Origin of the sequence: Priestia flexa, from assembly GCF_021441905.1 — a bacterium.
Lineage (GTDB): Bacteria > Bacillota > Bacilli > Bacillales > Bacillaceae_H > Priestia > Priestia flexa.
In genome coordinates this window covers 3,682,530-3,740,200 of record NZ_CP090431.1, presented here as the reverse complement: position 1 = coordinate 3,740,200, position 57,671 = coordinate 3,682,530, and the positions used below count along the sequence as shown (strand labels likewise).

Below are 57,671 nucleotides of genomic sequence, written 5' to 3'. Positions count from 1 at the left end.
AATTGTTATTCACATGTGGATAAGTTAAAATAATACGTACTGTTTATTTTGAGATTGTGCATAACTACTATTCATTTTTTTATTGATTGAATTGTGGTATCCTAGTTAGTTGATTGCCTTAATTTTAATAAGGCATGTTTTTGTTTTTATAAAAATGTGAACGATAGTAAAAAATCGTTTTAATAATAGTATAACTAGTCCAAAGGGATGAGGTGAAACTCAAATGTTAGATTTTGATACTATTGCTGCAATTTCTACTCCAATGGGAGAAGGAGCAATTGCGATTGTAAGATTAAGTGGAGAAGAAGCGGTAAGTATTGCAGATCGTATTTTTAAGAGTGTTTCAAATAAAAGCTTAAATGAAGTACCTTCTCATACCATTCATTATGGTCATATCGTTGATCCTAAAAATGGACAAACGATTGAAGAGGTGATGCTTTCTATTATGAAAGGCCCTAAAACGTTTACGAGAGAAGACATTATTGAGATTAACTGCCATGGTGGAATTGTTTCAGTTAATCGTGTGTTACAGCTTGTTTTGGCAAATGGTGCACGCCTGGCAGAACCAGGAGAGTTTACCAAACGTGCTTTTTTAAATGGTCGTATTGATTTATCACAGGCGGAAGCTGTTATGGATTTAATTCGTGCTAAAACAGATAAAGCGATGAATGTAGCGATTGGACAGATGGAAGGTCGACTTTCTAATTTAATCCGCCGTTTACGTCAAGAAATCCTTGAAACGCTTGCTCATGTGGAAGTAAATATTGATTATCCTGAATATGATGATGTGGAAGAAATGACACATCGTGTATTAATTGAAAAAGCTACTCGAGTTCGAAATGAGATTGATAATCTTCTACAAACATCTCAGCAAGGTAAAATTTTGCGTGAAGGGTTAGCAACAGTGATTGTAGGTCGTCCAAACGTTGGAAAATCTTCGCTATTGAATAGCTTAGTTCAAGACACTAAGGCAATTGTAACGGACATTCCTGGAACTACCCGCGATGTAATTGAGGAATATGTCAATGTTCGTGGTGTACCTCTACGACTAGTAGATACAGCTGGAATTCGTGAAACAGAAGATATTGTTGAGCGAATTGGAGTAGAGCGTTCAAGACAATATTTAAAAGAAGCGGATTTAATCTTACTTGTTCTCAATTACAATGAGGAATTAACAGCTGAAGATCGTAAGCTGTTTGAAGCAGTTAAAGGAATGGACTACATTGTCATTGTTAATAAGACAGACTTAGAACAAAAGTTAGATATGGAAGAAGTAAAAAATCTTGCTGGAAGTCGTTCAGTTGTCACAACTTCCTTGTTGCAAGAACAAGGGATTTCAGAGCTAGAAGAAGCTATTTCTTCTTTGTTCTTTACGGGAACAATTGAATCACAAGATTTAACGTATTTATCAAACACAAGACATATTGCATTATTAGCACAAGCTCAAAACGCAATCAATGAAGCAATTGAAGGTATTGAAAGCGGAATTCCAATTGATATTGTTCAAATTGATTTAACAAGAACGTGGGAGCTCCTTGGAGAAATTATTGGTGATGCTGTACATGAAAGTTTAATTGATCAGTTATTTTCTCAATTTTGTCTTGGAAAATAAAAAATTGTTAAAAGGAGGTTATTCTTATGCATTATGAAGGTGGACAATATGATGTGATTGTTGTTGGAGCTGGCCATGCCGGGTGTGAAGCTGCACTAGCATCTGCAAGAATGGGCGCAAAAACACTAGCTTTAACAATTAATTTAGATATGGTTGCATTCATGCCGTGTAATCCATCTGTAGGTGGTCCGGCAAAAGGAATTGTAGTAAGAGAGATTGATGCACTTGGTGGAGAAATGGGACGAAATATTGATAAAACGCACATTCAAATGAGAATGTTGAATACAGGTAAAGGTCCCGCTGTACGAGCTTTACGAGCACAAGCAGATAAATTCGCTTATCAACATGAAATGAAAAAAACACTTGAAAATGAAAAGAATCTAACACTTGTTCAAGGGATGGTTGAAAAATTAATCGTTGAAGATGGTGTTTGTACAGGAGTAGTGACACAAACAGGAGCGGAATATAAAGCAAAAACAGTTGTTATTACAACGGGTACGTTCCTTCGTGGAGAAATTATTTTAGGGGAACTGAAGTATTCAAGTGGTCCTAATAATCAACAGCCGGCTATTAAGTTATCGGAACACTTAGAAGAGATTGGTTTAGAGATGGTACGCTTTAAAACGGGTACTCCTCCGCGTGTTAACAGCCAGACGATTGATTACAGTAAAACGGAGATTCAGCCTGGTGATGATTTGCCACGCGCTTTTTCATATGAAACAACACAATTTATTATGGATCAACTACCTTGTTGGTTAACATATACAAGTGAAACAACTCATCAAATTATTGACGATAACCTTCACTTATCACCGATGTATTCTGGAATGATTAAAGGGACAGGTCCACGTTATTGTCCTTCAATTGAAGATAAGGTTGTTCGCTTTAATGATAAACCACGCCATCAAATTTTCTTAGAGCCTGAAGGCCGCCACACTCAAGAAGTTTATGTACAAGGTTTATCAACAAGCTTACCAGAACATGTTCAACGTAAGATGCTTGAAACAATTCCTGGGTTAGAAAAAGCTCAGTTAATGCGTGCTGGTTATGCGATTGAGTACGATGCTATTGTACCAACACAACTATGGCCAACATTAGAAACAAAACAAGTGAAAAACCTTTATACAGCAGGTCAAATTAATGGAACATCTGGTTATGAAGAAGCGGCGGGTCAGGGTCTGCTTGCTGGTATTAATGCTGGTTGTCGCGCTTTAGGTAAGGAAGAGCTAATTTTAGGTCGAGCAGATGCTTACATTGGGGTTTTAATCGATGATTTAGTAACAAAGGGTACAAATGAACCTTATCGTTTATTAACATCACGCGCAGAATATCGTTTACTTCTCCGCCATGATAATGCAGATTTACGCTTAACGGATGTTGGATATAAAATCGGTCTAATTAGCGAAGAGCGCTATGCTTCGTTCCAAGCTAAAAAGGCAGAGATTGAAGCTGAAAAAAATCGTCTGCATGCTGCAATCATTAAGCCGAATGAACACGTACAAAGCGTAATTAGAAGCGCAGGTGGTAGTGAATTAAAAGACGGTATTCGTGCCCTTGAGCTGCTAAGAAGACCAGAGATGACATATGATCATATTGGCCAACTTGTCCCTGCAGAAACGGAAATTCATCCAGAAGTAGCTGAGCAGGTTGAAATTCAAACGAAGTATGAAGGTTATATCCAAAAATCATTGCAGCAAGTCGAACGTTTGAAGAAATTAGAAAACAAAAAAATTCCGGATTTAATTGATTATGACGCTATTCATGGTTTAGCTAACGAAGCGCGTCAGAAATTAAAAGAAGTACGGCCTCTAACAGTAGCCCAAGCATCACGTATTTCCGGAGTTAACCCAGCAGATATTTCAATTCTTCTGGTTTATATCGAACAAGGTAAAATTGCAAAAGTTTCAAACGACTAATCTATTTGTAAAAGAAAGGGTAACGCGATGAATATTTCACAGTTTCAACAGTTGCTAGAGGAGAAAGGAATTACTCTTTCTTCCGCTCAGCTGGATCAATTTGAACGTTACTATAAAATTCTCGTTGAGTGGAATGAAAAAATGAACTTAACAGCTATTACAGAACATGGTGAAGTGTATGAAAAGCATTTCTATGATTCTGTATCAGCAGCTTTCTTTCAAGATTTTCATTCTATTGAGAGTGTTTGTGATGTAGGAGCGGGTGCTGGTTTTCCAAGTATTCCATTAAAAATCTGCTTCCCTCATCTTCACGTTACAATTGTGGACTCGTTAAAAAAACGAATTACATTTTTAACACATTTAACGGAAGAGCTAGGTCTTGAAAATGTGTCACTTTATCATGATCGAGCAGAGGAGTTTGGAAAAAAAGCAGGAATTCGTGAATCTTTTGACTTAGTAACAGCTAGAGCTGTAGCGCGTATTTCAGTTTTAAATGAATTCTGCCTACCTCTTGTAAAGGAAAACGGTCGATTCATTGCAATGAAGGGATCTTCTGCACCTGATGAATTAAAAAATGGTGAAAAATCTTTTAAAGTGTTAGGTGGAAAAGTGCAAAAAATTGAACATTTCCAGTTGCCATTTGAACAAAGCGAGCGTTATATTGTTTTAGTAGACAAAGTAACAAAAACGCCAAAGAAATATCCAAGAAAACCAGGAATGCCTATTAAATCACCACTCGAATAAGTGGGACAAAAGGCACTCTAATGTAAAGAATGTTTCTTAAGAAACATTCTTTACATTAACATTTTCCTAGAGCAAAGAAGGATATTAACGACAAATATCGAATTAGTTTTAAGGCGGGATTTTCCTGAAGGTGGTGTAGGATTATGAAATCTGCTTTTTCACGTTTTTTTAATTTAAAAGAAAAAGATGAAGCTATCTCGGTAGCCTCAGAAAAACCTCAAATTGAAAATGTCGAAAAAGTTTTAAAAGATGAAGTAAAGCAAATTTTGGTTTCAAGTATTACTCCCAATCGCTATCAGCCACGTACGGTTTTTAATCAATCTAAAATAGAAGAGCTGGCACTTACTATTCATACACATGGTATTATACAACCAATTGTTGTTCGACCAGTCGGTGATAATGAGTATGAGTTAATTGCTGGTGAGCGTCGCTGGCGAGCAGTTCAGTCACTTGGTTGGGAAAGAGTTCCTGCTATTATAAAAGATTTTAATGATACTGAGACAGCGTCAGTAGCATTAATTGAAAATTTACAAAGAGAAGAGTTAACGGCGATTGAAGAGGCATTAGCCTATGCGAAATTATTAGAGTTACATAATCTTACGCAAGAAGCGCTTGCTCAGCGACTAGGCAAAGGCCAATCAACGATTGCGAATAAACTTCGATTATTAAAACTTCCTTCTCTTGTACAAGACGCTATTAAACAAAAACTAATTACAGAAAGACATGCACGAGCACTTATTCCTCTTAAAAATGAAGAAAAGCAACTTCAGCTTTTGAATGACATTATAGAGGGTAAGCTTAATGTTAAACAAACGGAAGAACGTGTAGCTAAATTATTAGAAACACAGGTGAAAAAGCCACGGGCAAAACGAAAAGCATTTAGTAAAGATACTCGTATTGCTATGAACACAATTCGTCAGTCTTTAACAATGGTTAATGATAGTGGAATTAAGCTGAATACAGAAGAAGAGGAATTTGAGGAGTACTATCAGTTTACGATTAAAATTCCAAAGAAATAAAGATTAAAATAATCCTCATCCGTTTACGATGAGGCTTTTTTATAATTAGTCTAAGCACTAAATGAAAGTAAGAACAATAATTGGATAGGAAATGAAAGCAGGTGACAACTTGGGGAAAATAGTGGCGGTTGCTAATCAAAAAGGTGGAGTTGGAAAAACGACTACTGCTGTCAATCTAGGTGCATGTTTAGCGCAGCATGGTCAAAAAGTACTGTTAGTAGATGGTGATCCGCAAGGAAACGCAACAAGCGGTGTAGGAATTGAAAAAGCAGATGTAGATGCTTGTGTCTATAATGTTGTTGTAGAAGATATGGATACAAAGCAGGTCATTTGTCCAACAGCTGTTGAAAACTTATCAATTATCCCTGCAACAATTCAATTAGCAGGTGCAGAAATTGAGCTTGTTTCAACTATTTCCAGGGAAGTACGCTTAAAAAGGGCATTAGAAACAGTGAAAGATCAATATGATTATATTATTATTGATTGCCCCCCTTCTTTAGGTTTATTGACATTAAACGCCTTAACAGCAGCAGACTCAGTATTGATTCCTGTTCAGTGTGAATATTATGCGTTAGAAGGTCTAAGTCAGCTACTCAACACAGTAAGATTAGTACAAAAACATTTAAATCATCACCTTCGAATTGAAGGTGTCCTATTAACAATGTTAGATGCACGCACAAATTTAGGACTCCAAGTTACTGCTGAGGTAAAAAAGTATTTCCAAGAACGTGTTTATCAAACGATTATTCCAAGAAATGTTCGTCTTAGTGAAGCACCTAGCCATGGTGCACCAGTTATTTTATATGATGCAAAGTCTAGAGGGGCTGCGGTATACATGGAACTTGCGAAGGAAGTGATATATAATGGCGAAAGGATTAGGTAAAGGGATTAATGCCTTATTTTCAGGGTTAGATACACAAGCTACTGATTCGATTCAGGATATCGATATCAACGAACTAAGGCCAAACCCTTATCAACCGCGTAAAACGTTCCAGCAAGAAGCAATCGAGGAGTTAAAGCAGTCCATTTTACACCATGGCATTCTACAACCGATTGTTGCTAGAAGAAGTATTAAAGGATATGAGATTCTAGCTGGAGAACGTAGATTTAGAGCAGCAAAAGAAGCGAATTTAACAACCGTTCCTGTTATTGTAAAAGATTTTTCGGAAAAGCAAATGATGGAGTTAGCACTGCTTGAGAATCTACAGCGTGAGGACTTAACTCCAATTGAAGAAGCAATGGCCTATCACCTTCTTATTGAAAAACTTGATATGACACAAGAGCAATTAGCAGCTCGCTTAGGAAAAAGTCGACCGCATATTGCGAATTATTTACGCTTGTTACAGCTTCCAGAAGAAGTACAAATGCTCATTTCAAGTAACGAAATTTCAATGGGACACGGCCGTACATTAGCCGGATTAAAAAACAAATCATTACTTCCAAAAGTAATTGAAAAAATAAAAAAAGAGCATTTAAATGTTCGACAATTAGAAGTTTATGTATCACAGCTCAACCAATCTGTTTCACGTGAAACAGATAAAGAAAAAGCTAAAAAAACAAAAGATATTTTTATTAAAGAAAATGAAACAAAGTTGCGAGAAAAGCTAGGTACTCCCGTAAATATTACGAGAAACAAAAAAAAGGGAAAGATTGAAATTGAATTCTTTACTCAAGATGATTTAAATCGTCTATTAGAGTTATTAGAACATATTTCAATTGATCAAGAATAAAAAGGTTGTCCTAATAATTAGGACAACCTTTTTATTTTTCATATTCTAATCGATAGCTATGAGATGACAAGGAAACAGATGGTCCTCTACTGGTTTGGTAAGCATATTGAATACTAGTAGCAATTAGTTCCGCAATGCTCATTACTAAATAAAGCCTTGTATTTTGTAGTACAAAAAACTCCATAAAACCGCTAACATTTACAATCCCAGTCATATGAATATCACCTACAGGAGGTAACTCTTTATTGACGCCTGCCCCAGGCTTTACCGGCCCTATTCCTAATGAAACAGATCCTACGCTCTTCATCCTTCCTAAACAAGCATCAATGCCTATAATAAAAGGATTATCAAATTCTTTCTGAATGATTTTTAAAGTATCTTTTAAATTTACAGCATGAATGGGGTCTTTTAATGTGCCGTATATATGAAAATGAGAAAGGCTTTTTTCTTTTAATTTCGTACCTACTAATGGTCCTAATGAATCTCCAGTTGAGCGGTCTGTTCCGATACAAACAATCACGACCGGTCTAGCAGGATCAGTTGGAAGTAACAGTCCTAGCTGTTTGCTTAATTGTTGAGCAGCAAATTCTTCATCATGGAAAATGCGAATTGAACGTGATGTTTTCTCAAAGAAGGAGGATTTTAGATTCATAGGTTCCACTCCTTATACATAGTAGTAACAGTATACGAAGATTCTTAACATTCTATACATACATTTGGCTTAAAGGAGGAATTTATGTTGAAGCAGGGCTTTAAATGGATGTTTCTTATTTTAGGTACAATTATTGGAGCGGGCTATGCATCTGGAAGAGAACTTTGGCAATTTTTTGGCGAAGAAAGTGGACTGGCTCTGCTTTTGTTTACTGTTATCTTCATTATTTGCTGCAACGTGATTATGAGTATTAGTTTTCAATTGAAAACTAATCAATTTTATCCATTACTTATTGAAGTGTTTGGAAAAAGGTGGGCGTTTCTTTATGATAGCTTAATCATTTTTTACTTATTTTCAACAACAGTTATTATGATTGCAGGTGGAGGTGCTACGTTAGAAACATTTCAGCTTCCTTATTGGTTGGGAATTATGACCTTTAGCTTGTTAATTATTCTTGTGTTTATTAAAGGTATTCAAGGAATGCTTTCGATTAATTCTTACATTATGCCTGTACTCGTTATCGGTTTAATTAGCGTCCTTCTTTTCTTTATTTTAAAAAGTCAGCATGTTTTGGACATTGACTGGCATCATCAGCACAATTGGTCTTCAGGATTTACTTTTACAGCTTTAAATATCCTCCCTCTCGTTGCAGTTCTCACAACCATTGGAAATGAGATTAAAACAAAAGTAGAGATTCATATCGCTTCCATTGGAAGTGGTTTGTTAATTGGTGTTTTATCCTTTGTTTATAATGAATCACTTTTACAGGTTTCAGATTTGTTACCAGATTACGAAATTCCGTTATTTGCTATAATGAAAAGTTTCCCGTTTTTTATGCTAATCATTATGAGTGTATTATTATTAGTTGCTATCTATACAACAGCGGTATCGGGGATACTAGGTTTAACAACTAGGTTTCGTAGGAGTGAAAATACTGCGTTATGGAAAATGGCAATTATATTTGTCATCATTATGATTCCATTTACAAAGCTAGGTTTTTCTAAGTTAATTGCTGTTCTATACCCGTTATATGGTATGGTTAATCTATTCTTATTAGCGGCTTTACTAATTTATCCGATACGAAATATCTACAAAAATTAAATAAAACTTGCTAAAATAAACTAAAATATTATGACAATCATGAGAATGGGAGCTTGCAACATGGAATCAATTCAAGCTTTTTTTAAAACAGCTTTTCAAACGTTCTTTAAAGAAGAAACGTGGGCTAACATAGGTATAGGTTTTATTAAAGTAGTACTCATTATTATTGTTTCAATGCTGTTAATTCGATTTGGGAAAATGTTTTTAAACAAAATGATAGAGGTTCGGACAAAGAGCCCACTGCGTATTTCAGAACGAAGAGAAGCAACGCTAGTACGTTTAATTCAAAATGTATTTACGTATGCGGTATACTTTATTGCGCTTGTCATGATTTTAGAAACGATGACAATCGAGGTAAAAGGACTATTAGCAGGAGCTGGAATCGTTGGTTTAGCAGTAGGATTTGGTGCTCAAAATCTAGTAAAGGATGTTATTACAGGCTTCTTTATTATATTTGAAGATCAGTTCTCTGTAGGAGATTATGTACGAATCGGTGCATTTGAAGGCACTGTCGAAGAAATTGGTTTGCGGACAACTAAAATTAAAAGTTGGACAGGAGAAATTAATATCTTGCCTAATGGAAGCATTATAGAAGTGACAAACTTTTCGCTGCATAATAGTATCGCATTTGTGGATGTTAGTATCTCATATGAGGAAGATATTCAAAAAGCAGAAAAAATTATTCTGGAGTTATTAGAAGAATTGCCTGGGAAATATGAAGATATGGTAAAAACACCAGAATTACTAGGAGTTCAAACAATGCAAGCAAATGAAGTCGTTATGCGTATTACAAGTGAAGTGAAGCCGATGAGACATTTTCACATTTCACGTATGATTCGTAAAGAAGTAAGAATGAGATTAAACGAATATGGTATTGAAGTTCCTTTTGCGAAGATGATTATGTATAATCGTGGTGAAGATCAAAAAAGTGTATTAAATCATCGAGAAAATCAAGGAGGTCACAGTAATTGAATCAAAAAGAATTTGGTTTAAATGACATTGTAGAAATGAAAAAGCCCCACCCTTGTGGAGAGAATAGATGGAAAATAATTCGAATGGGAATGGATGTTCGAATTAAATGCGAAGGCTGTGGTCATAGTGTCATGATTCCTCGTAAGGATTTTGCTCGAAAAATGAAAAAGATTTTAGTAAAGCATGAAGAATAACTGAAAAAGTAATTCATATAAATGAAGGATTAGGACACGCTTTTCCAGTCAATAAAGCTTGTGTTTTCAAATGTGAATTACTATAATTGTGAAAGGTTAACTGGTTTTCGGTTATATAAAAGAGGAGTGAATAATCATATGGCTTTAACAGCTGGAATTGTTGGTCTTCCGAACGTTGGAAAATCAACTTTATTTAATGCAATTACACAAGCGGGAGCAGAATCTGCTAACTACCCTTTCTGTACAATTGATCCGAACGTTGGGATTGTAGAAGTTCCTGACGAGCGTTTAGATAAACTTACTGAGCTTGTAAAACCTAAAAAGACAGTTCCAACAGCATTTGAATTTACAGATATTGCCGGAATTGTAAAAGGTGCGAGTAAAGGCGAAGGATTAGGAAATAAATTTTTATCTCACATTCGTGAAGTAGATGCGATTTGTCACGTAGTACGTTGTTTTGAAGACGAGAATATTACTCACGTTTCAGGGAAAGTAGATCCTATTTCAGATATTGAGACAATTAATTTAGAGTTAATTCTAGCTGATTTAGAAACGGTGGACAAGCGAATTGGTCGCGTTCAAAAGATGGCAAAGCAAAAAGATAAAGAAGCGATGTATGAGTATGAAATCTTAGAAAAGTTAAAAGAAGCTTTTGAAGCTGGACAACCTGCTCGCTCTGTTTCATTTACTGATGAGCAATTAAAGCTTGCTAAGCAGCTACACCTTTTAACAATTAAACCAATTCTGTATGTAGCGAACGTATCAGAAGATGAGGTAGCGGATGCATCATCAAATCAATATGTAGCGAAAGTACGTGAATACGCGAAAGAAGAAGGCGCAGAAGTAATTGTAGTTTGTGCTCGTATTGAATCTGAAATTGTTGAGCTTGAAGGTGAAGAAAAGGAAATGTTCCTTGAAGAGCTTGGAATTGAGCAATCAGGTTTAGACCAATTAATTCGTGCCACTTATGATTTATTAGGCCTTGCAACATACTTCACAGCTGGTGAGCAAGAAGTACGCGCATGGACATTCAAAACAGGCATGAAGGCACCTGAATGTGCTGGTATCATTCATACAGACTTTGAGCGTGGGTTCATCCGTGCTGAAACAGTATCTTATGAGGATTTACTAGCAGCTGGAACAATGGGAGCTGCACGTGAAGCGGGAAAAGTTCGTCTTGAAGGAAAAGAATACATCGTTAAAGATGGCGATGTTATGCACTTTAGATTTAACGTATAAAAAAGTACGGCTCTAGGCCGTGCTTTTTTTCTTTTGAATGAAACTCTTTTAATATCATTGCGTTTCGAAAGTTCACATGATATAATTTTAAATTGTGAGTAATATAATTATTGCTCCTTGCCCGTTTAGGGCCGTTAGACCAAAAGGAGGTGACAGTGATGAGAAAGTATGAAGTAATGTACATCATCCGTCCAAACATTGATGACGAAGCAAAAAAAGCATTAGTTGAACGCTTTAACGGTGTTTTAACTGACAATGGTGCAGAAGTTGCAAACGTTAAAGAATGGGGTAAACGTCGTTTAGCTTATGAAATCAACGATTTCCGCGATGGTTACTACATGATTCTTGACGTGGCAGCGACTTCAGAAGCAGTTTCTGAGTTTGATCGTCTTGCTAAGATCAACGAAGACATTATCCGTCATATCGTTGTTAAACAAGAAGCTTAATTTTTCGTTTAAATAAATAGTTTTTTCCTTAAGGAGTGGTTCTGATGATGAATCGCGTAATTCTCGTAGGACGCTTGACGAAAGATCCTGAATTACGTTATACCCCCAATGGAGCTGCAGTTGCAACATTCACGCTAGCAGTAAACCGCGCATTTACAAATCAACAGGGTGAACGTGAGGCAGACTTTATTAACTGTGTCGTATGGCGTCGTCCTGCTGAAAATGTAGCAAACTTTTTGAAAAAAGGTAGTTTAGCTGGTGTTGATGGACGTTTGCAATCTCGTAGTTATGAAGGACAAGACGGTCGTCGAGTTTATGTAACAGAGGTTGTGGCAGAAAGTGTGCAATTCTTAGAACCAAAAAGTGGTGGCGGGGATATGCAACGCAATAACTTTGCTAACACTGGTGGATCTGGACAAGGCTCTCCATTTGGAGATAATCAGAACCGTAACTCAGGTAATCAAGGTTATACTCGCGTTGATAATGATCCATTTGCAAATAATGGTGAAACAATCGACATCTCTGATGATGACTTACCATTCTAAAAAGTGATAAGTGCGAAGTATACAATCGGATAGAGTTTAAAAGGGAAGGAGGCGTATTTCAATGGCAGGTGGACGTAAAGGTGGACGTAACAGACGTCGTAAAGTTTGTTTCTTCACAGCAAACGGCATCACTCACATCGACTACAAAGATGTAGATATGCTTAAAAAATTCGTTTCAGAGCGTGGTAAAATTTTACCTCGTCGTGTAACTGGAACAAGCGCTAAATACCAACGTAAATTAACGATCGCTATCAAACGCGCTCGTCAAATGGCATTATTACCATATGTTTCAGGTGAATAATGAATATAAAAAGAGACAGTGAGGACTTCCTTGCTGTCTCTTTTTACATCTAAATAGATAAACTGGTGAAATAGTTGCTTCTCTTGTATTGAATCGATACAATAAGTAATAGTTTATACAATACGAGGTGAAGTTGTGAAAGGGATTCGTTATATTACCGAAGGAGCAGCACTTTTAGCCCTTTTTGTAGCGCTGTTGTTGTTTCTCCTATACATACCGGTTATTGGTGGGTTTTTAACTCTTGCTCTTGCTGTACCGTTTATTGTTTATACAGTTAGACATGGTGTAAAAAGATCTATTCTGTTTTTTATTGTATCTTTATTGTTAACATTATTATTTGGGACAGTTGTAACATTACCAGCAACAATGGTTTTTGGTATAAGCGGTATTGTAATTGGCTACTTGTATCAACAGAAAAAAGCGCGATACAGCGTATTGTTAGGTGGAACCATTGCTTTTAGCCTTGCATTTTTGCTAATGTTTGTGCTATCAAGTTTGCTTATGAATGTTAACTTAATTAGTGAAATGAACAATGCGTTGAATCAGTCAATTGATCAAAGCGTTGATATGATGAAAAGTTTAGGACAAACCGTTACAGATGAACAGATTCAACAGTTGGAACAAACCATTACAACTTTTAAATATTTACTTCCACTGTTTATTGTCATGTTGGGGGTTGTTTGTGCCTTCTTTTCTCAGTTAATCGCTGCATCTGTATTAAAGCGTTTGAAGCATGATATTGAATCATTTCCACCATTTCGTGAACTGCAATTACCTAAAAGTGTAATTTGGTACTATTTAATTGTATTAATTTTATCATTTCCTTCATTTAATTTTGAAGAGGGATCATTTATGTTTATCGCCATCTTAAATTTAGCGATGGCCTTGCAAATGTTAGTCATGTTACAAGGATTTTCTTTTATCTTTTACTTTTCATATCAAAAAGGTTATTCGAAAGCAATTCCAGTGGTTGTAACAATTTTGGCATTTATTCTGCCGATTCTCCTTCAATTTGTACGTATCTTAGGTATAATTGATTTAGGATTTAATTTACGCAAGCGTATCGGGAATGTCGATAAATAAAAGTTAATGTGGAACTTAAAGATTAGGAGCTGAAACAGATGCCTGTCTTTACAAAGAAAAATATCATTCGTTATCCATTTTATTTACTGTACAGTATTGCTCTTATTTTAGTAGGAGTAGTGACATATCATAACTGGATGATTGGGGTAGGGGGATTTGTTCTTTTACTTATCACCTTGCTGCTATTTATTAAAATGGAGCGAATGTTAGTAGACGAGCTTGAAAAATATATCTCAATGATTTCTCACCGAGTAAAAAAGGTGGGAGAAGAGGCATTGATGGAGATGCCTATTGGGATTATGTTGTTTAATGATGAATATCAAATTCAATGGACTAACCCTTTCTTAGCTTCTTGTTTCGATGAGGATTCATTAGTAGGACGTTCTTTATATGATGTAGCCGAAAGTGTTGTTCCGTTAATTAAACAAGAAGTTGAGACAGAAGTAGTCACTTTGCATGAAAGAAAATTTAAAGTAATTATCAAAAGAGAAGAACGTCTACTTTACTTTTTCGATGTTACAGAGCAGATTGAAATCGAAAAATTGTATGCTGATGAGAGAACCAGCATTGGTATTATTTTCTTAGATAACTATGATGAGCTTACACAAGGAATGGATGACCAAGTGAAAAGTAACTTGAATAGCCAAGTTACTTCTCTGCTTAATCATTGGGCTCAAGAATATGGTATCTTTATCAAGCGTACATCTTCTGAGAAGTTTATTGCAATCATGAATGAGCAAACGTTACTTCATCTTGAACGCAGTAAGTTTTCAATTTTAGATCAAGTGCGTGAAGAAACATCCAAACAGAATATACCGCTTACACTAAGCGTGGGAATCGGCACTGGAACCTCTCCATTACCTGAATTAGGTGCATTAGCCCAATCCAGCCTTGATTTAGCATTAGGACGTGGTGGGGATCAGGTAGCGATTAAGCAACCAAATGGTAAAGTTAAGTTTTATGGTGGTAAAACAAATCCAATGGAAAAGCGTACGAGAGTACGTGCACGCGTCATTTCTCATGCCTTAAAAGAGCTTATCACGGAAAGTGGTCAGGTTATTATTATGGGCCATAAATATCCAGATATGGATGCGATAGGCGCTGCGATTGGTATTTTAAAAGTAGCACAAGTAAATCAAAAAGATGGATTTATCGTTTTAGATCCTCAACATATTGACACTGGTGTAAAGAGGCTTCTAGAAGAGATTAAGAAAAATCCGGATCTTTGGGAACGATTCATTACCCCTGATGAGGCGCTTAATCTGGTGAGTGACGATACGCTACTTGTCGTCGTCGATACTCATAAGCCTTCGCTTGTAATTGAAGAACGATTATTAAATCGGGTTGAAAACGTTGTGGTCATTGATCACCACAGACGAGGTGAGGACTTTATTGAAGATCCCTTACTCGTATATATGGAACCATATGCTTCCTCTACTGCAGAGCTAGTGACAGAGCTGTTAGAATATCAGCCTAAGCGTTTTAAAATTGATATGCTAGAAGCAACTGCTTTATTGGCAGGGATTATTGTAGATACGAAAAGTTTTACGCTTAGAACCGGTTCTCGAACGTTTGATGCTGCGTCCTTTTTAAGGTCTCAAGGGGCTGACACAGTCCTTGTTCAAAAATTCCTTAAAGAAGACATTAATCAATATGTGCAAAGAGCTCGTTTTATCGAGCATGCGGAAATTTATAAAGCAGGGATTGCTATCTCAAGAGCAGATGAAGCCGAAACGTATGATCAAGTGTTGATTGCACAAGCTGCTGATACGTTATTATCGATTAGCGGAGTTGTCGCTTCATTTGTTATTTCAAAAAGAAGAGATCAGCTTGTTGGAATCAGTGCTCGCTCGCTAGGTGATATCAACGTTCAGGTAATTATGGAAAGCTTGCAAGGCGGCGGTCATTTAACTAATGCAGCTACTCAGTTACAAAACATGACGTTAGATCAAGCAGAAGAGCTACTAAAACAAGCAATTGATGAATACTTGGATGGAGGGAAAAAGTCATGAAAGTAATTTTCTTAAAAGATGTAAAAGGAAAAGGTAAAAAAGGAGAGGTTAAAAACGTAGCCGATGGTTATGCACATAACTTCTTATTGAAAAATGGATATGCTGTTGAAGCAACAGGTGGTAATGTAAAAGTATTAGATGCTCAAAAGAAAAAAGAGCAAAAAGAAGCTGCTCAAGAGCTAGAAAATTGTAAAGAGCTAAAGAACACGCTCGAATCTTTGACAGTAGAATTAAAAGCTAAATCAGGTGAAGGCGGCCGTTTATTTGGTTCTATTACAAGCAAGCAAATTGCAGAAGAGCTAAAGAAAAAGCATAATATCAAAATTGATAAGCGTAAAATTGAGCTAGATGATGCAATTCGTGCGCTTGGCTATACAAATGTACCTGTGAAATTACACCCAGAAGTAACGGCTACAGTTAAGGTTCATGTAACAGAACAAAACTAATGGTAAGCGAGATTAGTCTATAAATAGTAGGGTTAAAATAAGAATAAATCAAACGTTGGCGCGAAGAATTTCGCGCCAACATTTGCGATAATCGAAAAAACGATAGAGGGGCATAGAAACTATGAATGATCTTTTTGCTGATCGTCTACCGCCTCAAAATATCGAAGCTGAGCAGGCGGTATTAGGGGCAATTTTCCTAGAGCCATCTTCTTTAACATTAGCGTCTGAATTATTAATTCCAGAAGACTTTTATCGAGCAGCTCACCAAAAGATTTTTACGTGTATGCTAAAACTTTCAGATCAAGGTGAACCAGTTGACTTAGTTACGGTTACATCAGATTTAGCAAATCAAAAAATCTTAGAAGAAATAGGCGGAGTGGCGTATCTAAGTGATTTAGCTAATTCCGTACCAACAGCTGCTAACATTGAATATTATGCGAAAATTGTAGAGGAAAAATCTATTCTTCGCAGGCTTATTCGAACGGCTACTGATATTGCTTCAGAAGGTTATGCGAGAGAAGATGAAGTCGAAGTCTTATTAAATGAAGCGGAAAAAAATATTTTAGAAGTAGCACAGCGTAAAAATACGGGCGTGTTTCAAAATATTAAAGATGTTTTGGTGCAAACTTATGACAACATCGAAGTTCTTCACAATCGTAAAGGTGATATTACAGGCATTCCAACAGGATTTACGGATTTAGATCATATGACTGCTGGATTCCAGCGAAATGACCTAATTATTGTTGCTGCACGTCCATCAGTAGGTAAAACAGCGTTTGCATTGAATATCGCACAAAACGTAGCAACCAAGACAGATGAAAATGTAGCGATTTTCAGTTTGGAGATGGGAGCGGAGCAGCTTGTCATGAGGATGCTTTGTGCTGAAGGTAATATTGATGCACAAAGACTAAGAACAGGATCCTTAACATCAGAGGATTGGGGAAAGCTAACCATGGCGATGGGTTCTTTATCTAATGCTGGTATTTATATAGATGATACGCCAGGTGTACGCGTAGGAGAAATCCGTTCAAAATGTAGACGTCTGAAGCAAGAAGGCGGTCTAGGAATGATTTTAATTGATTATCTACAGTTAATTCAAGGGAACGGTCGAAGCGGCGAGAATCGTCAACAAGAAGTATCAGAGATCTCTCGCTCGTTAAAAGCATTAGCACGTGAACTTCAGGTTCCTGTTATTGCATTATCTCAGCTTTCCCGTGGGGTTGAGCAACGTCAAGATAAAAGGCCAATGATGTCCGATATTCGTGAATCAGGGAGTATCGAACAAGATGCCGATATTGTAGCCTTTTTATATCGTGAAGACTACTATGAGAAAGATACTGAAAATCAGAACATCATTGAAATCATTATTGCTAAGCAGCGTAACGGTCCAGTTGGAACGGTTCAATTAGCTTTTGTGAAGGAATATAATAAGTTCGTAAACTTAGAAAGACGCTTTGATGATTCGGGTGTACCACCAGGTGCATAAACCTCTCAATCCGAGAGGTTTTTTTGTTTATATTAGTATATGTTCGGTAAAAAGCAGTATATTATCTTTGATTTAGATTAAATAGTTCGGATTTACATTGACTTTACTATAATAAATTGATACACTTATTTACGGTTAAATTATGTCGTAGTAGGCTGTTGCTTACTAAGCGGAGGTGCTTAAGATATGTCTTCAGTTGTTGTAGTAGGAACACAATGGGGAGATGAAGGAAAAGGGAAGATTACAGACTTCCTATCAGAAAATGCAGAAGTAATTGCACGTTACCAAGGTGGAAACAATGCTGGTCATACGATTAAGTTTAATGGTGAAACGTACAAATTACATTTAATTCCTTCAGGGATTTTTTACGATGATAAAATTTGTGTAATTGGAAATGGTATGGTTGTAGATCCAAAAGCACTTGTTCAAGAATTAAAATATTTACACGATCGTAATGTAACAACAGATAACTTACGTATTAGTAACCGTGCGCATGTTATTTTACCTTACCACTTAAAATTAGATGAGGTAGAAGAAGAGCGTAAAGGTGATAATAAAATTGGAACAACAAAAAAAGGAATTGGTCCAGCATATATGGATAAAGCTGCACGTGTAGGTATCCGTATTGCAGATTTATTAGACCGTGAAGTGTTTGAAGCAAAATTAACACAAAACTTAGCTGAAAAAAATCGTCTTCTTGAAAGAATGTATGAAGTAGAAGGCTTTAAATTAGAAGATATCTTAGATGAATACTACGAATATGGTCAGCAGGTAGCAAAATATGTTGTTGATACATCCGTTGTATTAAATGATGCTCTAGACGAAGGTCGTCGCGTATTATTTGAAGGTGCACAAGGTGTTATGTTAGATATCGATCAAGGAACATATCCGTTTGTAACATCTTCTAACCCTGTTGCTGGTGGTGTAACAATCGGTTCAGGTGTAGGGCCTTCAAAAATCAAGCACGTAGTAGGTGTTTCAAAAGCATACACAACTCGTGTTGGTGACGGTCCATTCCCAACAGAACTAACAAACGAAATTGGTGATCAAATTCGTGAAGTAGGTCGTGAATACGGAACAACAACGGGTCGTCCACGTCGCGTTGGTTGGTTTGACAGCGTAGTTGTTCGTCACGCACGTCGCGTAAGTGGTATTACAGATTTATCATTAAACTCAATCGATGTTTTAACAGGAATTGAAAAATTGAAAATCTGTGTAGCATATCGCTATGAAGGTAAAATTGTTGAGGAATTCCCAGCTAGCTTAAACGTTTTAGCTAAATGTGAGCCTGTTTATGAAGAGCTTCCAGGTTGGACGGAAGATATCACAGGTGTGAAATCTTTAGATGAATTACCTGAGAACGCACGTCATTACTTAGAGCGTGTTTCACAATTAACTGGTATTCCATTATCTATTTTCTCAGTGGGACCAGATCGCAAACAAACAAACGTATTACGCGGAGTTTATAGCTAATACTTTTAAAAAAAACCAACGTTTAGTTTTTTAAACGTTGGTTTTTTATATTGAATTCATTTTTTAAAAATATTTTTCTAAAAAAACTATTGCATTCAGTGTTTAAATCATGTTATTATTATACATGTCGCTGATATTCATAGTATGAGCCATTAGCTCAGTTGGTAGAGCATCTGACTTTTAATCAGAGGGTCGAAGGTTCGAGTCCTTCATGGCTCACTTTTGTTACTATGGCCCGTTGGTCAAGCGGTTAAGACACCGCCCTTTCACGGCGGTAACACGGGTTCGAATCCCGTACGGGTCATTTTTATTACATATTATAAGCTGAGGGTCCCGTGGTGTAGCGGTTAACATGCCTGCCTGTCACGCAGGAGATCGCGGGTTCGATTCCCGTCGGGACCGCCATTTGATAATGGCTCGGTAGCTCAGTTGGTAGAGCAAAGGACTGAAAATCCTTGTGTCGGCGGTTCGATTCCGTCCCGAGCCATAAAAAGCATGACTTTTAAAAGTCATGCTTTTTTGTTTGTATATGGTTGAAAATTAATGAGGTTATTGTATAGTAGAGGATGAATTTGTGACGATTACTATGTTATGAAGTATAATACAATTAGTGTATTCAAACATTATGAATACTTACTTTCCTATTTTTGTTCGAAATGATAAAAGGAGAACGATGATCATGGATAAACGTATTTTAGTAGTAGATGACGAAAAACCAATTGCAGATATTTTGAAATTTAATCTGCAAAAAGAAGGTTACGAAGTATTTTGTGCTTATGATGGTGTAGAAGCACTTGAAAAAGTTGAAGAAGTACAACCAGAAATGATTCTGTTAGATATTATGCTGCCACAAAAGGACGGCATGGAAGTCTGTCGAGAAGTTCGAAAAAAGTATGATATGCCAATTATTATGCTGACAGCTAAAGACTCTGAAATCGATAAAGTGCTTGGTCTTGAGCTAGGTGCAGATGATTATGTAACAAAGCCTTTCAGTACGAGAGAGCTATTGGCGCGAGTAAAAGCGAATTTAAGAAGACATCAACAGATTTCAAATAATGTTGAAGAAGAAGAGAGTAATGAGATAACAATCGGTGCACTTGTCATTCATCCAGATGCTTATATTGTTTCAAAGCGTGGAGAAACAATTGAATTAACACATCGTGAGTTTGAATTGCTGCATTACTTGGCGAAACATATTGGACAAGTCATGACGCGGGAGCATTTGTTACAGACAGTGTGGGGATATGACTACTTTGGTGATGTTCGAACAGTTGACGTTACGGTTCGAAGATTGCGTGAGAAAATTGAAGATAACCCAAGCCATCCAATGTGGATTGTAACAAGACGTGGGGTAGGTTATTATTTGCGTAGTCCAGAACAGGAGTAACGCTATATTATGAAGAAAGTCCGTTTTTTTCAGTCCATTCATTTGAAGTTTGTGCTAATTTATGTATTGCTTATTTTAATTGCAATGCAAATTATTGGTGTCTACTTTGTACGTCAGTTAGAAAAAGAACTTGTTAATAACTTTACAAACTCATTAACGGAACGTGTAGGTCTACTTGCTTATAATATTGAACAAGAGCTAGAAAAAACACGTAATGATACTTCCCCTACGTTAGAAGAAGATTTAGAAGTAGTATTGAGAGATTTTGCTTCTATGCAGGGGATTTCCTCTAAAGACATATTAGAGGTACGCGTTATCGATCCGAATCGACGTATTATAGGGACATCAAACCCAAACCCTGAACAAATAGTAGGGAAAAAAATAAATGACTTAGCCGTTACGAATGCCCTTTTAGCAGGAACATCTTCTAATAAAGTATATCGTAAAAGCGGTGACAGAATTAGAGTATTGACGGTTCCTATTCGTCTGCAGGATGATGTGGGAGGAAATGCTTCTACAAATCCAAATAATCGAGAAAGCTTACAGTCAGAACAAGAGATACTAGGTGCTGTTTATTTAATTGCGACGATGGAGCCGGTCTATGAGCAAATGAGGAAAATTAATAGTATCTTTGCTTCTGGTACGGTTATATCGTTAGTTATTACTGCCCTTTTAGGTGTTTTTCTGGCTCAGACGATTACGCGACCAATGTCTGAAATGCGTAAGCAGGCATTAGAAATGGCTAAAGGAAACTTTTCAAGAAAAGCAAAGGTCTATGGTTATGACGAGATAGGGCAACTTGCTTTAACGTTTAACAATTTGACAAGAAAGCTTCAAGAGGCACAAGCTACTACTGAAGGAGAGCGACGTAAGCTCAGCTCCGTACTTGCTCATATGACAGATGGCGTTATTGCTACTGACCGAAAAGGTAGAGTAATCTTAATTAATGACCCAGCTGCGTCAATGTTAAACGTTTCACGTGAAACGGTATTGTCAGAGCCAATTGTGACGCTTTTAGGTTTAGATGAAACACATACATTCGAAAGCCTATTGGCTAATCAAGATTCACTTATTCTTGATTTTAGTACGAAAACAGAGCCTTTTATTTTACGAGCAACTGTTTCAGCTATTCAAAAGGAAACGGGTTTTATCAACGGAATCATTATCGTCTTGCACGACATTACAGAGCAGGAGAAAATTGATCAGGATCGCCGAGAGTTTGTAGCAAACGTCTCTCATGAGCTTAGAACACCATTGACAACAATGCGAAGCTATTTGGACGCTTTAGCAGAAGGCGCATGGCAGGATAAAGAGATAGCACCAAGTTTTTTACATGTTACCCAAACAGAAACAGAGCGTATGATTCGATTAGTCAATGACTTGTTACAATTATCTAAGTTAGATAGCGAAGACTATCGCTTTAGTCGAGACCCGGTTAACTTTGTAAAGTTTTATCATTACATCATTGATCGCTTTGAAATGACTATTGAACAAGGAATTACGTTTGTTAGAGAGCTTCCAGATGAAGCCATCTATGTAGCAGTTGATCAAGATAAAATTACACAAGTATTAGACAATATTATTTCAAATGCAATTAAGTATTCACCAGAAGGTGGAACAATTACATTTTCTATTGAACAACACACGCATGAAATTGTGGTAAGTATTAAAGACCAAGGTATGGGAATACCAAAATCAAATCTGTCCAAAATCTTTGAACGCTTTTATCGTGTGGATAAAGCAAGAACTCGCAAACTAGGAGGGACAGGTTTAGGTTTGGCTATTGCAAAAGAAATTATTGAAGCTCACGATGGTCGAATATGGGCAGAAAGTAAAGAAGGGGTTGGGACATCTATTTACTTCACACTTCCAATTGAAAGTGAGAATGATGAAGAATGGGAATGAGATATGAAAATATAAAAACCATTGTGCTAGTTATTTTGGTGGTTTTAAGCTTATTCCTCACTTGGAATTTATGGTCCTATCAATCCCCTTCTGATTTAAATACTGAAACCCAAAACCTTCAAGAAGCTGAGGTAGGTGGAAAGAGTGAGCTAGAGGATTATATACGTCCTACAAAGGTACTCTATCACCAAAGTGGTAGTCACTATTTATCACATGAAGAAAAGCGAATAGACTCATGGTTACAAGAAATGAGAACGTGGAAATTAGGGGATATTACAGACGTTTCGAGTGCTATTGAGCCTAGTGGCTTTTTAAATTATGTCCATGATAATAACTCTGTGGAAATTGTATATCCAGACCTAATACCAGTTGAAACCTTTCAGCAAATGTTTAGCTTTACGACGGATAAATTGCCAAGGGTAGATTTTGATCGTGTAGTCATAAAGATAAAAAAGACCCCTAATTTATCTGTAAATATGTATTTGGTGAACTATAGCCAACAAAAAGTGTATGCGGTGAAAATTAGTAATGTAGTCAAGAACGATGTGCAGAAATTAGCGGATGCAGGAACATCAGCAGAGCGTTGTCTGGTTTATAAAAAGAATGAGAATCGCTATATCTTCATACCAGCTCAGACTTCTCACATGCATAAACTGTATGCATATGAAGCACCTTTAGATATTCGTAAGTTTCAAAATGCGCTGTTTACAAATCCAAGTTATGCTCGTACAGAAAGCTTAGCATATAGAGAATTATATACAGAAGGAACCAAAGTTATTAATGTAAATACCAGGACAAACGTCATGGAGTATGTAAACTTGGTGAATTCGAATACGGAATCAAATGATGACGCAAATTTATTAAATCGTAGCTTTAGCTTTGTTAATGATCATGCCGGATGGACAGAGCCAGATTACCGTTTTGATAGTTGGAATCGTGTAACAAAAGAGATTACATACCGGTATTATCATGATAATCACCCTGTATACAGCAATCAGGGCATGACAGAAATCTATCAAAGATGGGGCAATGCTGAGGTCTTAAATTATCGTCGACCTTTGTATCGATTTGTTCAAGTATCCTTACCTGAAATGAAAGTACAGTTACAGTCTCCTCAAGAAGTAATTGAAATGATTGAGAAGCATCAGGATTTTGATCCTTCTCTGTTAAATGATATATCAATTGGATATCAGCTTGAGGAAGGTATTGGGGATAATCAGCAGCAAGATACGGATAAAACAGAGTATGATTCAAACTCGGTTACATTGGTTCCTTCTTGGTTTTACTACTATAATAATAAGTGGTACCGAGTTACGTTACCTGATGAAGGAGGCGTAAACGGTGGATTGGAATAAAACGAAATCGATTTTTATCGTAACGTTTCTGGTTTTAGATCTGTTTTTAATTTATCAATTCATGAAAAAGCATGATCAAGACCAGTATTCGTTATTTGTTGAATCAAGCATTGAAGATCAATTAGCAGCAGAAGGAATAACGTATACGGAGCTACCTAAGAGTGAAAAAAAAGCATCTTCATTAAATGCAAACAGTAAAAGGTTTAGTGAGAATGACTTGAAGAAGCTTAAAAAACAAAAAGCAAAATTAATTGATGAAAAAACAATTGAAAGTACGTTAGATAAACCAATTCCTGTTCCAGCAAAGAATAAAACATCAAAGTTAAATCAGTTCTTACAAGACTATGTTCTTTCCGGAAATGCATATACGCTGTGGAAAATTAACGAAGATAAAAATACGATTACATTTTACCAACAGTATAAAAATAAAGTTATTTATGATAACGAAAATGGCATTGTCATTGCTCATTTGAATGATAAGAATGAAATTACTTCTTACGAGCAGACGTTTATGGAAAATATCGAGCCTTTAGATGATGAACAAGAGGTTCTTGCCCCAATTAAAGTCCTTGAAAATCTGTATTTGAAAGAAGAATTAACCGAAAAAAGCACGGTAACAAAAGTAGAGTTAGGTTATTATACCTTCGATTTACCTCTGCCAAGCTCCCAGGTTCTTGCGCCTACTTGGCACGTTGTCGTAGATGAAGATGTTGACTATTTTGTAAATGCTTTTGAAGGACAAATCATCCAAAAAAGCTTGAAATAGTATATTGGAGTGAGAAAAATGAGTTTGCATTTTAGCGTGCTAGCTAGCGGTAGTACTGGAAATGCGATTTTTGTAAGTGATGGAGACCAATCGCTATTAGTCGATGCAGGCTTAAGTGGTAAGAAAATGGAGTCACTTTTTCAAGAAATCGATCGAGATATTCACAACTTATCAGGAATATTGGTAACCCATGAACATAGTGATCATATTAAAGGGTTAGGCGTACTAGCTCGTAAATATAAATTGCCTATCTATGCAAATGCAAAAACATGGAGAGCTATGGATGGGTTAATTGGACAAGTATCAACTGACCAACAGTTTCATTTTGAAATTGGTGAAAATAAAACATTTGGAAGTATCGATGTTGAATCGTTTGGTGTATCTCATGATGCTGCTGAGCCAATGTTTTATGTTTTTCATCAAGGAGATAAAAAACTTACGTTAATTACGGATACAGGCTATGTCAGTGATCGCATGAAGGGCATTATTAAAAATAGTCAGGCTTTTGTTTTTGAAAGCAATCATGATGTTGAGATGCTTCGTATGGGAAGGTATCCTTGGAGCGTTAAGCGTCGTATTTTAAGTGATGTAGGACATGTTTCAAATGAGGATGCAGCACTGGCAATGGCGGACGTTATTGGTGATCAAACAGAGAGAATTTATCTAGCTCATTTAAGTCTAGATAACAATATGAAAGAAATTGCGCGAATGTCTGTTTCACAAGTTTTAGCTGAAAAAGATATTGATGTGAAAGAACAGATAAAACTTTATGATACAGACCCTAATAGACCAACATCGATTATTTATGTATAGTCTACATAAACAAAACAAAAAATAACTTCATTTAGATGGTTAGAAAGAAGCAGGAGTGTCTAAAAAAGTAATAGTTCATCTGTTTTGGTACTTATAATCATAATAAATGAAAAGGTCGGTGATGTATATGGAACATTATGATGAGAATCGGGAACCATCTCCTTCACGTCAAAAGCCAAGAAGACGTGGGGGCTGGTTTCTGTCGTCATTAATAGGAGCAATTATTGGAGGAATAGTGGTTGTCACTGCACTTCCATTTTTATCGAATTTAAATTTACTTCCAAACCCTCCAGCAGAAGAAAATCAAGGCTCTATTCAAAATGGTGAAGATATCGTTCAAAAGACGGTTTCTGTCGATGTAAACACAGATATTACGAAAGCTGTTAATCAAGTTAATGAAGCAGTTGTTGGAGTGGTAAATATCCAGCAAGGAGAAAGCTTTTGGAACGAAAGCGGGCAAGACGCTGGCACCGGTTCTGGTGTCATCTATAAAAAGCAGGGAAATAAAGCCTTTATCATTACCAATCATCATGTAATTCAAGGTGCTCAGCAAATTGAAGTCAGCTTATATGACGGCTCTAGAGTACCCGCGCGCGCACTAGGAAGCGATGAGTTAATGGATTTGGCTGTTATTGAAATTGATGCTGAACATGTAACAAAGATCGCCAGCTATGGGGATTCAGATAAGCTGAAAGTCGGAGAGCCCGTTATTGCTATTGGGAATCCTCTTGGACTACAGTTCTCTGGTTCTGTAACACAAGGGGTTGTCTCAGGTGTAAACCGTGTCATTCCACAGGACCTAAATAGTGATGGAAGCCCGGATTGGCAAGCAGAAGTTATTCAAACAGATGCAGCAATTAACCCTGGAAATAGCGGTGGTGCCTTGATTAATATTGACGGCAGGCTGATTGGAATTAACTCGATGAAGATTGCTCAGCAGGAAGTTGAAGGGATTGGTTTGGCCATTCCAATCAATATGGCAAGACCTGTTGTGGATGATTTAGAAAAGTATGGAGAAGTAAGAAGACCTTATTTAGGTGTTGGAACATTATCATTAAGTGAAATATCGGGCTACCACCTAAAAGAAACGTTAAAGCTCCCAAAAGATGTTGTGAATGGTGTGGCCGTATTAAATGTTGCCACTGGCTCACCAGCTGATAAAGCAGGTTTAAAAGAATATGACGTTATCGTCGCTTTGGATGGAGAAGATATTAAAGACTTAGTAGGGTTACGTAAGCACTTATATATTGACAAAGAAATAGGTGACAGCATGGAAGTGACTTTTTACAGGCAAGGTAAAAAGCAAACAGTAACGGTTAAGCTATCACGAGAGTCATTATAAACAAAAAAGTTATCCACAGAGGAACTTTCTCTGTGGTCTTTTTACTGATACTTATAAAAAAGAAAGGAGATTGCAATTTGAAAATTTATTGTTGCTTAGAGCATACAGAATTAGCGTTAGATGTAGCCGTAGATGAGATTGAGTTAGCACCGGTTTTTAAAGAAATTGATGAAAATGAACGCAACCATACATGTGAATACTGCGAAAACCTAGCGTTATACACAGTGGAAAACTAAAAAAACACAGATTGTGTATATATCTTGTGGATATGTGGATAAATTCTGTGGATAATTTACAAGGGAGATTATTTTGAATATTTCAATTGTATCAATCGGAAAATTAAAAGAGAAATACTTAAAGCAAGGTATTGATGAATACTTAAAACGATTAGCTCCGTATGCCAAAATTGAGATTATTGAACTTTCGGACGAAAAAGCACCTGAAAACTTAAGTGATTCGGAAATGGTTCAGGTGAAGCAAAAAGAGGGAGAGCGGATATTAAGTAAGATTGGTCAAGATGTACACGTCATTGCTTTAGCCATTAATGGTAAGCAGCGCTCATCTGAAGAGCTTGCAAAAGATTTAGACTCACTTGCTACATACGGAAAAAGCAAGGTAGCCTTTGTTATCGGAGGATCACTTGGACTCAGCGATGAAGTGATGAAAAGAGCAAACGCTACGCTCTCTTTTTCAAAGATGACGTTTCCGCATCAGCTTATGCGTTTGGTGTTAGTTGAACAGATTTACCGTGCGTTTCGGATTAATCGTGGTGAACCGTACCATAAGTAAATGAGGTTTTAGAGTTTATCCTAAAAACAGTCTATCCCCAATTAGTGAAGGTAGACTGTTTTTTTTATGAAATTAAATGGTTTAATATGTATATGTAAGCAATAGATGGAGGATATATTTATGAATAAGTATAACGAAATGAAAGAATTATTTGAATTAGCTAATAGAAAATATTTAATTGAACAAAAGGAGCTCATACAAAGTGGAGTCTCAGAACGAACTTTATGTGGTCAGTTAATGCTTTATCTAAATAAAGTAAAAGATAAGGCTCTATATAGGCAATACTATGTTGATGTTGAGTACAACAGAAATATTAATGGAAGACTAAAGACAATAAAAGATGGGGAAGGAGAAATTATTACAATCAACTGTGATTTAATTCTTCACAGTAGAGGGGAAAATCTGGTACAAGATAATTTGATTGCTTTAGAAATGAAAAAGTCTAATGGAAGAAGAAGTGAGAAAGAAAAAGATAGAGAGCGACTAAAAGCTTTAACAAGACAATCTTTTGATAACATTTGGAGCTATGATGGAAAATCCTTACCAGAACATGTTTGCAGATACATACTAGGTGTTTATTATGAATTGAACATTTCTCGAATGGAAGCATTAGTGGAATATTATCAAAATGGGAAACTAGTGCAAAGCTACACTTTAAGTATTTAGTAGTTTTTTGAACAAAAACTATTAAATATGTAAAACACAAGTTTAAGTTTTGATGATTTTAATTAATTAGTCAAATGACAGAATTGTAATATAGTTTATTAAAAAACAAAAAAGAGGGGAAACGTTAATGGGGCAAAATTGGCCGAATAATAATCCGAATTTTATGCAATTGGGTGACGTTGAAGAGAACATCATAACCATTAGTGGAAACAGTAATTTACAAGAAGAATTTTTTAATTATGCTTTGAAATTTAAAGAGTCTTCATATCTAATAACTGATTATATATTAGAAGTGTCAGATATTAGCAAATTGGATAATTACTTTTTCTCGTTAGCATATCTTTATAGACATAGTTTAGAATTAATTTTAAAGGCAATAGGATTTAAATATATAACAGCATTAGAAGATAGAAAATTATTTGTTAAAGAAACTTTTCATAATTTATCTCGAATACTTGAATTCGTTAGCCCACATATTGAAAGTTGCATAGAGAAAAACAAGGATGCTTATGATTGGCTTGTTTTATTATTTGAAGATATGAACCAAATCGATAAAGAATCAGATTCATTTAGATACCCATTCGGTATATCTGTAAAAAAAGGTGATGCTCTTCTTGATACACCAAAGCAATTTATTATTAACATATTCATTGAAAAACAAACACATATAGATTTAGTAGCTTTCGCTAATAAAATGGAAGTAGCTTTTGATATTCTTAAGAGTTATTATTCTGACGATACTAAAATAACAACTGATTACTTAGACTTTAAACCGTTACTATTAGAAGAAGGCGGGAGCTACTATGGTCAAAGTGTTCTCGGATATTCTTATAGTAGAAATAAGTTTTACTCATATGTTAAAGCCTATACTGAATCAGCTGATTTCTTTTACGAAAAGATATGTAGTAATAACCATTTAAAAGAAACACTTTTTATACCTATGTGTTATTTATATAGAAATGGTATTGAATTAGCTATGAAAGAAATTCTATTTGAAGAGTGTTCATATGATTTTCAAAAAGCTATCCAATTACTTAAAAGTAATAAGCATAATCTATCAAAACTTTGGAAAGCGATAAAGGTTGATGTTATAAAACATGCAAATGCTTCTGAAGATGATTCTACTATAATTGATGTTGAAAAATACATCAAGCAGCTACATGAAATAGATAGCTCTTCAGACAAATTCAGATATCCAACTAACAAGCATTTATGTTTACATTTTAAGAGAAAAACAAAGTTAGATATAAAAAACGTTGCAATGTTTTTTAAAGATATAGCTTCATTTTTAAGTGGAGTTTGTATGATGATGTCAGCTCAAAATGAATGGAAGGCAGAAATGCAAGCTGAATACGCCTCGTATTATGACCCCTCAGACTACTCATAAAAAAGATTGGACTAGAAGTTGATAGAACTCAATCCCAATAGTTATAGCTAAAATAGAATGCACATGCGATAGAAGCATGTGTTTTTTTGATTTCCAATTTATTGGATTAAAGAATGGTCATTTATATGATAAAATTGTACTAAGTACTATTTTTTTGGGGGAAACAACGTGAATAATCAAACTTATAATCAAATTGTTAGTTTTATATGGAGCATTGCTGATGATTGCCTACGTGATGTATATGTACGTGGAAAATACCGAGATGTTATTTTGCCAATGACCGTTATTCGTCGTTTGGATGCTGTTTTAGAACCAACGAAAGATGCAGTTTTACAGATGAAAAAAAGTCTAGATGAAGCCGGTGTTATTAATCAAACAGATGCACTATGTAGTGTAGCAGGGCAGTCGTTTTGTAACACTTCACCTTTCACTCTTAAAGATTTAAAATCACGTGCTAAGCAGCAACAATTGAAGGCTGACTTTATTGCCTATTTAGATGGCTTTTCGCCAAACGTCCAGGAAATCCTTGAAAAGTTTAAGTTTCGTAATCAGATAGATACGATGATTGAAGCAGATATCTTGGGAGCTGTTATTGAGAAATTTGTCAGTCCTACTATTAATCTAAGTCCGAAACCAGTGTTAGATGATAATGGTGATGTTAAAATTCCAGGACTTGATAACCATACAATGGGTGTCATCTTTGAGGAACTTATTCGCCGCTTTAATGAAGAGAATAACGAGGAAGCTGGGGAACACTTTACTCCTCGTGACGTAGTGGAACTGATGGCGGACATCACGTTCTTGCCGATTGCAGATAAAATTAAAAATGCACCATACCTTGTATACGACGGAGCCTGTGGAACGGGTGGAATGTTGACGATTGCCGACGAACGTTTACACCAGTTGGCAAGAGAACACGATAAGGAAATCAATACTTATCTGTACGGACAGGAAATCAACCCAGAAACATATGCTATTACAAAGGCGGACTTACTAATTAAAGGAGAGTCACTACAGGATGATAATGTAGCTTTCGGTTCTACCTTATCAAATGATGGCTATCCAACACTTAACTTTGATTTCATGTTATCCAATCCCCCTTACGGTAAGAGCTGGAAAACTGATTTGGAGAGATTAGGTGGAAAATCGGATATTTCAGACCCACGTTTCATTGTAACTCATAATGGGGACCCAGATTTTAAAATGATTCCTCGTTCGAGTGATGGACAAATGCTATTCCTTGCAAACAAGTTAAGCAAGATGAAACATGATACTGAACTAGGTAGTCGGATTGTTGAAGTACACAATGGTTCTTCTCTCTTTACAGGTGATGCGGGTCAAGGAGAAAGTAATCTAAGAAGATATATTATTGAAAACGATTGGTTAGAAGCTATCATTGCTTTACCAGAAAACATGTTTTACAACACGGGTATTGCAACGTTTATATGGGTTGTGACAAATAGAAAGGCAGTTCATCGTCGCGGAAAGGTACAACTTATTAATGCGACCAGTTATAAAAATCCACTCAGGAAGAATTTAGGGAACAAAAACTGTGAATTAACACCGGAGTTAAGAAAGGTAATCTCTGATATACTTATAAAATTTGAGAAAAATGAAGTTTCTATGATTTATGATAATCAAGAATTTGGATATCACAAGTTAACTGTTGAACGACCATTACGTCTAAGTATTGATTTAACAGGAGAAAATTTAGAGATGATTGAAAAAGTATGTGAAGAGCAAAATGACCTCACTTTAGCAAAAATAATAAAAAAACTTGCTGAGAGATACAATTATACAATTGTGACTGATTTTAACGAATTTATTCTCGAATTAAATAATATAGCGAAAGAAATAGGTGAAAAATTACCTGCTAAAAGGGTAAATATAATAAAAAATTATATAGCACAGGTTGATGAGAACGCTGAAAAAGTTATTAAAAAAATCCATAAGCCAGGGAAAGTAGAAGCTAACCCGCTATACGGATTATATAACACTGTAATAGATGGCAAAAATTATGTTGTTGAATATGAACCAGATAGTAATTTAAGGGATTCAGAACAAATTCCATTGTTACATGATGGTGGAATAGAGAAGTTTTTTTATGATGAAGTACTTACTTTTACCTCTGATGCTTGGATAGATGAGAGTAAAACACAAATCGGTTATGAAATTAACTTTAATAAGTACTTTTACAAACCTGTACAGCTACGGACGCTTGATGACATTGCAGCGGAGATTAAATCTCTTGAGGAACAAACAGAAAATTTACTTCAAGAAATTATAGGTGGTATGTAACATGGTCAAGCATTTGAAGCCTTATGAAAAATATAAAGAGACAGGGTTACAATGGGTTGACAAAATGCCAGCTCATTGGGAATTAACGAGAAACAAAAATGTACTGAGATTAAAGAAAGAAGTAGTTGGAAACGAGCATGGTAAATTTACCCTTCTTTCTCTAACGCTAAAAGGGATAATCGCAAGAGATATGAAGAACCCAAAAGGTAAATTTCCAAAGGATTTTTCAACCTACCAAATCGTAGATGCCGATAATTTAGTTTTTTGTCTTTTTGATATTGATGAAACACCTCGGACAGTAGGTTTATCTTCGTTACGTGGGATGATAACAGGTGCTTATACAACATTTAGTGTAATCAACAATACTAATCCAAAGTACCTGTACTATTATTACCTTTCATTAGACCAGAATAAATTATTAAAACCTTTATATACAGGACTTAGAAAAGTAATAAATACTGATACCTTTCTAAGAACAAAAATGCCTTTGCCGCCTCGTACTGAGCAAGACCAAATTGTAAGGTATCTTGACCAACAACTTACCAAAATAAATAGATTTATTAATGTAAAGAAAAAACTTATACCTGTGTTAAAAGAACAAAAGCAAACCATTATTAATGAAGCAGTAACAAGAGGACTAAACCCTAATTCAAAGATGAAGAAGAGCAAAATTGAGTGGTTAGGAGAAATTCCTGAGCATTGGGAGGAAAAAAACTTATCGCATCTTTCTAAAATAGTTCTAAGTGGCCTTGATAAAAAAACATATGAGAATCAGAAGTCTGTTTTGCTTTGTAATTATGTAGATGTATATAAGAACGATTATATTACAAAAGAAATAGACTTTATGAATGCAACTGCTAGTGAGGAAGAAATCAGAAATCTTACTCTATTAAAAGGTGATATTATAATCACCAAGGATTCAGAGTCATGGGATGACATAGCTGTACCTTCCTACGTTTCGGAAGAATTAGAAAATGTACTATGTGCATATCATCTAGCTATTATTAGGCCTATTTCGAATTTAATAAAACCTGAATTTCTATATAATGCTTTTTTGTCTCAATATGTATCAGTCCAGTATAAATTAAAAGCAAAAGGAGTTACCCGATATGGGCTATCGTATCAGTCTATAAGAGATATTAGTATATTTGTCCCCCCAATTTGTGAGCAGGAAGAGATAATAACTTTAATAAGTGAAACTCTGCGTAACGTAGAAAATACTATAAAAAAGATTCAAAAGGAAATTGACCTAATCACTGAATACCGAACTCGTCTTATTTCAGACATCGTAACAGGTAAGATTGATGTTCGTAATATAGGGATAGAAGATTCTGAGATAGAAGAACTCTTAGACAAAGATGAAGACATTATGGAATTGGAGGAAGTCTTAGAAGGCGAGGAGTGTGAGGTTTAATGGCAACCAACACCAGAGAATCAGGACTAGAGACATTAATTGTAAACCATCTTGTGAATCAGAACGCGTATGAACAAGGACAAAACAGTGATTACAATAAAGACTATGCAATAGATGAAACTAGGTTGTTTAGATTCTTAGAAGAAACTCAGAAAGAAAAGTTAGAGATGTTAGGCATCTATAAAAGCGATAGCAACAAAGCAAAGTTGTTGAATCGCTTGCAGGGGGAAATTACGAAAAACGGTGTAATTGAGGTCTTAAGAACCGGCCTGAAAATCTATCCAGTCACACTCGATTTATTCTATCTGACTCCTTCTGAGGCAAATGAGACAGCCAAAGCTCTGTATGCAAAAAATATATTTAGTGTAACGAGACAGTTGATGTATTCGAGAGACAACATGAAACTTGCTCTTGATTTTGTTATTTTTCTTAACGGTCTTCCTATTATTACATGTGAACTTAAGAATCAACTGACGAAGCAGAATGTTGAGGATGCGGTCTATCAGTATAAGATAGACCGTGACCCACGTGAATTGCTGTTTCAATTTGGAAGATGTATGGTTCACTTTGCAGTTGATGACAATGAAGTCCGAATGTGTACAAAGCTCGACGGTAAGAAATCCTGGTTCCTACCTTTTAACAAAGGATATAAAAATGGAGCTGGGAATCCTCCTAATCCTGATGGAATAAAGACGGACTATCTTTGGAAACAAATTTTTGTAAAGAGTGAACTTGCAAATATCATTGAAAACTATGCACAAATTGTTGAGGAAAAAGACCAAGAAACTAAAAAGGTAAAACGCACTCAAATTTTTCCTCGATATCATCAGTTGTCTGGTGTGAAATCTATCCTAGCTGATGTCAGTGATAAGGGTGTAGGTCAAAAATATCTCATCCAACACAGTGCAGGAAGTGGAAAATCGAATTCGATTGCTTGGCTTGCTCATCAACTGGTTTCATTGTCAAAAGACGGTAAGAGTTTCTTTGATTCAGTTATCGTTGTCACTGACCGAATTAATCTCGATAAGCAGATTAAGAATACCATCAAAGGGTTTATGCAGGTATCAAATACCGTGGGGCATGCAGAGAGCTCGGGAGATTTAAGGAAACTACTTCAAGACGGTAAGAAAATCATCATTACTATTGTGCATAAATTCCCTTACATTCTAGATGACATCGGAAACGAACACCGAAAAAACAGGTTTGCTATCATCATTGATGAAGCTCATTCTAGTCAGAGTGGAAACATGTCGGCCAAAATGAATATGGCACTTTCTGACCAATATGAAGATGAGGAAAATGAAACGACAGAAGATAAGATTTTAAAGATACTAGAGGGGAGAAAAATGCTTAACAATGCGAGTTACTTTGCATTCACAGCAACCCCGAAGAATAAAACGCTTGAAATGTTTGGTGTTCCTTATCCAAAGGACGGAAAGATTAAACATCGACCTTTCCATGTCTATACAATGAAACAAGCCATTCAGGAAGGCTTCATTTTGGACGTATTGAAAGACTACACGCCGATTAAGAGTTATTACAAGATTGCTAAGATAGTAGAAGATGACCCGAAATTTGACAAAAAGAAGGCACAAAAAAAGCTGAGAAAGTATGTTGAGTCCAATGAAAAGGCAATCGAACTGAAGTCGGAAATCATGGTAGACCATTTTCATGACCAAGTGATTGCAAAAGGAAAAATTGGCGGTCATGCTCGTGCTATGGTTGTAACTAGCAGCATTGAACGAGCAATCCAGTACTACTATTCAATATCTGCATATTTGGAAAAACGTAAAAGTCAGTTCAAACCGATTGTTGCCTTTTCAGGTGAGCACGAATACGGTGGGAAAAAGGTAACAGAAAGCTCAGTTAATGGGTTTCCGAGCAGTGAGATTGAAAAAAAACTAAAAAAGGACCCGTACCGTCTCCTTGTAGTCGCAAATAAATTCCAAACGGGTTATGATGAGCCGCTTCTTCATACCATGTATGTTGACAAGGTCTTAACTGATATTAAAGCAGTTCAAACCCTTTCACGTTTAAATCGAGCTCATCCACAGAAACATGATACATTCGTACTTGACTTTGCTAATGAAACGATTACGATACAAGATGCTTTTTCTAAGTATTATAAAACAACGGTACTCTCAGAAGAGACAGACCCGGATAAACTTAATGACTTAGAGAGTGACATTAGGCGTTATCATGTTTTCACAGATACACATATTGATAACCTGGTAGAGTTTTACCTCAATGGGGCAGAACGTGATAAGTTAGACCCCATTCTCGATGTTTGTGCTAAGCATTATGAAGATGATTTGGATGAAGATGGCCAAATAGACTTTAAGAGCAAGGCGAAGGCGTTTGTCCGAACATACGGATTCTTGGCATCCATCTTGCCATATGGAAACCCTGAGTGGGAAAAACTTTCAATCTTCCTAAACTTCTTGATACCAAAGCTACCTGCACCAAAAGAAGAAGACCTATCAATTGGTATCCTCGAAGCGATTGACTTAGATAGTTACAGGGCGGAAGCACAAGCTAAAATGTCCATTGTACTAGAGGATAAGGAAGAGTATGAAATTGCACCAGTACCTACATCGGCAATGGGTGGGAAATCAGAAGTAGAGTTAGATTTACTGAGCAATATTCTCGAAACCTTCCATGACCTTTTTGGGAATATTCCTTGGAGGGACGAAGACCAGGTTAAGAAACATATTGCTGCTATCCCGGAAATTGTCGCAAAAGATAAAGATTATCAGAATGCGATGAAAAACTCTGATAAGCAAAATGCAAAAATTGAGAGCCAAAAAGCCTTAAATCGAGCTGTCATTAACCTTATGTCTGACAACATGGAAGTGTTTAAGCAGTACAATGATAACGACTCTTTTAAGAAATGGTTATCAGATATGGTGTTTACACTAACATACAATACAGATGGCGATGTGTACTCCGGCAGTCCGAAAATTAGCTGATAAGCGTAATGAGAGCGAATTTAAATATATATTATAGTTATGAGTTTAAAAGAGGATGTTCTAGCGTCAATTAGACGTGGGGCATCCTCTTTTTATTTTGCCTAAGGAGAGATAATAAATGAAAAAATCATCTGCAAAGAGAGTAAACATTGTATCAGTAAAATTGGTAAGGGAGTCTTGTATCCTTTATGCAAAAAGGAGTATCCGTTCTCCTCAAGATGCGTATGAGTTACTTAAAAGTTTCTTAGAGGATAAAGACCGTGAGCATTTCATTGTCGTGACCTTAGACACCAAGAACCAACCGGTATCTATAAATGTCTGTCATATTGGCAGCTTAAATGCGAGTATCGTCAGTCCTCGTGAGGTAATGAAATCTGCTATTTTATCGTCAGGAGCGAGTTTTATGATAGCGCACAACCACCCTTCAGGAAACACCACTGAATCCAGGGAGGACGTGGAAGTTACAAAACGACTTGCTGAAGCTGGAAAGTTGATGGGAATTGAGCTATTGGACCATATAATTATTGGTGATGGTAAGTATAATTCTTTAAAAGAGAAAGGCGTTATTTGAAAGGAGTAAAAAGACAGTGAAAACAATAAAAAACACGCTAAAAACAGAAGTCACTTATGATGATGAAATGAAAAACAAATATCTTATCAGGAAAGAGTGGGACAAGAGCAAGAAAAAAGCACTTGTCATCATGAAAAGCGCTGGTCAAGCAGATGAAATTGTGCAAGACCAAACAACAATGTACGTCATTAATAATCTTTCAAAATTGGAATACGGTGTTGCAGAAATTGTGAATTTATTCCCATCGATGGATGGTAATGAAACGAAAGAGTCCAGTGTTGAAAATCTGAAATGTATTCAAGAAGCTATCGCCAGAGTAGATGATGTCATAATTGCGGTTGGAAAGGGAGTAGAGACGAACAAGAAAGCTGTTGAACGGTTAAAAATGATTTTAGCTCTATTGCTAGACAAGAAAGCAAACATCCTGCAACTAGAAGCAAAATTTGGCCGGAAAGGTTTCCATCCCCTCTATCCTGCATTGAAACACCAGTGGAAATTAGTAGGGTATGAGGATAGCGAGAAGGTATGCTAAAAATATATTGTATGAGAGGTAAAAGCCATGTGTAGTATTGAACAACTGAAGGTTTTCATGGGAGAGAAGTTTGGTGTGGCAGTTGAATCAGATGCAGTAGGAGAGGAAGTGGTACTTCTATATCATGAGGAACTGGACGAGGAACTTATTTCAAATGATGTGAAGCGGATTTTACCAAATCCAGTTTCATTTCAAACGTATATATACAATGAAGAAGAATCAGAGTGGATTATTGGCGTTGCTATAGAAGCAGAAACCAATAGTCCGCTCTTTTTAGTTTGTCTAAAAGACGGAGAGCGGATTTATGAAGAGATTATTATTCCGAGAAAGGGATAATGAGAGATGATTTATACAGCGTATGTTAATGAATTAGAAGAACGTTCCTATCAGCACGTGACCTTTGATATGGAAGGTTGGTCTTCTGTCTATTTTATAGCAAAAGATAGGGTGAAGAAATCGAAATAAAGATTTGTCTCGAAAGCGAAAATATCTATCAACGTAAAATGGGATTTGAAGACTGGTGGTATGTGGATTACTTAGAAGGGGATATTGCCTCAAGTGAAATTGGTAAAATGTAAAGGGAAAAAAATCGGAAACGAGATTCCGATTTTTTGTATCTACCTTAATAAAAGTTTTCAGATGCCTTCTTCGTGAATTTTTTCCTTAATCTTCCTCACAAGTTTATAAAAGTAGTCGATAGAGAAGTCTGTGATAATATTTGGCTTCTCTTTTTTTTGCTTCTGAAAATCCTCAAATAATTCTTTTATATTTTTTGCATCTTCTAAACCCATCCTAGCAAGTTTTTCATTATTTAAAACCATTTCTTCTATTAAGGATATTGTTTCTGGAGTTAATTTATAGGGTGTACGCGTTCTTTGTATTGAAGAAGCAACTACAATTTCATCAATATGGCTAAATAAGTCAGCGTCAAATGTTAGTTTAAGAGCTCCAATCCTTTCTTGACACTCCTTTATAACCTTATCAACCGTTCCCCTACTCACATTTACTTTTCTGCTAATTTCTCTCTTAGTATGTCTCTTTATAAACCAAAGAATAAAAACATCTCTTTTTTTGTCTAAAGGAATCATATTGTTTTCTCCAAGTTAATTTTCACTTAGTATAACGTGTCTATTTTAAAATTACAATTTGGTATTCGCATAACTATAATGATTTACTCCGAACATATTATTATATAGCCAAATAGTATAAGCAAACTTGGAAGATAAAGATGCTATATTAATATCCTCTTATGATTGCTTAAAGTGGCTACAAAAAAGGAGGAATAGTAAAATGCAAAATTTCTTTAGTATTGGTGAATCAATGGTAGATTTGCGAAGTAGAACAAGGTGGGATTTGAACTTTATTGAAGGGTATCAGTCCTTTAATAAAAGAAACCATGAGTTTGAAAATATTTATGCTAAATTTTCTTATAAGTCCCATTTGGATGAAATAGAAGTAAATATGGAGGACTGGGATGCTTTTAAGAACTTTATAGCGAATGATTTTAATAACTTAAAATACCCACCATGTCATTTATATATTGACAGAAGTGAGGTTACGGCTTTTTGGTTCATTCCCGATATGCTTCTACTTTATGAACTTGGAAGTAAAGAAGAACAGATAATAATAGAGAACCTGAAGAAGCAATTAAAAGAATTAAAGCATTGTATATTAGAAAATATTTCCGCTTGCGGAGGAGATAGAGAAATCGCAGAGGACTTGTTTTTAGAGTACCATCGAAAGAAATGTTTATTGGAGGCTTTACTTTGTAACGATGTTGAGAAGCCTGCCATAATTTCTACAAAGGGGGAAGCATGATGTCTTTAACTAAAGGAGAGCTTCAACCTTTAATCCCTGAGAAAAAACTTAATTTACACAGCTATCTCCCTCGTAATGTGCATGTTCCAGCATTGCCAGAGGGAGTATCCATATTAACAATAATCAATTGTCTAATTAAGCCAAGTTCTCAGGGATACAATTTGATGAAAGAGCGAATTGAGGTAGACTTTATTGATGAAGACAATCGACCGCTTAAACAAGTTTTCTATCTCGATACGGGGATGGTAAACTTCGCAAAATTTGTAGACAATATTTTAGGGGAAGTACCCATTGAAGAGTTTGACCCACATATTCTTATTGGAATTAAAATCAAAGCATTCATTTTTCATAACTATTTAAGTAACGGAAAAGGCTATGCAAACATAGCAGCTTGCGAGCTTTATAAACATAACCAATCAGAGAGTGAGACTAGGTGAGCCAACCTAGTCTTTTTATAATTCAAATTCATTTAAAGGAGTAATATCAATGGGATTAAAAAAAGTTAAACGTCCAGTTATACAAAAATCAGATAGCTCTGCAGGGAATAATCTCCCTGCAGTAAGAAAAGCAAAACTATTGCAAAGACATACAGTTAACCATGACATCGAAGTTTCTCCTTATCGAATAAAAGGAAATGATTTAATGGTTTGGAGTGAAAAGAAAGAGCGATATGTATATGTTTCTAAGGCAGTGAAAATAAAGGCAATAAAAAGAAATATTGAGACAAAGGAAATTCACATAGAACTTGTATTTTGGGCTTATGACAAATGGGAAACTATAGCTATTGGTAGAGGGGAATTGACTAAAAGAGAGCTGAAAAAGCTGGCATCTATAGGGTTAGACGTTTTAGAGGATTTTCAGGCGGCAGAGGTTTCTTCCTTTCTTAGTAAACAGGAAAAGTTACTAAAGCCGACTAATGTTCATAGTGGTATAGGCTGGGACATAGTTAATGGTCAGCTTGTATATAAACACTACAATATTATAACTGAACCTTCTGCTTCACCAATCGATTCAACGTATTCAGGAGAGTACATGCTGAAGCCTGCTGGAAATAAAAATGATTTCTTTAATTTGTATATACAAGAAGTGAAAGGTCATACTCCACTTGAATTAATGGTTTGTATAGCGATTTCAGCACTTATTATTGGTATGTTAAATCGCTCCAAGATTGGCGGCTTTGATAGTTTGCTAGTTCATCTTGTTGGGTCGTCGACGACAGGAAAAACTACTGCAGGTATGTTAGGTGTTTCTTTAGCTGGGAGTCCAAGTCCAAATGAAGGGTTATTACAAACCTACAATGGAACAAAAAATGCTATGGCTCGCAAGCTTGCTTGTAATCATGGTGTTCTTACTGTTTTAGATGAAGCTACTATGAACCTGATGGATTCACAAAATCTCAGTTCGTTTATCTATGAATTGGCACAAAACAGTGAAAAGTCGAGGCTAAATAAAGACTCTGAATTAAAGGAAACACAAACGTGGAATACAACTATAGTATCTACTGGAGAAAGCTCCATACTCAGTAAAGCAAACAATAATGAAGGTTTACGTGTGAGATTATTTGAGTTCTCCGTTGATAAGTGGACAAAGAGTGCAGAGAATGCAGAAAACCTAAAAAAGGGATTGCTCAAAAATTATGGTCATATAGTTCCTGAAATAGCAAAAAAAATGTTGGAACTTGGTCCAGAAGAGGTTGCCAAGATGGTGGAGGACAATAAAGAGTATATCCAAAAAAAAATGCCTATTAGCAAGTTTCGTGACCGTATCGCAACTAAGTTTTCATTAATACTTACAGCTGCGGAACTCTTTGAATTGACATATAACCTTGAACTTTCAGGTGATGAAATTGTAGATATGTTGATTGTGCAGGAGCAAAAGTCAATGACTGATAGAGACATGGCCCCTAAGTTTTATAGTCAATTAAAGCAATATATTATTCGATATAGAAGGAATTTTAAAAGTGATACTCATGAAGTTAGTCATCCTCAGGAGATATGGGGGAAAATTGAAGTCAGTTCAACCGAAACACGTTGCTTTATACTGCCAATCATATTTGACTTAGTCGTAAAGGAACTAGGGTACTCCGATACAAAAATTTTAATAAATGAATTGAAAAATATGGGGGTACTTATTCACGACAAAAACAAAAATCAAAAAAGGAAATTCATTTTCTCTAAGCATGAAACAAAACAAAGGCAGGAAGTGCTTGGTCAATCTGGATATGCAGAGAAAGGTGATTACACTTACTGTATTACATTTGAAGGCAATATTTTTGAAGATGCCTTTTAATCAATAAAACATTGTACTCCCTTTCCCCCTTCTCTCCCTCTATTTTTTGTATAAATTATTCATATGTGTATTACATGGTTATCTGAAAAATTTGTATACAAATTTTTGGGAGAATAGGGGGAACAGGGAGAATTAAAAGATTTATAAAAATATATTATTAATTCGTTTAATCACGAGGGGGATTCTACGTTGGAATATAAGAGTAATGAGGATATCTACGATTATGAAATTATGATTGATATTTTAGCAGAAATGGTCACATCCTACCTTACTAAACAACCAAAAGGAGAAGAATCCAATGAAAAAACAAAATGAAATTGTACAGCAAAACCTATACAAATTAGTAATTTACACACCAACTAAGAGAAACATCCCTTTGTCAGCACTAGCGAGATTAATCATTACCAGAAGGGCAAGTATGAAAGGGGGTGAAAATTATGCAGCACAATATTAAACAACTGCACGACCAAATTGACCATTTCAACCGGACTGGAACACAGAAAAAAGCTGCTATCTATGCCAGGGTCTCAACATTGGAACAGGCAGAAGAAGGATACAGCATAGACGAGCAAGTGCGAGTATTGAGAGATTTGTGTGAACGTGAGGGATATGTCGTTCATAAAGAATACGTGGACCGAGGTAAAAGCGGAAAGAATATCAAGGGAAGACCTGCTTTACAGGAACTACTACATGATGCCAAAAGTAAAGACTTTGATTTGGTGCTTGTCTGGAAGGTGAACCGCTTTTCTCGAAAGACAAAGGACTTACTTAATATTGTCGAAGAACTTGAAAAGAGAAACATTGATTTCCGCTCTTATACGGAACGCTACGAAACAGAAACTCCAGCTGGAAAAATGCAATTTCGTATGTTGGCGGTCATTGCTGAATTTGAACGAGATAATATTGCTCAGAATGTGAAAATGGGAATGTTGGCAAGAGCAAAGGAAGGCTCTTGGAATGGTGGCCAGGTTCTTGGTTATGATGTAGTAAGTGTTCCAGGGGAGAATCGCAAAAGAAAGCTTTCTAAGCTTGTTGTTAATCCAACAGAGGCCCAAACGGTTCGAAAGATATTTAACCTTTACGTTGAAGGAAATGGTTACAAGTTCATTGCAAACAAACTCAACAAAGAAGGACATCGAACAAAAAAGAACAAAAACTTCTCCATCAACGGTGTGAAAACGATTCTATGCAATCCCATCTATGCGGGATTCATACGGTACAACGTTCGTAGAGATTGGAATGAAAAGAGAAGAAACAATATCAACCCTCACCCTGTTATAGAAAAGGGGCAGCATGAAGCAATTATTACAGATGAAGTATGGGAAAAAGCGAAAAGCATCATGGCGAACAGAAGTGGTAAGCCTAATCGAATACATGACGGTGAGTTCCCGCTCACAGGCATTATGAAGTGTCCTGCCTGTGGGGCCGGAATGGTGATTGGGCGGACAACGAATACGCTCAAAGACGGTACAAAAAAGGTTTTGGAGTATTATGTTTGTGGAGCTTGGAAGAACAAAGGTTCAGCAGTTTGTCGTTCTAATGGAGTAAGAACTGACTATGCTGACAAACATGTACTCCAAAAACTATCAACCATCGCTACAAATGAAGTTCTTATAGAGCAGATTGTTAAAAGGATTAACAACAAGAAGGAGATAAATTCCTCACCACTTCAACATGAATACGAGACGTTGAAAAAGGCACTAGAAGCCAATCATCAAAAAAAAGAAAAAGTCCTTGGTTTGTACGAAGATGATTTGATTCAAAAAGAAGACCTAGTACAACGCTTATCTACTCTGAATGAAGAAAAAGAACATCTTGAAGAGAGACTTTCTCCTATTGAACTGCAGATAGGGCAAGGTTGTACACAACTCATAAACTTTTCAATGGTCAAACAGGTCATGCAAAACTTCAAAAGTGCCTATCAAGAATCATTGACCAGGGAGCAGAGGAAAAGACTGATGCACCTGCTCATCCGTCAAATCACCATCAATGAGGACCGGAAGATTGACACGATACAAATACAACTTAATAAAGAAGTTGCAAAACACTTCACCTTTAAAGGGGGAGAGGATTCATCTATTACGGATGAGTTCTCTCCCCCTTTTTCTATTTTAATCGACCTATGAAAAGGAGCAAATAACCTATGAGCATTATTAATGTATTCAGGAATTACATGGAGGAGCATCATCCACATTTAGCACAGAAGGACTGGAAAGCCGACGTTAGGACCCTATCAGTGGATGACATAAGCAACGAAGAGGTTAAGGCTACTATTCCAGATGAAAACAAACCAGAACTAACATGTTGGGTATTCTTCTACGATGGCGGTGCATCGAACGTTGTGTTCTTATTACAGGATAAGCATGGTTTGAAGGATATCGGAATTGGTTTGCTGAAAGATGGTGAACTTGTTAAGCCTATTAGCTTCGTATGAAGAAATGGCAGTCGGAAAGGTAGAACAATCAATACGTTTACAAGTCAGAGAGGTTTGCTCTATAAGAGTTTTCGTCTCTTTTTACGTGTTTGATTTTCTGGTAAAGGAGGTGAGTTCATGACACCAATTGACCTATTCAAAGCAGGCGTGGCGTTTGGCGTATCTATTTACGTATATGTGAAGAAGAACACTAATCTGAAAAAATAAAGGGGGAATAATAATGCAATACTTTTTAATGGGAACAGTCGTTGGAATCGTAGCTTGTATAGTATCAGAGCTTACACAGAGTCCTTCAAGGAGTTATCGTTAATGAAAATGATTTATTGCTTAAAGGACCTTAATAACCTTGCAGGTGATTTACCAAATGAAATGGTAAACTACTTACGCAGTGAGTTTTCCAGTCTATTCGAGTATCTAAGTAATGGAGAAGAGATTCAAGAATTTAAGTTACCAACGTATCAAGCCATGGTGGTTATTGAAAATGAAAAGGAGCTCGATATGTTATTCAAAAAAACATCAGAAATAGAGTTGGAGTTTATTGATGGAATACATTTAGAAAATATCTATATTAAGAGAATTGGAATACAGAATTTTCAAGATATCCAACTCCATTATGCATTGAACTTTTAAATTCAAGAGCCTTCGTTTAAAGAAGATTGTGATAAAATAGTAAATATGAATCACTAAACTACTTTGAACGAGGTTATTGTATGGAAACTAACTTTAAGGTTTTACAAGATATTTTCGTTAATTGTACTGAAAACTATTCAATTAATGGTTTGTCAGCATTTCTACTTTCAGATGAAGAGGAACCTTTTAAATTATATAAGCTGAATATGTCCACCCATGAAGATTTAAGGACAATCATTTGTAAGAATCTAGAAAATGCTATTGATGCTCAATTGTTCGAATATCACAATAATACATCACCAGATGGTAATGAAAGTGTTTCGTGTTTGAAGAAAGGTGAAGTACCGAACTTTCTAGATATTGAGCAACTCATCATAGAAGATAACTCTACTGGACTTACTAAGAAGGTTTTCGAAGAGTCTTCAAGCTCTATGAAGGGATACGTTATTGATGTGATTGTAACAAATAATAACACAACAAAAGAATTCCATGTTCAAATATTTTCGACACTTTCAAAATCTAACTTCTATAAGCCGAAAAAAAGCTTATATAGTTTTGGAAATGAAGATGGTGACCTGCTTCAAAAAGTAGAAGTATCACACCTAGAGTTAAATGAAAAATGTTGTGCATTTAGTATTGATGATGAGATTTTTGTAACGCATGGCTTTTTCTTTGAACGCTTATTTAAGTACGAAGAACATATAAACATGCACTCCGAGGCTATCTTAGGAAGTATTAATGGGAGCGGCTTAATAGATAACTTTCTTGTTTTAGAGTCTCATTGTAACAGGAATAAGAACTTTAAGAAGAAGCTCTTTACGATAAGTTCTGCGAGTAAGTTTGAGAATGTTACGTTTGAGACTTTTAAGAAGGTCAAGGAAGCAATACATGAAGGTCTATTTTTTAGTTTGGATTCAGAAAAGGAAACAATTAGCATCGATGAAGAAAATAGTTATAAGTCAGTGGACCAAATAATAAGGATTATTAATGATGAGGCAGCAGAAACATTAGTAAGTGAGACAAGGATATTTGCTAACCAAAGAATAAACATAGGCTAACTTATGAGGAGAGAGGATAATATCATGGGGGATAAAGTAGAATTTATGATTAATAGAGTATTTAGGTATATGCTTTTCTTAAGTTCTTACTTGCCTCTATTTATTATCTTGTTCCTAATGAACATAAATAACCTTGTATTGTGTCTATTTATTTGGTTGATTATGTCAATCACTCTTTTAACTTTAAAATTATATTTAGAGAAACCATTAAAGGCAAGTCCTAATTTTCGAATTAAATTAGTCATGATAAATAGTAAGGGCAGTGAAGCTTTAAATTATATAGTAACTTATATAATTCCTTTTATTTCATTTAACTCAAATATTACTAACAGCGACGGAGACTTTAATATCCCAACGATATTTGCATTTATAGTGCTTTTTCTAGTAATAGGATATCTTTATATGCATAATAACCTTTACCATATCAATCCGATATTAAGTTTATTCTATGATATTAATATTACACAAGGTGAAAATGGTGAAAATCTAATTGTAGTATCAGAAAAAGGAAAAGATGTCCCGCTAAATTCTACCATATATACGAGAAATTTATCTCCTGGTGCTGTAATGTTTGTGGATGATTCCAAAAGCCGGCTTTCATATAAAAAGGTTGTTATTTTTCTAGGAAGTTTCTTGGTATTCTTAGCCCTATGGAATGAGCAAATGAATGATTACTTATTTAAGGCTATAGAATTTATTAATACAACGATAAAAAACCTCATTTAGATACATCACGGAGAACCGTACCATAAGTAAAGAAATGTTTTTATAAGCTTTATAATATGAATAACACCTATTTATATAATTGGAGTTTTTAACCAGATTCAATTGAGAGTATTTTACTCATCTAAAAAGACAGATTTACTTAAATGCTCTCTAGCAACAATTAGGCTCATCGATTATTGGTAGCAAACAAACGGTAAAAGAAAAGCCGCAGACATTTTTGGAGCAAAGCCAGGCGGATGTGATGAAATTATGGTCATTTCCCAAATTTTCGACCACAACGCTTGCTTGTGTTATTGTATAATTATGACAGATATCACACAAAGCGATAGATTGTAAACAAAATGCCCTAGAATCGTTAGATTCTAGGGCATTTTGTTTGCGTTATGAGTTATTCGATAGGAAAAATTAAAGGTTTTACCTTTTTGAATTTGCATCGGTCAAAGGATCGATGTTAATATTGTATTTTATTTTAATATCCATCTTCTCAAACATTTCAATCCATTTTTTTTCTTCCATTGGTTTTGAGAATGGTCTTTTTGTTTGTTTGCCAAGCTGTAATGGATCCACTTTCAATTCTTGCATCTTTTTAACTAGTTCATGTGTTTGTTTTTCAAGATAGATTTCGATATCTTTTTTCATATTTTCTAACTCCTTTGGGTCAAATAATTGCTTCTCTCCCCGGTATTCCTCAACCCTAGTGTCTATATTCACGGTATAAGTCATTGTAGAATAGCTGCTATCGATATCTACTTTTATTTTAGATCTAACATGACCCAGTACAACTTCAAATTCTTGAATCGGTAAAACTTCTAAGTAGTGATCGTTGTTTATCAGCTGGAAGATACGATCATCTAAAGATGAAATAGTTTTAACTAGCTTGTCATCTTGAAACAAGGCTGTACCTTCATAGTTGACCCCATCCTCTTTTATTTTGAATACAGGCAAGAAAGGATCTGAATAAGGAGTATAGAGCAAATTTTTAAATTGATGAAGATTAACGACAGTTAATTCTCCTTGGTTTTTTTCCTCATAATGCTTCAGCATTCGGTAAAACGAGTAATCAAAGTTTTTATCTTTGCCCAATTGACTTTCCAAGTATTCTTCAAAATTTCCTTTTACGATAACTAAATAGATTCTCAAAGGAATATCCGGATCAGTCAATAATACATTTATAATGGACATAATCCCGTCTTTTCCAAGTTCATCACTAATTACCAGCATCCGCATTTGTCCGGATTTAATTTCCTGGTAGAAGTTTAAGTTGTACTTCTGTACATCCTCCTTTAATAAGCCGACTTCTTGCGACATAACAATCTTATTTTCTTTACTTAGAGGAGGCAAAATTGTACTGACTTTTAATTTCCCTTTATCCCCCTTACTAATTGACAAAAAGGTAATGGGGGAAATTTCTTCAATAAGGTTATTTTCGGTAAAAGGGGCACAGCCAGATAACCAAAAAGTCATAAAAAGGAGTATCAATCTTTTACATATCTTTTTATGTAGACGCATGTTTTTTAACCCCCTCTTTTTTTCATTACTAAAACAATAACAAGTGGAACTAGAAAATAGCTTATGCTTCCAGTTATAATTTGAAGATTAAGTAAAGAGTTCTGCTTCTCCCAAGACTTCCAAAATAATTCATTTATAAGAATCATTCCGATAAAAATAAGGAATACACTGAATAACAAACCTTTTCCACTGGACGGCTTGCTCATTGTATTAAAAGCTATTTTAGATGCTCCATAAAACAATAGTAGAAATAGAGAAACTGCAAAAACTAGGTTAAATAATTCAAAGGAAAGCATGATCATATCAATTCGTTCAAACACTGGGTTTTGAAAATAACGGGCCATATCAATAATTGGATATTGACTTTTACTTAAATAATTGGAACCGAAATAAAGTAGGGATGCTATAAATAGGAATACATACTCTACAATGGTGAGAGCGTTGCCGTAAGACAAATAGCGAAAGGTTTTATTGTTTGTTTTAAGCCATGGTCCCAAAAATACCAGAAATTCCGGACCAGAATAGGAAGACAAAATTAAAAAAAAAGCTTTCCAATTTTCTACTTTCCACTCCATTGGAATAAGTGGATACAAATCACTGAGTTGAGCTATTGGAGGAAAGAATAAAAAAATGAAAAATGTGATTATCCAAAATGTAAAGAAAAAAGAAATTAACACAAAACGAATGGTATGTTCAACGCCCTTACCTGCGACATAAAAACAGAACAACAAAATAAAAAAGACAAGAAAATTTGTATCTGTTGATGGAAGCATAAATGTTTGAACAATTTCACTGAATCCTAATGTTATGACGGAAAGTTTAAGTAGAATAAAGAACAACCCGATGAAAGAGAGAAATCGCACCAATTTTTTTCCAAACAATTGGACAAATCCATTATATCCATTGCTAGATAAACGGGTTAAAAGCCACTTCGATAAAAGAAGAAGGTTTAGTTGGGATAATATCCCGACAGCTATAAGCACCCAAATCATATATGGATTGATCAAGATATTTGGCATAATCAGAAAAAAGTATAGCATTTGGAGGCGATTTACCAACAACATGGCATAGAGCCCATTATAGGTTTCATTCTTTTTAAATAATTGGTGGGTTTCCATCAAGTCATCTCCTAGTTTTATATCTCTTCAGTTTTAGAGGTTTAAGATGCTTTGGACGCTCCAACATTTTAACTAATGGTCCTCGAATAAATAAGTCAATCCAATCCTTTCTAAAGAAAGGGGAAACTGGTGAAAAATAGGGTTGCCTGATTGAAGACAAGCTATTAAGATGGGCTAAAATAGCAATACTTCCTAGTGTAATCCCAATTATCCCAAGTAAAGAAGAAAAAACAAGAAGCATCAATTGAATTAATGAATTTGCTTTTGTCATAAGGTAGTTGGGAATAAGAAAGGAAGCGATCGTCGAGATTCCAACCAGGACAATTAATACTTTGCTAGCGAATCCAGCCTCAACAGCCGCTTGACCAATCACAATACCACCAATAACCCCAAGTGTTTGACCTGTTTTTGTAGGCATCCTTAAACTTGCTTCTTTTATGATTTCAATAAAAATTAACATGATAAATGCTTCCCAAAAAGGAGTGAAAGGAAGCTTGCTCCTTGAGTCGACCAAGACCATAAGCATTTGTAGAGGAATCATTTGATAGTGATGAGTTGTCAACGCCACATAGAAAGGAATCAATGTGATTGACAGAATAAAACAGAGATAACGGATGATGCGCAAAAAACTGGCAACTACCCATCGATTAATATAGTCCTCGGGTGATTGGAACAAATGGAAAAAAGTAATGGGTGCAACAAGAGCAAATGGTGTATTGTCTACCAGAAGGGTGATCTTTCCTAATCCCAGAGAATAAGCAACTACATCAGGCCGGTCAGTTTGCTGAAACTGAGGGAAAATACTGTTTTGATGGTCCTCCATGAATGCCGCAACTTGAGAGGAGTCAAAGAAGAGATCAAAATTAATTTCAGAAATCTTCTCTTTGACTGTTGAAACAAACTCTGGATTAGTCAGCCCCTCTATGTACATTAAAACAACACTTGTCTCACTCATAGAACCGACAGTAAACTTCTCTGTTTTCAGTTCATGTATGGGGAGTCGTCTTCGAATAAGCGTAATATTTTGTTCTACTTGTTCACTAAAGCTGTCTTTTGCTCCGAACATGATGGTTTCTGTTTCGGACGTTTCAATGGCACGTCCAATAGGATTTTTTAATGGCACAGCTAACCAAAGGTTTTGCGAAGAATCAAATAACAAAATGGACCCTGAAAACAACTGTTTTTTTGCCTCTATAAAAATAGAAATGGGAATAATTGAGGAATTCATAATGCAATCTTGAATAGACGGTTTGGAACAATTAGTTAAAGGTTTTATAATGCTTTCATTTAATTTTTCTTCGTCAATGAGAGTTCGTATGTAAACAAGATGAATTTTTCGAATATCGGAAATGTCAATTTCTACAAATTCTGCATCATCCATTTGAACGAGGCTTTTTTTCAGAGCTTCTATCGATAATTCAGATTCAGCTATTGATTGAGCAGCAAGCTTACTTTCAATCTGTTTTTTTTTCCAAAACATGTACATCTCACCCCTCTTATTGAGAAAAAACATTTCTATTCGTACTTAAAAACTCCATATTCGTACACATTATTAGCAATTTAATTTTAAAATATACAAAACACGAATCTTACTAGCCAGGGAGTTAAAATTAGAGATGAATAACAAAGATATAGCAGAGATTCGAAAACAATTTAAGTTGGATAACGATTTACTGAAAATCGCTGACATTTATAGCGTTTATATCAAGCCAATCCCGTTATTAAACTTGTCTCTCGAATTTGTGGATTTCTGTTCCTTAGCTTTACGGACAACGCCGCAGGCATTAATCACATCCTTTATGCTGGGAGCAAAGCGAATAAACCGTATCGAAAATGTGTTGAACTGCAATGAAATCATGACTGCCGAGGAAGATAAAGCGGTGTTTGAAGAAATTATAAAAGCAGTGATTGGTGATGAAGTAAATTCGAATACCTTCGCCAATGTATATGATGAAATCAATAGTATGTTAGTGGTGGAAGAAGACACTGAGACATAAGTAGTGGAGCCCCTACTATACCTGAACGATTGAGAGTTTATCACTTTTAATCGTTCAGGTTTTTTGTTGATTGTGAAAACAATGTTGGAAACAGGGTGGAATGGAGCGTAGGACACTCGGCTCCTGTGGAAAACTGAGATCCCAAAGCGCAGCGAAGAAGCTCAGGTTCCTCCCCGCGGAAAGCGAATGGCCGTAGCGCAATGGAACGAACGTGTTCAGATAACCTAAAGAGATGGGAACATCTATTGTTCGTCTTTTAGAAGCAATCATTTTGTTATGTCCCAAACTCAAACTCTTTTAATCAAAATTTAATTATCAAAACATCTAAGCAGACAATAAAATCTTCTTTTCCACTTCTAGCTTCCGGTACATAAGCGCAATGCACATCGCAGGTAAGCTACACGCAAGCATTCCAATGAAAGCATATCTTGGCTCAATTTCATATAAGAAGCCACCGAAAACTGTGAATACAGCTGTGCTCCAGCTGAGTGCGAAAGCTGAGTACATGCCTTGAGCTTTTGGAATATGTGTATGTGGAATGTTTGCTGTTAAGTATTTCATGAAAGCATAGTGCCCCATCGCAAATGAAAACGCATGTAGGGTTTGCGCTATACAAAAGACAATAATGTTTGGAAAAATAAATACTAACACCCATCGCAGAGAAGAGCCAGCTGCAGCCAATGCCAATAAGGTCCCTGGTGAAAAGCGGCTAAAGCGTTTATCTGCAATCGAAAAGAAAATAATCTCAGCAATAACGGCAATATTGATAATGACACCGATTAGATAGATTGGCGCATCGATTTCTTGTAAAAAGATATAGCCATAGTTGTAATAAGTAGCATGGGCGGCTTGAAGCAGCACCACAATAATAAGTACAACTAAGAAATGTTTGGTGCGAAATAAATCTATGATATTTACCTTTTTACCTTGGTTTATTTGTGGTTTCTTCGATAAAATGTCCGGAGCACTTGTGAAACTAAGAGCGACAAAGCAGCTAATCCCAAGCAGTAGCGCCCAAAAGATCACGTTATCTCCAAGCATTCCTGTAAATACAGTTAACAGGATACCTACAGACACAAATCCAATGGATCCCCATTGACGACTTTTTCCGTAGTGTTTCAGCTGTTTACTTTGTACAAGAACACCAGCGACGCTATCTAAAGCTGGCATTAAGGTTGGGTAAAAAATATGCAAAAAGACGGTTACGACTAGTAAGCTTGTAAACGAATTAGCTGGAATGTAACAAAGAATCCCAATCAACGTGCCAATTCCCGCAATATTTAAAAGCGCTTTATTGCTGACTCGTTCTAATAAATAAGGAAAAGCAAATAGTGTAGAAATCCCCCTCGCCACTAAGCCAATACTCATAATAAAACTAGCTTCTGAAACGCTAATTCCTTTTGTTTGAATCATCCAGCCCGACCAATAGGGTAGAAAAATTCCCCATGTCAGAAAAAAACTAAAAAAATGTGTGCTCATCCACCGTTGTGTATTCATTCGTATCCTCCTTATCAATCGCATGATATCATGAGAATAAATATAATTACTATGAGATATCTCATAGTTTTGAGGTGGCAGATGGAAATTTACAAAGGTGAAAAAAAGCGGTTGTATCTAGAAAGGCATTCAATTGCTAATCAGTTTTCTTTTGAAATTGAAGAGTTTCTTGAGGTACGAGAGTATAAGCGCGATGAGTGGATTATCCGCGAAGGAAGGAGACCAGATTTTTTATTTTATGTGACAGAAGGAAAAGCGAAAATATACGTAACACATCAAAACGGGAAAGTATCGCTTCTTAACTTTATCAATGCGCATGATTATATCGGTGAAATGGAATTATTAAACGATGTGTACTATACAAAAGGAATTCAAGCCGCCACCAAAACAGTTTGTTTGGTGTTGCCTTTCTCCCAATGTCGCACCAGGTTGCTTGAAGACGCTAAGTTTCTTCGAGAATTAACAAAGTTTTTGAGTGTTAAAGCAACGTTAATGGCAGCTAAATACTCACAGAGCTTAGCTTTCCCTCTAGAGAACAGGCTTGCGGACTTTATTATACAGACGGCTGATAACGGAGTTTACCGAGAAAAGCACGTCATTGTTTGTGACTATCTCGGTGTTTCGTATCGCCACTTGTTGCACGTATTGATACAGTTCTGTGAGAAAGGATACCTGCAAAAAGAAGGTAGAACCTATAAAATTAAAGAGCAGTATGCTTTATATGAACTTGCCGAGGCGATTAAGAATAAAAGCATGTAAGCTCAAGCTGAATATATAGTAAAACCTCATAAAATCGCATAAAATAATGTTAAAATAAACAGCGGTGAATAATTTCTATTTTAAGTGCAGCTGTTCATAGGAATGTTCTCACCCTTCAACTAAAGAAAGGAGGGGGTTTTCATGATTAAATTAAATCGTGTAAGTAAAAGATTTGCACAGTTTCAGGCGATTAAAGAGTTATCTTTAGAGATAAATAGCGGTGAGATTCATGGAATTATTGGAGCGAGTGGAGCGGGGAAGTCAACGTTGCTTCGTCTTATGAACCTACTTGAAATTCCAGATGAGGGAGAAGTAGAAGTGAATGCTCAAATCTTAACAAAGATGAGTGGGAAGAAGCTTCGAGAAGCGAGAAAGTCGATTGGGATGATCTTTCAACACTTTAATCTAATTTCTAATAAGACAGTGTACGATAACGTGGCTGTTTCATTAGAGCTAACAAGATCTCCAAAAGAGGAACAGAAAAAGCGCGTGCTAGAATGCTTAAGCTTTGTTGGCTTAGCTGAGCTAAAAGATAAGTATCCAGCTCAGCTAAGCGGTGGCCAAAAGCAGCGTGTGGCCATTGCAAGAGCCTTGGCAAACAAGCCGCAAGTGTTACTTTGTGATGAGCCGACCTCATCTCTGGATTCTAATACTACAGCTGATCTATTAAAAGTATTAGAGGATATTAATCAGCACTTAGGTGTGACCATCGTGATTGTCAGCCATGAGATGGAAGTCATTAAAAGCATATGCAATCGCGTCACCGTTCTCGAAAATGGATCTCTCTATCAAACGGTAACGACAAAGCCAAAAGGTGTTCAAATGAAAGAGAATCGGGCACAATATTTTGTAGATCAATTAACAGAGGGAGAGGAAATAGACAATGCTTGAAGTTTTGGCACAATATGAAACTGAAATATGGCAATCTATTGGTGAAACCTTTGTGATGGTTGGTGTTTCAATTTTAGCTGCAGTTCTCATCGGACTTCCCGTTGGTACTTTTTTATTTCTTTGTCGGAAGGGGCAATTGATTGAAAATCAACTCATATTTTCAATCTTAAACCTAATGGTAAATACAATTCGCTCGTTTCCATTTTTATTACTGGTCGTCTTCCTCATACCGTTTACTCGTTTTGTCCTCGGGACAGCAATTGGAACAGCAGCAGCAACAATTCCACTCTCGATTATTGCCATTGCGCACTACTCACGTCTTGTTGAGCAATCGCTGTTAGATGTGCCTAAAGGTGTTATCGAAGCAGCGATTTCGATGGGGGCATCTGTTCGAGAAATTATGTTTAAGTTTGTTTATGTAGAAGCACGCTCGGGTCTAATCCTTGGACTGACGACATCGATTATTAGCTTTATTTCGTATTCGACTATTATGGGAGTTGTTGGCGGAGGAGGAATTGGTGATTTCGCCATTCGGTATGGGTATCAACAATTTAAAACAGATTTAATGATGTACATGATTATTATTATGATTGTGTTGGTGCAGTTCGTCCAATTTGTTGGAATGACTGTGGCCAGAGTGTTGGATAAAAGATAAATAATGGAGGAAAAAAATGAAAAAACTATTCTTTTTTATGCTTGTGCTTGTTGTAGCACTAAGTGGTTGTGGCCAAGCAAACGAAACAAATGAAAATAAAGATAAGCAAGGACAAGATGGAGAAGAAGTTACGTTAAAAGTAGCCTCTTTAATACCACCAATGACAGAGATTTTAGACCTTGTAAAGCCAAAGCTAAAGGAAGAAGGCATTGACTTACAAGTAGAAGTCTTGAGTGATAACGTACAGCCCAATAGCGCGCTTGCAGCTAGAGAAGTAGATGCAAACTTCTTTCAACACGTGCCTTATATGGAAGAATTTAATCGTAATAACAACGCAGAATTAGTAGCCGTTGAGCCAATTTATTTTGCAAATTATGGCGTATATTCAAAGAACTATAAGTCAGTAGAAGAATTACCTGATGGTGCGACTGTGGCCATTGCTAATGACGTTTCTAATATTGATCGTTCTCTTTCTTTGCTTGCGCAGCATGATGTTATCAAGTTAGGTGACAAGAAAGATACGTATTATACGAAGGCGGACATTAAAGAGAATCCCAAAAACCTTAAGTTTAAAGAAGTTGATTTACTGATGCTATCGAGAATGTATGATGATGCGGATGCGGTAGTCATGACGCCAGCTTATGCCGCGCCTCTTGGTTTAACACCAAAAAGTGATGCACTTCTTACTGAAGGAGTAGACAATGATTTTGCAATTACCTTAGTAGCGCGCAAAGATAACGCTGATTCAGATGCAATTAAGAAGCTAGCTGAAGCAATGACAAGCCCAGAAGTTCGTAAATTCTTAGAAGAAAAGTACGATGAAACAGCTATTCCAGCCTTTAAATAAATAAAAAAGTCATTTGAATATTTGTTCAAATGGCTTTTTTATTTTATATTCCAGCAATTATTTACTGTCATTTAGAAAAATTAGACAAACAATTTGATTTTTTTAATTACAAAACTTTAATAAGTTTCATAACCTATCACCGCGCGTTAAAAATCATTTAGAATGTCTATAAGTCAATTGAAAACGATTACAAAAAGGGGATGGAGCGTATGGAAAAGCCATTGAGAAAGTCAGATGCCTTAGATAAAAGGCCAAAAGTATATGATCTTTCGCAAAATAATATGCAGCCGGCAATTATGGGCATGCCCATTTTATGGTTTGCTTTGTTTTTAGCCATCACAGTCGTGACGGTTTATACCGGTAATCTACCTGCTGGTATGATTGGAAGTTTACTTGTCATGGTTGTATTCGGTGAAGCTTTAGGTTGGATTGGAGATCGCTTACCAATCATTAAATCTTATTTAGGTGGAGGAGCTATTGTTGCCATATTTGGTTCCGCTTATATGGTATATAGCGGGATTCTACCGGAAACCGTAACAACAAATGTGACGGATTTTATGACAACTGCTGGGTTTTTAGACTTTTATATTGCAGCTTTGATCACGGGTAGTATTTTAGGGATGGATTCGAAAGTACTCATTAAAATTGGTGTTCGCTACTTTGTTCCAATTTTTGGTGCAGTAATTGGAGCTATGGTGATTGCAGGAATAGTAGGGGTTCTAATTGGTTTTTCACTGCAAGATGCAATTCTAGTCATTACACTGCCAATTTTAGGTGGAGGAATGGGAGCTGGAGCAATTCCGATGGCTCAGGTTTACTCAGAATCACTTGGAAACTCTCCAAGCTATTATATTTCAATTCTTGTTCCAGCATTAGCATTAGGTAACGTATTCGCTATTATTTTTGCGAGTCTATTAAACAGCTTAGGTAATAAGGTCCCTTCATTGTCAGGAAACGGTCAGCTTATTCCAGGTTTAAAAATAGAAGAAAAGAAGTCAAAGTTTGATATTTCGAAAATGGGAATTGGATTATTAGCCGCTCTACTATTCTTTGCTTGTGGCCATTTATTAGGTGCAATTATTCCGCTTCATCCGTATGCATTGATGATTATCCTTGTTGCTGTTGCTAAAATTGCCAACCTAATTCCTGAAATTGTTGTGGAAGGTGCGAGCCAGTGGTATCAATTTGTTGCTAAGACATGGACACTCGCTCTACTATTTGGAATTGGTGTAGCGTATACAGATTTAAATGCTGTGTTAGAAGCGCTAAGCCTTCAGTATATCTTACTAGTAGCTGGCGTTGTGTTAGGTGCTGTAATCGGAGCAGCATTGCTTGGGCGACTAGTTGGTTTTTATCCGATTGAATCGGCAATTTGTGCGGGTTTATGTATGGCAAATATGGGGGGAACTGGTGACGTAGCCGTTCTTTCAGCATCAAAGCGTATGCAGCTCATGCCATTTGCACAAATTGCTTCTAGGTTAGGAGGAGCTCTTATCCTTCTGTTGACAGGCTTAATTATTCCGCTCTTTATGTAGAAGATTGTAGGAGACCTTATGTTAAAGAGGTCTCCTTTTTTATGTGATAAAAGTCAGATAATTCTAACTAAACCTACCAATCAGTTACATCTCTAGTTATACTAAAATAGTAGGGGGCGTTGCAAAGTGAAGGCTCGTTGGCCGTTAGAACGTAAATTTATGTTCTTGGTTTGTATTTTAGTTACGATGATTATGTTAATGGTAGCAATTGTATATATTTACTTTGAACGAAAACAGACGCGCGAATTGCTAGGCGAACAAGCATTAACAACAGCGATTGCTGTTTCAGAAATGCCGTTCGTAAAGGAAGTTATTCTGCAAAATGAAAACGCTACGATGATTCAGCCACTCATTGAGCGAATTAGAAAGCAATCAGGCGCAGAGTTTATTGTAATTGGTGATGCAGATGAGGTTCGTTATACTCATCCTGATAAAGAGAAGATTGGTCAAAAGATGATTGGCGGAGATAATGAACGAGCTCTTATTGAAGGAGAAAACTATATTTCATTTGCCAAAGGATCTCTTGGGATGTCAGTAAGAGGAAAGTCACCTATCTATGATGAAAATAACCAGATTATTGGCGTTGTATCAGTAGGTTTTATGCTATCATATGTGGATTCTTTATTTGAGCAAGGGCTTGCTGCTTTTTCTATTTGGCTTGCTTTTATTTTTATTAGTGGTGTTGCGGGGAGTTTTATGCTTGCCAAAAGTATTCGTAGGGACACGTTTGGTCTGGAGCCTTA

Annotated in this window: 56 protein-coding genes, 4 tRNA genes and 1 pseudogene (1 of these 61 only partly in view); 55 read left to right on the top strand and 6 right to left on the bottom strand. The window is 36.1% G+C overall.

Annotated features, from left to right (window positions below; all coding sequences use genetic code 11):
* Nucleotides 1–223 precede the first annotated feature (223 nt).
* From mnmE to LZP85_RS19200, 6 genes are all read left to right on the top strand, one after another.
* The gene (gene mnmE / locus LZP85_RS19225; RefSeq protein WP_100346522.1) at nucleotides 224–1,612 is read left to right on the top strand and encodes a tRNA uridine-5-carboxymethylaminomethyl(34) synthesis GTPase MnmE; all 1,389 of its coding nucleotides are present in this window, start codon (nucleotides 224–226) and stop codon (nucleotides 1,610–1,612) included.
* Between the two features lie 26 nt (nucleotides 1,613–1,638).
* On the top strand, nucleotides 1,639–3,528 hold the full coding sequence (gene mnmG, locus LZP85_RS19220; protein WP_234561891.1) for a tRNA uridine-5-carboxymethylaminomethyl(34) synthesis enzyme MnmG: 1,890 nt from the start codon (nucleotides 1,639–1,641) through the stop codon (nucleotides 3,526–3,528).
* A 27-nt stretch (nucleotides 3,529–3,555) separates the two neighbouring features.
* Nucleotides 3,556–4,272 carry a 16S rRNA (guanine(527)-N(7))-methyltransferase RsmG gene (rsmG, locus tag LZP85_RS19215; protein WP_234561889.1) on the top strand — a complete coding sequence of 239 codons (717 nt, stop codon included), beginning with the start codon at nucleotides 3,556–3,558 and terminating at the stop codon, nucleotides 4,270–4,272.
* Nucleotides 4,273–4,415: 143 nt separating this feature from the next.
* The gene (gene noc / locus LZP85_RS19210; RefSeq protein ID WP_025907877.1) at nucleotides 4,416–5,291 is read left to right on the top strand and encodes a nucleoid occlusion protein; all 876 of its coding nucleotides are present in this window, start codon (nucleotides 4,416–4,418) and stop codon (nucleotides 5,289–5,291) included.
* Nucleotides 5,292–5,400: 109 nt separating this feature from the next.
* On the top strand, nucleotides 5,401–6,174 hold the full coding sequence (locus tag LZP85_RS19205; protein WP_061785897.1) for a ParA family protein: 774 nt from the start codon (nucleotides 5,401–5,403) through the stop codon (nucleotides 6,172–6,174).
* Nucleotides 6,155–7,021 carry a ParB/RepB/Spo0J family partition protein gene (locus LZP85_RS19200; protein WP_119542882.1) on the top strand — a complete coding sequence of 289 codons (867 nt, stop codon included), beginning with the start codon at nucleotides 6,155–6,157 and terminating at the stop codon, nucleotides 7,019–7,021. The genes LZP85_RS19205 and LZP85_RS19200 overlap by 20 nt, the downstream gene beginning before the upstream one ends.
* Before the next feature lie 31 nt (nucleotides 7,022–7,052).
* Here LZP85_RS19200 and yyaC read toward each other — a convergent pair whose 3' ends face one another.
* On the bottom strand, nucleotides 7,053–7,673 hold the full coding sequence (gene yyaC, locus LZP85_RS19195) for a spore protease YyaC (RefSeq protein ID WP_119542883.1): 621 nt from the start codon (nucleotides 7,671–7,673) through the stop codon (nucleotides 7,053–7,055).
* An 84-nt stretch (nucleotides 7,674–7,757) separates the two neighbouring features.
* On the opposite strand from yyaC, the gene LZP85_RS19190 reads away from it, so the two are divergent.
* The 32 genes from LZP85_RS19190 (at nucleotide 7,758) to LZP85_RS19035 (ending at nucleotide 37,501) form a co-directional block, all read left to right on the top strand.
* A complete protein-coding gene (locus LZP85_RS19190; protein ID WP_119542884.1) occupies nucleotides 7,758–8,774 on the top strand; it encodes a YkvI family membrane protein in 1,017 nt (338 codons plus the stop codon).
* 60 nt (nucleotides 8,775–8,834) lie between these two features.
* Nucleotides 8,835–9,746: a mechanosensitive ion channel family protein gene (locus LZP85_RS19185; protein ID WP_206833320.1), complete on the top strand. Its 912-nt coding sequence runs from the start codon at nucleotides 8,835–8,837 to the stop codon at nucleotides 9,744–9,746.
* Nucleotides 9,743–9,940, top strand: a complete 198-nt coding sequence (locus LZP85_RS19180) for a DUF951 domain-containing protein (RefSeq protein WP_025907883.1) — start codon at nucleotides 9,743–9,745, stop codon at nucleotides 9,938–9,940. The genes LZP85_RS19185 and LZP85_RS19180 overlap by 4 nt, the downstream gene beginning before the upstream one ends.
* A gap of 138 nt (nucleotides 9,941–10,078) precedes the next feature.
* Entirely contained in the window at nucleotides 10,079–11,179 is a 1,101-nt protein-coding gene (ychF, locus tag LZP85_RS19175) for a redox-regulated ATPase YchF (RefSeq protein ID WP_025907884.1), read from the top strand.
* 158 nt (nucleotides 11,180–11,337) lie between these two features.
* A complete protein-coding gene (gene rpsF / locus LZP85_RS19170; protein ID WP_025907885.1) occupies nucleotides 11,338–11,625 on the top strand; it encodes a 30S ribosomal protein S6 in 288 nt (95 codons plus the stop codon).
* Between the two features lie 44 nt (nucleotides 11,626–11,669).
* Nucleotides 11,670–12,170: a single-stranded DNA-binding protein gene (gene ssb / locus LZP85_RS19165; RefSeq protein WP_025907886.1), complete on the top strand. Its 501-nt coding sequence runs from the start codon at nucleotides 11,670–11,672 to the stop codon at nucleotides 12,168–12,170.
* Between the two features lie 61 nt (nucleotides 12,171–12,231).
* Nucleotides 12,232–12,471 carry a 30S ribosomal protein S18 gene (gene rpsR / locus LZP85_RS19160; protein ID WP_013059913.1) on the top strand — a complete coding sequence of 80 codons (240 nt, stop codon included), beginning with the start codon at nucleotides 12,232–12,234 and terminating at the stop codon, nucleotides 12,469–12,471.
* Nucleotides 12,472–12,606: 135 nt separating this feature from the next.
* Entirely contained in the window at nucleotides 12,607–13,554 is a 948-nt protein-coding gene (locus LZP85_RS19155) for a YybS family protein (protein WP_226639115.1), read from the top strand.
* A 38-nt stretch (nucleotides 13,555–13,592) separates the two neighbouring features.
* Entirely contained in the window at nucleotides 13,593–15,566 is a 1,974-nt protein-coding gene (locus tag LZP85_RS19150) for a DHH family phosphoesterase (RefSeq protein WP_119542886.1), read from the top strand.
* On the top strand, nucleotides 15,563–16,012 hold the full coding sequence (gene rplI, locus LZP85_RS19145; protein ID WP_025907889.1) for a 50S ribosomal protein L9: 450 nt from the start codon (nucleotides 15,563–15,565) through the stop codon (nucleotides 16,010–16,012). The genes LZP85_RS19150 and rplI overlap by 4 nt, the downstream gene beginning before the upstream one ends.
* 121 nt (nucleotides 16,013–16,133) lie before the next feature.
* Nucleotides 16,134–17,498 (top strand): replicative DNA helicase, encoded by a 1,365-nt coding sequence (gene dnaB / locus LZP85_RS19140; protein WP_025907890.1) that lies wholly within the window; start codon nucleotides 16,134–16,136, stop codon nucleotides 17,496–17,498.
* A gap of 186 nt (nucleotides 17,499–17,684) precedes the next feature.
* Nucleotides 17,685–18,971 carry an adenylosuccinate synthase gene (locus tag LZP85_RS19135; RefSeq protein WP_119542887.1) on the top strand — a complete coding sequence of 429 codons (1,287 nt, stop codon included), beginning with the start codon at nucleotides 17,685–17,687 and terminating at the stop codon, nucleotides 18,969–18,971.
* Nucleotides 18,972–19,117: 146 nt separating this feature from the next.
* Nucleotides 19,118–19,190: transfer RNA gene (locus LZP85_RS19130), tRNA-Lys, on the top strand.
* Nucleotides 19,191–19,203: 13 nt separating this feature from the next.
* Nucleotides 19,204–19,275 (top strand) — tRNA-Glu (locus tag LZP85_RS19125).
* Between the two features lie 25 nt (nucleotides 19,276–19,300).
* Nucleotides 19,301–19,376 (top strand) — tRNA-Asp (locus LZP85_RS19120).
* A gap of 9 nt (nucleotides 19,377–19,385) precedes the next feature.
* Nucleotides 19,386–19,458, top strand: a tRNA-Phe gene (locus LZP85_RS19115).
* Between the two features lie 192 nt (nucleotides 19,459–19,650).
* On the top strand, nucleotides 19,651–20,358 hold the full coding sequence (gene yycF, locus LZP85_RS19110; RefSeq protein ID WP_076513581.1) for a response regulator YycF: 708 nt from the start codon (nucleotides 19,651–19,653) through the stop codon (nucleotides 20,356–20,358).
* 9 nt (nucleotides 20,359–20,367) lie between these two features.
* Entirely contained in the window at nucleotides 20,368–22,263 is a 1,896-nt protein-coding gene (gene walK, locus LZP85_RS19105; protein ID WP_025907893.1) for a cell wall metabolism sensor histidine kinase WalK, read from the top strand.
* Entirely contained in the window at nucleotides 22,254–23,618 is a 1,365-nt protein-coding gene (locus LZP85_RS19100; RefSeq protein WP_076513583.1) for a YycH family regulatory protein, read from the top strand. The genes walK and LZP85_RS19100 overlap by 10 nt, the downstream gene beginning before the upstream one ends.
* Nucleotides 23,605–24,384, top strand: a complete 780-nt coding sequence (locus LZP85_RS19095) for a two-component system regulatory protein YycI (RefSeq protein WP_025907895.1) — start codon at nucleotides 23,605–23,607, stop codon at nucleotides 24,382–24,384. The genes LZP85_RS19100 and LZP85_RS19095 overlap by 14 nt, the downstream gene beginning before the upstream one ends.
* Nucleotides 24,385–24,402: 18 nt before the next feature.
* A complete protein-coding gene (locus tag LZP85_RS19090; protein WP_025907896.1) occupies nucleotides 24,403–25,197 on the top strand; it encodes an MBL fold metallo-hydrolase in 795 nt (264 codons plus the stop codon).
* 127 nt (nucleotides 25,198–25,324) lie between these two features.
* Nucleotides 25,325–26,539 (top strand): S1C family serine protease, encoded by a 1,215-nt coding sequence (locus LZP85_RS19085; protein ID WP_222483102.1) that lies wholly within the window; start codon nucleotides 25,325–25,327, stop codon nucleotides 26,537–26,539.
* Between the two features lie 77 nt (nucleotides 26,540–26,616).
* Complete coding sequence (locus tag LZP85_RS19080) at nucleotides 26,617–26,775, top strand: CxxH/CxxC protein (RefSeq protein ID WP_064484031.1); 159 nt, start codon at nucleotides 26,617–26,619, stop codon at nucleotides 26,773–26,775.
* Nucleotides 26,776–26,848: 73 nt separating this feature from the next.
* Entirely contained in the window at nucleotides 26,849–27,328 is a 480-nt protein-coding gene (gene rlmH, locus LZP85_RS19075; RefSeq protein ID WP_025907898.1) for a 23S rRNA (pseudouridine(1915)-N(3))-methyltransferase RlmH, read from the top strand.
* A 120-nt stretch (nucleotides 27,329–27,448) separates the two neighbouring features.
* Nucleotides 27,449–27,994, top strand: a complete 546-nt coding sequence (locus LZP85_RS19070) for a hypothetical protein (RefSeq protein WP_234561887.1) — start codon at nucleotides 27,449–27,451, stop codon at nucleotides 27,992–27,994.
* Between the two features lie 127 nt (nucleotides 27,995–28,121).
* Nucleotides 28,122–29,381, top strand: coding sequence for a hypothetical protein (locus LZP85_RS19065; RefSeq protein WP_073208117.1), 1,260 nt, complete (start codon nucleotides 28,122–28,124; stop codon nucleotides 29,379–29,381).
* Between the two features lie 168 nt (nucleotides 29,382–29,549).
* Entirely contained in the window at nucleotides 29,550–31,679 is a 2,130-nt protein-coding gene (locus tag LZP85_RS19060; protein WP_234561885.1) for a type I restriction-modification system subunit M, read from the top strand.
* Nucleotide 31,680: 1 nt separating this feature from the next.
* Nucleotides 31,681–33,093: a restriction endonuclease subunit S gene (locus LZP85_RS19055; RefSeq protein ID WP_234561884.1), complete on the top strand. Its 1,413-nt coding sequence runs from the start codon at nucleotides 31,681–31,683 to the stop codon at nucleotides 33,091–33,093.
* A complete protein-coding gene (locus tag LZP85_RS19050; protein WP_234561882.1) occupies nucleotides 33,093–36,062 on the top strand; it encodes a type I restriction endonuclease subunit R in 2,970 nt (989 codons plus the stop codon). Before LZP85_RS19055 ends, LZP85_RS19050 begins: the two co-directional genes overlap by 1 nt.
* A 118-nt stretch (nucleotides 36,063–36,180) precedes the next feature.
* Nucleotides 36,181–36,633, top strand: coding sequence for a JAB domain-containing protein (locus tag LZP85_RS19045; RefSeq protein ID WP_076513593.1), 453 nt, complete (start codon nucleotides 36,181–36,183; stop codon nucleotides 36,631–36,633).
* A 16-nt stretch (nucleotides 36,634–36,649) separates the two neighbouring features.
* A complete protein-coding gene (locus LZP85_RS19040) occupies nucleotides 36,650–37,165 on the top strand; it encodes a DUF1643 domain-containing protein (protein WP_083686555.1) in 516 nt (171 codons plus the stop codon).
* 27 nt (nucleotides 37,166–37,192) lie between these two features.
* Entirely contained in the window at nucleotides 37,193–37,501 is a 309-nt protein-coding gene (locus LZP85_RS19035; protein ID WP_076513595.1) for a hypothetical protein, read from the top strand.
* 299 nt (nucleotides 37,502–37,800) lie between these two features.
* On the opposite strand, the gene LZP85_RS19030 is transcribed toward LZP85_RS19035, so the two are convergent.
* Nucleotides 37,801–38,253 carry a hypothetical protein gene (locus LZP85_RS19030; RefSeq protein WP_076513596.1) on the bottom strand — a complete coding sequence of 151 codons (453 nt, stop codon included), beginning with the start codon at nucleotides 38,251–38,253 and terminating at the stop codon, nucleotides 37,801–37,803.
* Nucleotides 38,254–38,455: 202 nt separating this feature from the next.
* On the opposite strand from LZP85_RS19030, the gene LZP85_RS19025 reads away from it, so the two are divergent.
* The 10 genes from LZP85_RS19025 to LZP85_RS18985 all read left to right on the top strand — a co-directional run bounded on the left by LZP85_RS19025 (nucleotide 38,456) and on the right by LZP85_RS18985 (nucleotide 46,120).
* Nucleotides 38,456–38,983, top strand: a complete 528-nt coding sequence (locus tag LZP85_RS19025) for a hypothetical protein (RefSeq protein ID WP_234561880.1) — start codon at nucleotides 38,456–38,458, stop codon at nucleotides 38,981–38,983.
* Nucleotides 38,983–39,420, top strand: a complete 438-nt coding sequence (locus LZP85_RS19020) for a hypothetical protein (protein WP_076513599.1) — start codon at nucleotides 38,983–38,985, stop codon at nucleotides 39,418–39,420. Before LZP85_RS19025 ends, LZP85_RS19020 begins: the two co-directional genes overlap by 1 nt.
* A 49-nt stretch (nucleotides 39,421–39,469) precedes the next feature.
* Nucleotides 39,470–41,272: a DUF927 domain-containing protein gene (locus LZP85_RS19015; RefSeq protein ID WP_076513601.1), complete on the top strand. Its 1,803-nt coding sequence runs from the start codon at nucleotides 39,470–39,472 to the stop codon at nucleotides 41,270–41,272.
* Nucleotides 41,273–41,461: 189 nt separating this feature from the next.
* Nucleotides 41,462–41,587, top strand: coding sequence for a hypothetical protein (locus tag LZP85_RS20795; protein ID WP_258957991.1), 126 nt, complete (start codon nucleotides 41,462–41,464; stop codon nucleotides 41,585–41,587).
* A complete protein-coding gene (locus tag LZP85_RS19010; protein WP_176031386.1) occupies nucleotides 41,571–41,726 on the top strand; it encodes a hypothetical protein in 156 nt (51 codons plus the stop codon). Before LZP85_RS20795 ends, LZP85_RS19010 begins: the two co-directional genes overlap by 17 nt.
* A complete protein-coding gene (locus LZP85_RS19005; RefSeq protein WP_076513602.1) occupies nucleotides 41,710–43,398 on the top strand; it encodes a recombinase family protein in 1,689 nt (562 codons plus the stop codon). The genes LZP85_RS19010 and LZP85_RS19005 overlap by 17 nt, the downstream gene beginning before the upstream one ends.
* A gap of 110 nt (nucleotides 43,399–43,508) precedes the next feature.
* Nucleotides 43,509–43,706 carry a hypothetical protein gene (locus LZP85_RS19000; protein ID WP_226372954.1) on the top strand — a complete coding sequence of 66 codons (198 nt, stop codon included), beginning with the start codon at nucleotides 43,509–43,511 and terminating at the stop codon, nucleotides 43,704–43,706.
* A gap of 309 nt (nucleotides 43,707–44,015) precedes the next feature.
* The gene (locus LZP85_RS18995) at nucleotides 44,016–44,336 is read left to right on the top strand and encodes a hypothetical protein (protein ID WP_062686765.1); all 321 of its coding nucleotides are present in this window, start codon (nucleotides 44,016–44,018) and stop codon (nucleotides 44,334–44,336) included.
* An 80-nt stretch (nucleotides 44,337–44,416) separates the two neighbouring features.
* Entirely contained in the window at nucleotides 44,417–45,394 is a 978-nt protein-coding gene (locus LZP85_RS18990) for a Kiwa anti-phage protein KwaB-like domain-containing protein (RefSeq protein ID WP_062686764.1), read from the top strand.
* 24 nt (nucleotides 45,395–45,418) lie between these two features.
* Nucleotides 45,419–46,120: a hypothetical protein gene (locus tag LZP85_RS18985; RefSeq protein WP_062686763.1), complete on the top strand. Its 702-nt coding sequence runs from the start codon at nucleotides 45,419–45,421 to the stop codon at nucleotides 46,118–46,120.
* Between the two features lie 414 nt (nucleotides 46,121–46,534).
* Here LZP85_RS18985 and LZP85_RS18980 read toward each other — a convergent pair whose 3' ends face one another.
* The 3 genes from LZP85_RS18980 to LZP85_RS18970 are packed head-to-tail and all read right to left on the bottom strand — an operon-like array spanning nucleotide 46,535 to nucleotide 50,227.
* The gene (locus tag LZP85_RS18980) at nucleotides 46,535–47,629 is read right to left on the bottom strand and encodes a Ger(x)C family spore germination protein (protein WP_234561878.1); all 1,095 of its coding nucleotides are present in this window, start codon (nucleotides 47,627–47,629) and stop codon (nucleotides 46,535–46,537) included.
* Nucleotides 47,630–47,634: 5 nt separating this feature from the next.
* The gene (locus LZP85_RS18975; protein WP_226639121.1) at nucleotides 47,635–48,747 is read right to left on the bottom strand and encodes a GerAB/ArcD/ProY family transporter; all 1,113 of its coding nucleotides are present in this window, start codon (nucleotides 48,745–48,747) and stop codon (nucleotides 47,635–47,637) included.
* Nucleotides 48,748–48,751: 4 nt separating this feature from the next.
* On the bottom strand, nucleotides 48,752–50,227 hold the full coding sequence (locus tag LZP85_RS18970; protein WP_226639122.1) for a spore germination protein: 1,476 nt from the start codon (nucleotides 50,225–50,227) through the stop codon (nucleotides 48,752–48,754).
* 231 nt (nucleotides 50,228–50,458) lie between these two features.
* On the opposite strand from LZP85_RS18970, the pseudogene LZP85_RS18965 reads away from it, so the two are divergent.
* Nucleotides 50,459–50,738, top strand: a pseudogene (locus tag LZP85_RS18965) (DUF4317 family protein); the annotation flags it as partial.
* Between the two features lie 330 nt (nucleotides 50,739–51,068).
* On the opposite strand, the gene LZP85_RS18960 reads toward LZP85_RS18965, so the two are convergent.
* Nucleotides 51,069–52,241, bottom strand: coding sequence for an MFS transporter (locus tag LZP85_RS18960; RefSeq protein WP_226639123.1), 1,173 nt, complete (start codon nucleotides 52,239–52,241; stop codon nucleotides 51,069–51,071).
* A gap of 81 nt (nucleotides 52,242–52,322) precedes the next feature.
* Between LZP85_RS18960 and yeiL the strand changes: the two genes are divergently transcribed.
* The 6 genes from yeiL to LZP85_RS18930 form a co-directional block, all read left to right on the top strand.
* Nucleotides 52,323–53,000, top strand: a complete 678-nt coding sequence (yeiL, locus tag LZP85_RS18955) for a transcriptional regulator YeiL (RefSeq protein ID WP_226639125.1) — start codon at nucleotides 52,323–52,325, stop codon at nucleotides 52,998–53,000.
* Nucleotides 53,001–53,141: 141 nt separating this feature from the next.
* Nucleotides 53,142–53,891 (top strand): methionine ABC transporter ATP-binding protein, encoded by a 750-nt coding sequence (locus LZP85_RS18950; protein WP_025910440.1) that lies wholly within the window; start codon nucleotides 53,142–53,144, stop codon nucleotides 53,889–53,891.
* Nucleotides 53,884–54,546: a methionine ABC transporter permease gene (locus tag LZP85_RS18945; RefSeq protein ID WP_119542658.1), complete on the top strand. Its 663-nt coding sequence runs from the start codon at nucleotides 53,884–53,886 to the stop codon at nucleotides 54,544–54,546. The genes LZP85_RS18950 and LZP85_RS18945 overlap by 8 nt, the downstream gene beginning before the upstream one ends.
* Before the next feature lie 16 nt (nucleotides 54,547–54,562).
* A complete protein-coding gene (locus tag LZP85_RS18940) occupies nucleotides 54,563–55,393 on the top strand; it encodes a MetQ/NlpA family ABC transporter substrate-binding protein (protein ID WP_061786064.1) in 831 nt (276 codons plus the stop codon).
* Nucleotides 55,394–55,593: 200 nt separating this feature from the next.
* A complete protein-coding gene (locus LZP85_RS18935; protein ID WP_407681853.1) occupies nucleotides 55,594–56,928 on the top strand; it encodes a 2-hydroxycarboxylate transporter family protein in 1,335 nt (444 codons plus the stop codon).
* 126 nt (nucleotides 56,929–57,054) lie between these two features.
* Nucleotides 57,055–57,671, top strand: partial view of an ATP-binding protein gene (locus tag LZP85_RS18930; protein ID WP_234561874.1) — the start only. It continues 970 nt past the right edge of the window; only the first 617 of its 1,587 coding nucleotides appear in the window; it begins with the start codon at nucleotides 57,055–57,057; its stop codon lies off the right edge, out of view.

Excerpts from the sequence above, each read along its gene's own strand:
- LZP85_RS18970 (WP_226639122.1), bottom strand. The coding sequence starts at position 50,227 with ATGTTTTGGAAAAAAAAACAGATTGAAAGTAAGCTTGCTGCTCAATCA.
- LZP85_RS18940 (WP_061786064.1), top strand. The coding sequence starts at position 54,563 with ATGAAAAAACTATTCTTTTTTATGCTTGTGCTTGTTGTAGCACTAAGT.
- yyaC (WP_119542883.1), bottom strand. The coding sequence starts at position 7,673 with ATGAATCTAAAATCCTCCTTCTTTGAGAAAACATCACGTTCAATTCGC.
- LZP85_RS19135 (WP_119542887.1), top strand. The coding sequence starts at position 17,685 with ATGTCTTCAGTTGTTGTAGTAGGAACACAATGGGGAGATGAAGGAAAA.
- LZP85_RS18950 (WP_025910440.1), top strand. The coding sequence starts at position 53,142 with ATGATTAAATTAAATCGTGTAAGTAAAAGATTTGCACAGTTTCAGGCG.
- ychF (WP_025907884.1), top strand. The coding sequence starts at position 10,079 with ATGGCTTTAACAGCTGGAATTGTTGGTCTTCCGAACGTTGGAAAATCA.
- yycF (WP_076513581.1), top strand. The coding sequence starts at position 19,651 with ATGGATAAACGTATTTTAGTAGTAGATGACGAAAAACCAATTGCAGAT.
- LZP85_RS19050 (WP_234561882.1), top strand. The coding sequence starts at position 33,093 with ATGGCAACCAACACCAGAGAATCAGGACTAGAGACATTAATTGTAAAC.
- LZP85_RS19190 (WP_119542884.1), top strand. The coding sequence starts at position 7,758 with ATGTTGAAGCAGGGCTTTAAATGGATGTTTCTTATTTTAGGTACAATT.
- LZP85_RS19015 (WP_076513601.1), top strand. The coding sequence starts at position 39,470 with ATGGGATTAAAAAAAGTTAAACGTCCAGTTATACAAAAATCAGATAGC.
- LZP85_RS18990 (WP_062686764.1), top strand. The coding sequence starts at position 44,417 with ATGGAAACTAACTTTAAGGTTTTACAAGATATTTTCGTTAATTGTACT.
- mnmE (WP_100346522.1), top strand. The coding sequence starts at position 224 with ATGTTAGATTTTGATACTATTGCTGCAATTTCTACTCCAATGGGAGAA.
- LZP85_RS19085 (WP_222483102.1), top strand. The coding sequence starts at position 25,325 with ATGGAACATTATGATGAGAATCGGGAACCATCTCCTTCACGTCAAAAG.
- LZP85_RS18935 (WP_407681853.1), top strand. The coding sequence starts at position 55,594 with ATGGAGCGTATGGAAAAGCCATTGAGAAAGTCAGATGCCTTAGATAAA.
- rpsR (WP_013059913.1), top strand. The coding sequence starts at position 12,232 with ATGGCAGGTGGACGTAAAGGTGGACGTAACAGACGTCGTAAAGTTTGT.
- LZP85_RS18985 (WP_062686763.1), top strand. The coding sequence starts at position 45,419 with ATGGGGGATAAAGTAGAATTTATGATTAATAGAGTATTTAGGTATATG.
- LZP85_RS18995 (WP_062686765.1), top strand. The coding sequence starts at position 44,016 with ATGAAAATGATTTATTGCTTAAAGGACCTTAATAACCTTGCAGGTGAT.
- LZP85_RS18945 (WP_119542658.1), top strand. The coding sequence starts at position 53,884 with ATGCTTGAAGTTTTGGCACAATATGAAACTGAAATATGGCAATCTATT.
- LZP85_RS19070 (WP_234561887.1), top strand. The coding sequence starts at position 27,449 with ATGAATAAGTATAACGAAATGAAAGAATTATTTGAATTAGCTAATAGA.
- LZP85_RS19065 (WP_073208117.1), top strand. The coding sequence starts at position 28,122 with ATGGGGCAAAATTGGCCGAATAATAATCCGAATTTTATGCAATTGGGT.
- walK (WP_025907893.1), top strand. The coding sequence starts at position 20,368 with ATGAAGAAAGTCCGTTTTTTTCAGTCCATTCATTTGAAGTTTGTGCTA.
- LZP85_RS19055 (WP_234561884.1), top strand. The coding sequence starts at position 31,681 with ATGGTCAAGCATTTGAAGCCTTATGAAAAATATAAAGAGACAGGGTTA.
- LZP85_RS19020 (WP_076513599.1), top strand. The coding sequence starts at position 38,983 with ATGTCTTTAACTAAAGGAGAGCTTCAACCTTTAATCCCTGAGAAAAAA.
- LZP85_RS19045 (WP_076513593.1), top strand. The coding sequence starts at position 36,181 with ATGAAAAAATCATCTGCAAAGAGAGTAAACATTGTATCAGTAAAATTG.
- LZP85_RS19005 (WP_076513602.1), top strand. The coding sequence starts at position 41,710 with ATGCAGCACAATATTAAACAACTGCACGACCAAATTGACCATTTCAAC.
- mnmG (WP_234561891.1), top strand. The coding sequence starts at position 1,639 with ATGCATTATGAAGGTGGACAATATGATGTGATTGTTGTTGGAGCTGGC.
- noc (WP_025907877.1), top strand. The coding sequence starts at position 4,416 with ATGAAATCTGCTTTTTCACGTTTTTTTAATTTAAAAGAAAAAGATGAA.
- rpsF (WP_025907885.1), top strand. The coding sequence starts at position 11,338 with ATGAGAAAGTATGAAGTAATGTACATCATCCGTCCAAACATTGATGAC.
- LZP85_RS19030 (WP_076513596.1), bottom strand. The coding sequence starts at position 38,253 with ATGATTCCTTTAGACAAAAAAAGAGATGTTTTTATTCTTTGGTTTATA.
- LZP85_RS19035 (WP_076513595.1), top strand. The coding sequence starts at position 37,193 with ATGTGTAGTATTGAACAACTGAAGGTTTTCATGGGAGAGAAGTTTGGT.
- LZP85_RS19090 (WP_025907896.1), top strand. The coding sequence starts at position 24,403 with ATGAGTTTGCATTTTAGCGTGCTAGCTAGCGGTAGTACTGGAAATGCG.
- LZP85_RS19150 (WP_119542886.1), top strand. The coding sequence starts at position 13,593 with ATGCCTGTCTTTACAAAGAAAAATATCATTCGTTATCCATTTTATTTA.
- LZP85_RS19200 (WP_119542882.1), top strand. The coding sequence starts at position 6,155 with ATGGCGAAAGGATTAGGTAAAGGGATTAATGCCTTATTTTCAGGGTTA.
- LZP85_RS19100 (WP_076513583.1), top strand. The coding sequence starts at position 22,254 with ATGGGAATGAGATATGAAAATATAAAAACCATTGTGCTAGTTATTTTG.
- LZP85_RS19185 (WP_206833320.1), top strand. The coding sequence starts at position 8,835 with ATGGAATCAATTCAAGCTTTTTTTAAAACAGCTTTTCAAACGTTCTTT.
- ssb (WP_025907886.1), top strand. The coding sequence starts at position 11,670 with ATGATGAATCGCGTAATTCTCGTAGGACGCTTGACGAAAGATCCTGAA.
- LZP85_RS19010 (WP_176031386.1), top strand. The coding sequence starts at position 41,571 with ATGAAAAAACAAAATGAAATTGTACAGCAAAACCTATACAAATTAGTA.
- dnaB (WP_025907890.1), top strand. The coding sequence starts at position 16,134 with ATGAATGATCTTTTTGCTGATCGTCTACCGCCTCAAAATATCGAAGCT.
- rsmG (WP_234561889.1), top strand. The coding sequence starts at position 3,556 with ATGAATATTTCACAGTTTCAACAGTTGCTAGAGGAGAAAGGAATTACT.
- LZP85_RS18980 (WP_234561878.1), bottom strand. The coding sequence starts at position 47,629 with ATGCGTCTACATAAAAAGATATGTAAAAGATTGATACTCCTTTTTATG.
- LZP85_RS18975 (WP_226639121.1), bottom strand. The coding sequence starts at position 48,747 with ATGGAAACCCACCAATTATTTAAAAAGAATGAAACCTATAATGGGCTC.
- LZP85_RS18960 (WP_226639123.1), bottom strand. The coding sequence starts at position 52,241 with ATGAATACACAACGGTGGATGAGCACACATTTTTTTAGTTTTTTTCTG.
- LZP85_RS19025 (WP_234561880.1), top strand. The coding sequence starts at position 38,456 with ATGCAAAATTTCTTTAGTATTGGTGAATCAATGGTAGATTTGCGAAGT.
- rplI (WP_025907889.1), top strand. The coding sequence starts at position 15,563 with ATGAAAGTAATTTTCTTAAAAGATGTAAAAGGAAAAGGTAAAAAAGGA.
- yeiL (WP_226639125.1), top strand. The coding sequence starts at position 52,323 with ATGGAAATTTACAAAGGTGAAAAAAAGCGGTTGTATCTAGAAAGGCAT.